The sequence below is a fragment of the Flavobacterium pectinovorum genome, assembly GCF_900142715.1.
In the GTDB taxonomy this organism is placed as follows: Bacteria; Bacteroidota; Bacteroidia; order Flavobacteriales; family Flavobacteriaceae; genus Flavobacterium; species Flavobacterium pectinovorum.
The window spans coordinates 346,029-403,699 of the sequence record NZ_FRBX01000003.1 but is presented as its reverse complement, the minus strand read 5'-3'; the positions used below and the strand labels follow the sequence as shown (position 1 = coordinate 403,699).

Here is a 57,671-nt window from a genome sequence, read left to right as displayed (position 1 = left end):
TTTTTGCCTTGCTTATAGTGACCCTGTTGATTACAATAGTTTAAGGCATAATCGAAGTGGTGAAAGGGATCATTTAAAATAAAAGGACTATTTTATTCGTTTTTAGATAGAGGAAGCGGTATCTTCTAAATGTTTATTTTTCTGATTATAGAATCGACATTATCTTTATAAGTAAGTGAAAAAGGGAGTATTTCGTTGTAATTTAGGTAGCATTTTGATTTGCTGAAATGTATTCTGGAAACATGATTAATGTTTACGATATAGCTTTTATGAATTCGTAGAAAGTAAAAGGGCAATGTACTTTCAAAATGTTTTAAAGTTTTATAGGCATTAACCGTTTTTCCGTTATCCATTTGAATATCAGTTGTGTTATTGTCTGCTTTTAAATAAGTTACATTTTGCAGCGCCACAAAATGATAATCACTATAAGATTTAATGCAAATACTTGTTGCAAGGTGTACAGGGGTTTTCTTTTCAAATTTAAACAGCAATTTTCCTAAGTCATGCAACTGTAATGACTCTACGATATAATCAGAAAATCCGGATTGTATTGCTTCAAACGCGTAATTTGATGATTCTGCCAAAGCAACAAAATAAGGTAGGGATTCTACATATTGAAATAATTCTGCAATGGTTTTAAAAAGTACAGTTCGCTCTTCAGCTTTTGCAGGAATCTGTACAATTACCAATTGTGGTTTTAGTTTTATGATTTGGTTTATTGCCATTTCATTATCTTTGGCTACACCGGCACAAAAATAATTAGGAAAATTCTCAAAAAGTTCTAAGGTTTTTTTAGCATTGGAGGCATTGTCATCAATAATAAGAAAGGAAAACCGCATAAATTATACTAATAATAAGAAAGCGCAATCTAGAAAAGTTTAAATTTTCACTGTTGCAGAAAAACTGCCTATTTTGTTAAAGTTAAATTTTAATTAATGAATATACTTGTAGTAGATGATCATCCGATGACTGTAGAGGGCTATATTAATGCACTTGCAGGGGATTCTTTTGCCTCAAATAAACCACATTTCACAAAAGCTCATAACTGTGAAGAAGCTTATTTTGCTATTACCAAAAGTATCGCTGCAAAACAATCTTTTGACATCGCCATAGTTGATAAAGGATTACCTGCTTATGAAGAAAAATCTATCTTTTCGGGCAGTAATTTAGTTTTGTACATTAAAGAAGTTATGCCAAACTGCAAAACTATTATGATTACGGCACATACCGAGATAATTATCGTTTACGATATTGCAAAAAAAGTCCGCCCGGAAGGTTTAATTATAAAAAATGATATCACTCCGGAGAAATTGCAGGAAGCAGTATCAGACGTAATGCAAGGCAAACAATATCAAAGCCCGACCGCAAAAAAATGTATCAATGAAATTTGGAAAAAAGAATTGATGGTCGAAGATTACAACCGTCAGATTATATTTTATTTATCCAAAGGCTTTAAAATAAAAGAACTTGATGGTGTTATTTGTTTGACAACAAGCGCTATTCAAAAACGTATTCTCCGCATGAAAAAAGTCTTTGACGTAACTGATGATTCCGGATTAGTGAAAGAAGCAATAAAACAAGGATTTATTTAAGTCCACTTCACGATTTTAACATATTTTACTTATAAATAACCTTCTTTGTTAAAGGTTGTTTGCGATATGTCAGCATTCCATTTCTTCTTTATAAGTTTGGTAAGAGTTATTTAAAATTAACGAAAGGAATGTGCACTTTGGATTAATTTCTGAGATTTGAGATAGTTTTTAACTATTTATTAATCATCAAAAAAACCTTAGATAAAAAAAATAAGCCTAAAAGATGTTAAAAATGCATTTAACAGAGACGAAATGAGAATAATTTCCGGGGGGTCATTTTCTTGTTATTGTAACGGATCTTACGACGGTCAATCTGGATCAGTTTCAGATTGCGTTGGTAGATGCTAATCTGCTAAAATGCAATATTTGATGATTAAGGCTGATTTATTTCAGCCTTAATCTATTAGAATCATATTTTAATTTAGAAAATAGAATGAAAAAATAATTATGGATTGATGTAGTTTTGCCAAAAAAGCTTGAAACTTCATATCATAAAGCCATTCCGTTTCAGCAGGAAATGTCAGGAACCGCAGAGATTATTACCGAAGATTTAAGATTAGCAGAAAGATTGTTATATCAGTTTCGTGATATTTTTAGAACATAAACATGCACACTGCTAAACTTTTAAAACTTATTTAAAAACAAAAAGCCTGTAAACATTGAGTTTACAGGCTTTTTTGTGGACTTGATGGGATTACAATCGAACCTAAATATGTGAAGCTTTCTATTTTCTACATTCCTAGTTTTAAAAGCGGGGTGTGCCATGATTTTGCCACAATTCAGAATGATGGTAATTGAAATAATAGGCAAATTTGACATTTGTAATTCTTTTATAGCATTATATATTTGAAATTGAATTGGTTTCAAATTATAATATGCAACAAAGTCCTAAAATTTTGGACAATAGTTAATCGTAATTTTAGATTGCCTATTATATAATAAGTAGCAATTTAAATTTATAAAACAACTATAAAGCTGTAATTATGCGAACTAATTTCCAAGAGCTATTAAGTAAATTTGCTAAAAGTACTGTAATAGTAATTATTGTGGTAACAACAGTATTTATTCCTTTTCAAAATACCAATGCACAAACCACTAAGAAACCAAATATTTTAATAATATTCGGTGATGATATTGGGCAGTCAAATATAAGTGCCTATACCCATGGTTTGATGGGATATGAAACTCCTAATATTGACCGCTTGGCAAAAGAAGGAATAATGTTTAATGATTATTATGCAGAAAACAGCTGTACGGCGGGTAGGTCTACTCTTATTACCGGACAAAGCTGTTATCGTACAGGATTATCGAAAGTAGGTATGCCAGGTGCACCCATTGGCTTACAGGCACGAGATATTACTATCGCTCAGGCACTCAAGCCTCTGGGATATGCTACAGGGCAATTCGGAAAAAACCATTTGGGTGATTTGAACAAATATTTGCCAACAGTTCATGGATTTGATGAATTTTTTGGAAATCTTTATCATTTGAATGCAGAAGAAGAACCAGAAGATCCAAGTTATCCATATAAAGATTCAGCTTTTGTAAAGTCATACATGGTAAGAGGAGTATTGAAATGCAGAGCAACAGATAAAGATGATCCAACAGTTGATCCACGCTTTGGAAGAGTTGGTAAACAAATTATCGAAGATTCAGGGCCTCTGACTAAAAAACGAATGGAGACAATTGATGATGAAACTTTTGGAGCAGCGATCGATTTTATTAAAAGACAAAATGCCGACGGAAAACCATTCTTCTGCTGGATGAATGCAACGCGTATGCATGCCTTTACCCATGTTAGAGAATCTCTTCGAGGAAAAAGCGGTATGCCTGATAACGAATATGCCGATGGTATGCTCGAACATGATGGGGATGTAGGTCTAATATTGAAAGCTTTAGATGATTTAGGAATTGCAGACAATACAATTGTTATTTATACGACAGATAATGGACCAAACATGTTCAGCTGGCCAGATGCGGCGATGTCTCCATTTAGAAGTGAGAAAGATTCTAATTGGGAAGGCGCTTTCCGTGTACCTGCCTTTGTGCGTTGGTCAGGTCATATTCCTGCCGGAAAAACTTCCAATGAAATAGTTTCAGGACTAGATTGGTTTCCAACAGTACTTGCTGCTGCGGGAGAACCAACAATAAAAGAAAAACTTTTAACGAGCTATAAATCACAGGGTACTAACTTCAAAGTGCATTTAGATGGTTTTAATCAGCTGCCATATCTTACAGGACAACAGCCAAAATCTGCAAGAAATGAGTTTTATTATTTTAATGACGATGCTGAATTAGTTTCAATGAGAATGGGAGATTGGAAAATCGTTTTTCAAGAACAAAGGACGCAAGGTGGTTTTGGGATATGGGCAAATCCGTTTACTCCGCTTCGTGTTCCAAAATTGTTTAATCTACGCCAAGATCCCTACGAGAGAGCTGATATTACCTCTTTCGTCTATGAAAAATGGTGGGGAACTAAAATGTTTATAGTAGCAGAAGGAATTCAAAAAGGAGCCGTATTTTTAGAATCGTTTGTTAGTTATCCTCCAAGTCAGGATCCTGCAAGTTTCTCGATTAATGCTATAAGCGAAAGAGTAAAAGATCAAATTAAAATGATCCATACACAACAAATGGCTTTAAAAAAATAAATTATCTTGATTTGATTTGTATTTTGAATGTACCTCAAATCAATTTTAGTTAACTCATTGCTGAAAATTTAACTTCTGGAAGTGAAATTAACTTAATGCATATTTTTGTATTGAAAGATAGTTTCTACTGATTAATACTGTAAAGAGATGTTTTTAATTTGTAAGAGAGAGTTCTCGAATTGTTTTTATAATTTTTATTAACAATAAAAACATCAACTAAATTGTCAACTAAAAAACAAAAAGCCTGTAAACAATAAGTTTACAGGCTTTTTTGTGGAGTCGCCGGGAATCGAACCCGGGTCCAAACAAGCAACTAAAGAGCTTTCTACACGTTTATTTCCTGATTGGATTTTCGATGTTAAGCTAGGTCAGGAACAACCACTCAACACTTATCTTCTTAATTTCGATATCCACCCGAAGCTCATGGAAATCTAGGTTTATTTTTACGGTTCCCCTGTACTGACCGCCACAAACCAAGGCTTTCAAGGAGAATCCAGCTTCCCTATCTGATAGGGACGTGGCTAATCTTACTATAATTCAGATTATGCAGCTAAAGCGTAGTTATTTTCGCCGTGTAAAAGTGTAAGATCTTATATTTACGAGCAAGGTCTCAATGCTCGACGTGCTTACTTTCCAATTCGACTTGCTGTCAAAACCAGTCGACCCCAAAAATGAGTTTGCAAATTTATACTTTTTGACGTTAGATAAATAATAAATTTCACTTAAAATTTTTATTATTCTTCATCTTTAAAAACAAACGGATAATCGCCAAAAATTGGTGCCAGTTTACGAACTGCATACGTCTTTCTGGTCATTTTGTTTGAAAGCGCAATAATGGTTACATTTTCTTTCATCAACGGAACATAAGATGAGGTATTTCCGTGCCACCAGCCATTATGGAAATAATAATTTTGTCCCGAATCCCAATTGATCATTCTGATTCCAAGACCGTAATTTTTTGTTCCTTTGCGTTCATTACTATAACCTGTATAAACTTCTTTTAGTAATTCAGGTTTTAAAAAACCAGGTGCATTTCTTGCTCTGTCAAATTTTAAAAGATCTCTTACAGTAGAAAATATATTTTTATCTCCATATACATTATCCAGATAATCAAAACCAATTTCTACGCCATTCCCTTTATAAGAAGGTACAATGTTTTTTCGATCCTTGTCATCGTCAAAAACGTACGTATGTGTCATTCCTAATGGTTTAAAAATCATTTCAGACATTGCTTCTTTATATTTTAAACCTGTAACTTTTTCAATAATAAGAGCCAGCATGGCATAATTAGTATTGCAATAGCTAAAACGAGTTCCCGTTGGTGCTTCCAGACCAATGTTTTTAGTTGCCAGGATATCAAGAATATCCTGATTAGTTAATTGATTATGTCTGTCCCAAACTGATTTATCATGATCTGTAAAATACGCATAGTTTCGCATCCCGGTTCTATGGGATAATAACATTCTAATGGTACAATTTTCGTAGGGAAATGTTTTTAAAATTGTATTTACTTTTTGGTCCAAATCAATTTTACCTGCATTTACAAGTTTTAGAACAGCCGTAGCAGTCAATACTTTACTTACAGAAGCAATCTGTACAGATGTTTCTGCTGTAATTTTTGTTCCTTCGTTTTTATTGGCAAATCCGTTATATCTTTCAAAAATAATCTGACCATTTCTCGCTACCAGAAAACTTCCGTTCATGCTATTATTAGGCCAGTTTTTATTGTAAAAATGATTTATTCTTCCTGTAACTGAGTTTACATAATTTGCCGGAAGTCTTTTTTCAGGACCGGCCGGTTTCATTTTAGGTAATGTATCTTCTACTGTGACAGTTGGTTTTTGTGTCGTGGCTTTTTCTTTTCCGCATGAAGCGAAAACTAAAATTAGGAAAAGTATTTGTGGTATATTTGTTTTTTTAAGGAGGCTCATTTTCATCATTCTTTAAAACAAATATATAGAATTCAATAATTATGTTTTTGTTTTTTCATCCTCTGAAGAAACTTTTTTTAACATTATCTTAACTTCTTTTTTTGTTAGTCGATTGTGCATCAGTGGTTAGCGTTATAAAAATGTTTGAAATCAGAAAAAATCAACAAAATTTTAACTTATTTTGTTATATTTGAAACAAATTGAATCTAAAAAGTTATATTAATACTTATCTTAATCTTATATAAATGAAATTTGGAATTATAAAAGAAAGAAAAAACCCACCAGACAGACGTGTAGTATTTGCTCCGGGTGAACTTGCAAAATTAAAACAGCTTTATCATGATGCTACCGTGGAGGTAGAAAGCTCAGATATTAGAATTTTTTCCGACATTCAATATAAAAGTTTAGGGATTACTATTACAGATGATGTATCAAATTGTGATGTTTTATTTGGTGTCAAAGAAGTCCCGGTTGAAAATTTAATTCCAAATAAAGCATACTTCTTTTTTTCGCACACAATTAAGAAACAACCTTATAATCAGAAACTACTAAAAGCAATTTTAGAAAAAAACATTGATTTGTATGATCATGAAACTATAGTTGATGAGCATAATCGCCGTTTAATAGGTTTTGGAAAGTATGCCGGAATGGTTGGTGTTTATAACGGAATTCGTGCTTTCGGAATAAAATTTGAACTTTTCAAGCTTCCAAAAGCGGAAACTCTTGCCGGAAAAGATGATTTAATTAAACATCTAAAGCGTATTACAATCCCAGCTTTGAAGTTTGTCGTTACCGGAACAGGAAAAGTAGGTTCCGGGACCAAAGAAATTCTGGATGCGATTAAAATAAAAGAAATCACAGTCGAAAATTATCTAACAAAGAACTATACGCAAGCGGTATATGTTCAGCTGGATGTTTTAGAATATAACAAACGAATTGATGGTCAAGCTCTTGATTTTAATGATTTTGTAGAGCATCCTGAAGCTTATGTTTCTGATTTTGAAAAATTCACTAAAGTTTCAGATATTTATTTTGCAGGTCATTTTCACGCAAGTGGCGCTCCGATGATTTTAACCAAAGAAATGCTGAATGCCAGCGATTGTAAAGTAAAAGTAGTGGCAGATATTTCTTGTGACGTAAACGGACCAATTGCCAGTACGCTGCGTTCTTCGACCATTGAAGAACCTATATATGGTTATTTTCCTTTAGAAGATAAAGAGGTAGATGTTTTTCACCCTGCTGCGGTTGTGGTTATGGCAGTTGATAATTTGCCATGCGAAATTCCAAAAGATGCAAGTGAAGGTTTTGGTGAACAGTTTATGGAACATGTTATTCCGGCCTTTTTTAACGGAGACAAAGACGGAATTCTTAAGCGTGCTAAAATTACCGAAAACGGAAAGTTAACGCCAAGATTTGCCTATTTACAAGACTACGTTGACGGGAAGTAAAAAAAGTTTCAAGTTTCAGGTTTCAAGTTAAAAAGCGGTATAAAACTTTTAAAGTTTTATACCGCTTTTTGTTATTCAAATAGTTTGTAGTTAGTTCTGCGATCCAGAACGTGAAACCTGAAACTTGAAACTTTTTTAAATAAAAAATCTAAACCATCTCCTCCGGTTTCACCCAGGCGTCAAAATCGTCTGGAGTTACATAACCCAAACGAACGGCTTCGTCTTTTAGTGTAGTTCCGTTTTTGTGTGCGGTTTGAGCGATTTCTGCCGCTTTATAATAACCAATTTTAGTATTTAAAGCCGTAACAAGCATTAATGAATTATCAACTAATTCTTTGATGCGTTTGTAGTTAGGCTCAATTCCCTGAGCGCAATGTTCGTCGAATGAAACACAAGCATCTCCTAATAATCGCGCAGATTGAAGGAAATTAGCAGCCATAACAGGTTTAAAAACATTCAGTTCATAATGTCCCTGCATTCCGCCAACGGCAATTGCCATATCATTTCCAATAACCTGAGCACAAACCATAGTTAAAGCTTCACATTGTGTTGGATTCACTTTTCCAGGCATGATAGAAGATCCGGGCTCGTTCTCTGGAATATGAATTTCACCAATTCCTGAACGTGGACCAGAAGCCAGCATTCTAACATCGTTGGCGATTTTATTTAAAGAAACAGCCAATTGTTTTAGCGCACCGTGCGTTTCAACAATGGCATCGTGAGCAGCCAAAGCTTCAAATTTATTCTCTGCAGTTACAAAAGGATGATTGGTAAATTGTGCAATATATTCGGCCACTTTTACGTCGTAACCTTTTGGAGTATTAAGTCCGGTTCCAACGGCAGTTCCGCCTAATGCAATTTCAGATAAATGGGCTAAAGTGTTTTTTAAAGCTTTTAATCCGAATGCCAATTGAGCAGCGTAGCCTGAAATTTCCTGTCCTAATGTTAAAGGTGTTGCATCCATAAGGTGCGTACGTCCAATTTTTACAACATCCTTAAATTCTTTCGCTTTCGCGGATAAAGTAGCGTGTAATTTTTCGACCCCGGGAATTGTAGTTTCTACAATCATTTTGTAAGCTGCAATATGCATTCCGGTTGGGAAAGTATCGTTTGATGACTGCGATTTATTAACATCATCGTTTGCTTTTATAAATTGTTCGCCTTCACCAATTTCAAAACCTTTAAGAACCTGAGCACGGTTTGCAATTACTTCATTTACGTTCATATTACTTTGCGTTCCTGAACCGGTCTGCCAAATTACAAGAGGAAATTGATCGTCTAATTTTCCTTCTAAAATTTCATCGCAAACCGCTGCAATAGCATCTCTTTTTTCTATTGGCAAAACACCTAAATCATGATTGGCATAAGCGGCCGCTTTTTTAAGATATGCAAAACCTTCTATGATTTCTTGTGGCATAGATGCCGATGGACCAATTTTGAAATTATTTCTGGAACGTTCTGTTTGTGCACCCCAATATTTATCGGCTGGGACCTGTACCTCACCCATGGTGTCTTTTTCTATTCTGTATTTCATTTTGTTGTATATATGATTATTGTTTGTTGTTTGTTGTGGTGTATTGAACGCGGATGACGCTGATTTACTTCGTAAAAACGCTGATTAAAACGGATTTTTTATTTTCATGTTTAATTTTTTTTGAAAACGATTGCCCTAGCCCTGATGGGAACGGCATCCTTTTGTGGTGGGGTTCGCCACAAAAGATATAGTGGACAGCAGGAAACAGCTCCTGAAAACACTCATATTCTTCTTGTTTAGATAGTTAAATAATAATCGTGAAAAATCCTTATTTAAAATGAGTTTAAATATACGGATAATTGTGATTTTACGAAAATTGATTTGGATTTTATTGCTAAGGAAAAATATAAAACTTACATTTGTCATTACATTCAAAAATTCCGGAAAACATGTTTGAATTTTCACAGTACTTAGGTTTTTTACTTTTCTTGACCATACTAACTATAGGGTTTTGGTTGATGTTTTTCTTAGTTGGTTTCGTATCTTATTGGGTTACGGGAGCTAGCTGGGAAATGTTCAAAGAGAAAAGAGCAAAGAAAAGACAAGAACAATCAATTTAATTTTAAATTGATTTCAATAAAAAAGGACCCGTTTTACGAGTCCTTTTTTTATGCTTAAAAAAATAAATTCCAATTTTTTAAATTCCAACAAAGGATTTAAATCCAACAAAAAAATTCCAAATTCCAATTTTACAAACCTGATGATTAGGTTCTAAAGTTGGAATTTGGAATTTAAAAAATTTGGAATTTAACTGATGTTATCCCGGAAATTCTCCGCTGCCTTCGCCGCCGCCATCATTTTTAGGTGCTGCATTTTTATCTCTTTCGTTTTTAGCTTTGTTAAAACGATAGGTAAACGATAAGTTGAATTGACGTTTACGGAATTGCATTTCGCTGTATGATGTTTGATTTTCAAGATAAGTATATGATTTCATGATTCTTGAGTTGAAAATATCACTAATATTGAAAGCAATTGTAGCTTTGTCTTTTAATACATCTTTACTAAAAGCAGTATTGATACCCAACTGACCTAAGTTTTTACCTTGTGCAGTTTTTTGCTCTCCATTGTACATTCCTGTTAATTGCCAATCAATTTTGTATGGCAAAGTAACTTTAGAATTAATTCTTGCAAACCATGAATTTGCTTGGTTGTCAAGGTTTTGTACTACTGTTTCTCCGGTTACAACATCTACATAGCTGTTTTCTCCCGTTGTTTTTACATTGTAAAAGTTGAAGTTACTGTTTACTTTCCACCATTTAAAAGGTGTGTAATTGAAAGTAAATTCAAAACCAAATTTTTGCTCCTGACCTAAGTTAATAGGTTTGCTTAAAATAACAGGAATTCCATTTACTAATTCGCCCGTAGGAGATCTCACAAAACTGAAAACGTCTTTTGTATCTTCAAAATAAGCCGAAGTATTAAAAGTTACCTTGTCCCAACGCTTGATGAAGCCGATATCGTATTTGTCTGTTAATGATGGGTCTAAATCTGGATTTCCCTGAAAAATATTAATGTTACTTGAGTAATTTGTTGCAGGGTTCATAAAACGTCCTCTTGGTCTTGATAAACGCTTGCTGTAACTTGCTGTAAAATTACTTTGATCTGAGATTTCGTAGCTAATAAACGCACTTGGAAATAAGTTGTTGTATTTTTTAGTGTTAAAATCGTTATTGTCTAATAAGTTAACCTGGATATTAGTGTCTTCCCAGCGCAAACCAAATAAATAAGAAAATTTGTTTACCTTGAAACCATATTGGGTATAAAGTGCATTGATGTTTTCTTTATATTCCAATGTATTTGATAAATTTGGATCTGGTTGATTTAGATCGTCTGTTATTACATATTGGTTGTTCAGGTCGCCAAAACTTCCTTTATATCCGGCTTCAAACTGACCTCCTTTACCTAATGGCAAAACGTAATCGGCCTGTAATAAAACTTGTTTTTGAACCTGATCATTTAAAGTCGTATTGAAATTTGGCGATGCGGTAATAATACTGTTGCTGTCATCTGTATTTCTTGAAATAGATAAATCAGCAGTAAGTTTATGACCTTTGTCGTTGAAGTTTTTGATTAAATTAGAAGTAAACTCTACGTTTTCACTTCCGGTATCGGCATTGTTTAATCGAGATGAAGCTCCGGTAAAAGCACGAGCAGCATCGTAATTATTGTAGTTGATTACATCTACATCTTCTCCGGTATTTTTTTGGTAGTTAATGGCGTTTGTCCAAAAAGTAGTTGGTGTTAATGTCCATTCAACACCCGCTCTTCCGTTAAATCCGTCTCTGGTTCTTTTGGTATCACGATCTTCGTCTAAATAACTTTTAGTTGTACCGTCTTCGTTAAAATATTCAGAATTAGTTTTTCCGCCACCTTCGTTTGTTCTGTAGTTGTAACCTCCAGTGGTAAAGTAGTTTAATTTTTCTGTTTTATAGTTTAAATTGGCGCTTAAGCCATACGTTTCAGGAAGTCCTGTCGAAGCAATAAAAGTTCCGTTGAAACCTTGATTTTTTCCTTTTTTCAAAATAATATTGATCAAACCCGAACCGCCTTCTGCATCATAACGGGCAGATGGATTTGTAATAACTTCTACTTTGTCAATAGCATCTGCCGGAAGCTGACGTAAAGCTTCGGCAACATTAATAGCATTTGATGGTCTTCCGTCAATTAAAATACGGATATTATCGCTTCCTCTTAAGCTTACATTTCCTTCTGTATCAACAGAAACCGAAGGAACGTTATCAAGAACATCACTTACAGTTCCGCCCTTAACGATCATATCCTGACCAACGTTGTATACTTTTTTATCAAGTTTTATTTCTACTGTCGATTTTTCGGCACGAACTACAACTTCATTCAATTGGGCTGCATCTTCAGACAGGTTTACTACACCTAAGTTAGTATCATCCTCAATGCTTTTTTGTTTAATTTCGGTTGATTTAAAAGAAATAAACTCAATTTTTATGTCGTAAGTTCCTGGTGCAACAGCAACTTCAAATTCACCTTTTGGGTTCGTTATTCCTCCGGCAATAACTTTGGTGTCGTTAGGTGCCATTATCGAAATTGTTGCATATTCAAGTGGTTGTTTACTCACTTTTTCGAAAACTTTTCCGGTAACTTTTACCTTGTTTCTTCCTGCAGGTGGTTGTTGCGCATAATTGTAAAAACTTGTAAAAAGCAATACAAGTAATACAGCAAATTTGATTTGTTTCATTGTTTTTTCTGGTTTCTTTTTCTTTTTAGACCGCAAATGTAGCTTTTGGTTTAAAGAGAGAAATCACAAAAAAATGTTAATGCGCTTCTTTATAATCAATCTAAAAAGGCAGCAACCAAATCAGGATCTCTTCCTATAATGGCTTTTCCGTCTTTTACAACAATTGGGCGCTCAATTAAAATAGGATTGTCAATCATAGACTGAATAATTTCATCATCATTCATCGTTTTTCCTTTATAATTTTCGATCCATATTTTTTCTTTAGTTCTCACTAATTGAATAGGTTGAAGATCTAATTTTTGTAATAAAGATTTTAATTCGTCAAAAGAAGGCGTTTCTGTTAAGTACGGAATAATTTCATATTCCTGATTTGACTGATCAATAAATGCAAGACAAGTTCTTGATTTTCCACAACGGGGATTATGATAAATTTGTATCATTTTGTTAATTTTAATATGTTGTAAGGCAGTTAAAGTAAAATTTAGGTATTTTAGCTACACCAAAAGTAAGATTTACTTATTTATCATATATCTTTTAAAAGCAATAAATATATCATAACTTTAAAAGATATTATTTCTCATTTTTTAAATTTTTAATATATGTTTTTAGAACAAGGAATTAAGCCCGAAAATAAATTTTGGAAATACCTTATTGGATCAGTCATTATTATTACAGCATCATTTGTTGGTCAAATTCCTTTTTCTGTCGCAGTTCTGTATAAAAGTTTTAAAGATAAAGCTGTTTTTCCTACGGATAATGCTGAAGTAATGAAAATGTTTGAACCTAATCTGACTTTATTTTTGGTGATGATATCTTTTGCTTTTGCCTTTGCCGGAATTTATTTTGTTGTGAAATATCTGCACAATCAAACTCTTTTATCAATTACAACATCACGTCAAAAAATAGATTGGGGAAGGGTTTTCTTTTCCTTCTTTTTATGGGCGGTTTTTTCAATAATTAGCTTTTTTATAATTTATTTCAGAGCTCCTGAAAATTTTGTATGGAATTTTAAATTAGTTCCGTTTTTAATTTTGGTAGCTGTTGGTTCTATTTTAATTCCGATACAAACCAGTACAGAGGAATATGTTTTTAGAGGATATTTAATGCAGGGATTTGCTAATTTGTCTTTAAATAAATGGTTTCCACTATTGATGACTTCATTAATTTTTGGATCTATGCATGTTTTTAATCCTGAAGTAACAAAAATGGGTTACATTATTATGATTTATTACATCGGTACAGGTCTGTTTTTAGGAGTAATTACCCTTATGGATGAAGGAATGGAATTGTCTTTAGGTTTTCATGCTGCTAATAATTTGGTAGGTGCTTTATTGGTTACTTCGGATTGGACGGTTTTTCAAACACATTCTGTTTTTATAGATTTATCAGAACCATCTGCGGGTCTGGATGTTATTCTGCCTGTGGTAGTGGTTTATCCTATATTGCTTTTAATTTTTACTAAAAAATACAATTGGAGTAACTGGAAAGAAAAATTAACTGGAAAAATAAACGTAGTAGAATCATCAAATTAAATAATATATGTTACAGTTAACACATAAAAATGTTCACAATTATTTTAAGATAAACGGATATCATTTAACTGCAGATGAATTGCGTCGCGTGGGTTATGATTATATAAAAGAAGGCGATGCAAATGATAGAGCTATAGGAGAGTTTTTATTGGATTGGTTCGACGATAAAGATTATATCGAAATGAGAACTTCGGGAACAACAGGATTGCCAAAAGTGGTAAAACTGCAAAAACAAGCCATGATTCAATCTGCATTGGCTACCGGAGATTTTTTCGAATTAGAACCTCGTGATAAAGCTTTACTTTGTTTGCCTGTAAAATTTATTGCCGGTAAAATGATGCTGGTTCGCAGTTTTATTTTAGGTCTTGATTTAGATATTGTTGACCCAAGCACACATCCATTAGCTTTAAATACAACTAAATACGATTTTGTTGCAATGGTACCTTTACAAGTTCAAAATTCAATTGAAGCTTTGCAAAATGTTAAAAAACTGATTGTTGGCGGAGCCAAGATGGATTCATCTCTTGAGGAAAAAGTTTTACCGTTAAAAACAGAAGTTTATGAGACTTACGGCATGACGGAAACCATTACCCATATCGCTGCAAGAAGGGTAGGAGAAAATGTTTTTACCGTTTTGCCAAATGTAAAAATTGTTCAGGATGATCGAGGCTGTCTTGTTATTACTGTTGATACTATTTCTGAAGAGCCAATAGTAACTAACGATTTGGTAGAAATAATAAGGGAAGATCAGTTTATTTTTTTAGGAAGAATTGATAATGTTGTCAATAGCGGAGGAGTAAAACTGATTCCAGAGCAAATAGAAGCAAAGCTGATTGATAAAATTAATTCCAGATTTTTTGTTACCGGAATCCCGGATACTGTTTTGGGTGAAAAATTAATTTTGGTTATCGAAGGTGAAAAACAAGATTTTGCAACTGATTTTTTTGATGTTCTGGACAAATATGAAAAACCAAAAGAAATTGTTTTTGTTCCGAAATTCAAAGAAAATGAAAACGGAAAATTGTTGCGTAAACCGAGTTTAGTGTGAAATTCCAATAAATAAAAATTCCAAATTCCAACCGTAAAATTGGGGTTTGGGATTTTTTATTTGAAAATTTTTATAATGAAGTGTAGTCCCTACGGGCAATGTCGTTAAGTTAAGAGTAAGTCTATAAAATTACCTAACAATTTAATCAAGAAAGTAATTAGAAAAATCCGTTTTTATCAGCGTTTTCGCTTTAGCGAATCAGTAAATCAGGGTCTAATTTTGACGCGGATAAAACAGATTTACTTCGTAAAAACGCGGATAAAAACAGATTTGATTTGCAATAATTTTATTTTTTAAAAAGCTTAACTTAACGACATTGCCCGTAGGGACTAAACATTCTAAACGATAAATCAAAAAAATAAAAGCAAACAAAAATCCCAAATTCCAATTTTACGGTTGGAATTTGGGATTTTTTTATTGGAATTTAATCTTATTTGGAATTTAATTTATTCCTTACGTTCCAAAAGTGCCATATAAAAACCATCAAACCCAGATTCTGAGGCCAAAATTTTACGGTCTTTTATAAAATTAAATTGTTTTCCTATTTCAGTTTTCAGGAATTTTTCAACTTGCTCCTGATTTTCAGATGGTAAAACAGAACATGTTGCATAAACTAATTTTCCGCCTGGTTTTACAATTTTAGAATAGCTTTCTAAAACTTCAGACTGAACTTTACGAATGTTGTCAATAAATTCAGGCTGTAATTTCCATTTTGCATCAGGATTTCTTTTTAACACTCCTAAACCGCTACAAGGCGCATCAATTAAAACACGATCTGCTTTTTCGTGTAGTTTTTTGATCACTTTTGTAGTATCGATAATGCGATATTCAATATTAAAAGCACCATTTCTTTTAGCTCTTAATTTCAATTGTTTCAATTTACTTTCGTACAAATCCATTGCAATCAATTGTCCTTTGTTTTCCATCAAAGACGCAATATGTAATGTTTTTCCACCAGCTCCGGCGCAAGTATCTACAACACGCATTCCGGGTTTTACATCCAGAAAACCAGCCACTAATTGTGAGTTGGCATCCTGAACCTCAAAAAGACCTTGTTTAAAAGCGTCTGTTAAAAATACATTGGCTCTTTCTTTTAAAACTAAAGCTTCCGGCTGATCTTTTAAATATTCTGTTTCAATATTTAAATCCATCAACGTGTTTCTCAGGTTTTCTTTTGTTCCTTTAAGTGTATTTGTTCTTAAAATAACTTTTGCAGGCTGGTTTTGAGCAGCAATTTCTTTAGACCAAACTTTTTCGCCTAATTCTTTTACACCCAATTCATCCATCCAGTCCGGAATAGATTCTTTGAATGCTCTAACTTTTGAAAGTTCGTCAAAACGTCCTTTTATTTTTCTTTCAGGTGTTCCTTCTAATTGTTTCCAATCCGGAATTGGATATCCTCTTAAAACAGCCCAAACAGCAAACATTCTCCATAAATTGTCTCTGTCAAATGGTTCTTTAACTTCGGCAATTTCAGCATATAATCTTTTCCAACGAACAATTTCGTATATCGTTTCAGCAACAAACTTCCTGTCAGAACTTCCCCAACGTTTGTCTTTTTTTAAGGCTCTTGCTACCACTTTGTCTGCATATTCTCCTTCATTGAAAATTGCATTTAAAGAATCGATGGTAGTATAAACTAAATTTCTGTGTAATCTCATTTTTATTATTTGAGTTGCAAAGGTACTATTAATTGATTGAAAGTTAAATTTTTAATTCTAATTGTGGTTTCAACTTTTATTAAAAAGAAAAAAAACACTCTAATAAAGCTTAAAAGAGTGTTTTCTGAATTTATTTTGGAATAACTTTTATTTTATAATTCTCGTTAATCCAATATTTTCCGGAGCATGAAGCACCATTGGGAATTTCTCTATTTTTACAGAACTACTATCTAAACCGAAAGCTCTTTCTTCAGACAAACTTAATTTTTTGATGAAGAAATAAGAGTTCATGATAATATTCTCGTGCCATCTTAAATCATTGTCGTTTGATAAAAACTTCTCAGACAATACAAATTTAAAGTCACCAATAATATTGTTTTTATTTAATGATTCGTAACGACTTGTAATATCTACTTCGCCATTTTTCACCATATCTCTGATCACTTCACGAAACATCAAATTGATTTTTGTTGGCTCTCTAAAACCTAAATTAAAATCGACTCTGTAAATATCGTCTTTTGCAATTTCGGTTACTTTGTATTGTGTTTTGTATGGTTCTGTTAGGATATTTACATGAACAAACCAATAAATATCAGCTCTTTTAGGACGTTTTTGTAATATAGAATACATTACTTTTTGCTCTAATTCGTCAACACGATTGGCATTGGTCATGTAAACTAAATGCGTAGCATATTTTGGTATCGATAAATCTTTGCTTAACTCAACTAATACTTTTTTGTAATCGTCAATCTTAACGATTTTGGTGTAGTTTTTATTGATTTTCTTAGCCAGATACCAAATGGTCATAATCGAAATTAAAACTGCAGCGATAATTAAAGTTACATAACCACCTTCGGCAAATTTGGTAACATTGGCAATTAAAAAGCTAAATTCGATCAATAAATAAATAGTGATTAACGGAACCATGAAATATAATTTTATTCTTTTCATGATTAAGTAATAGTTCAGCAAAATAGTAGTCATGATCATACATAACACGATCGCTAAACCGTAGGCATGCTCCATATTACTAGATTTTTCGAAGTGAAGAACGATTCCCACACAACCAAAAAACAATAACCAGTTAATCGACGGAATATACAATTGTCCTTTTACTTCAGTAGGATATTTGATTTTTACTTTAGGCCAGAAATTCAATCGCATCGCCTCGTTAATCAAAGTAAACGATCCGCTAATTAAAGCTTGAGACGCAATTACAGCTGCCAAAGTTGCTATAATAATCCCTACAGGCTGAAACCAGTCCGGCATGATTAAGTAAAATGGATTTCCGTTTTCTCCACCCAAAGTCTGTAAAGTTTGACCTTCATGGTGAATTAAATAAGCTGCCTGACCAAAGTAGTTTAATACTAAAGTTAGTTTTACAAAAATCCAGCTTATTCTAATGTTTTTTCTTCCGCAGTGTCCCATGTCTGAGTACAAAGCTTCGGCTCCGGTTGTACATAAAAATACTAGCCCAAGAACGAAAAATCCTTCTGGGTGTACTTGCAGTAAATGATAAGCATAATACGGGTTAATGGCTTTTATAACTTCGACATGTTGCGCAATTTGAATAACTCCTAAAGTTCCCAACATGGTAAACCAAATTAACATCATTGGTGCGAAAAATTTACCAACTAGTTTAGTTCCAAATTGTTGAATTGTAAATAAAACAAATAAAATTCCGATAACGATTGGAATAGTATTTATTTCAGGATAGTATGTTTTTATTCCTTCTATAGCAGATGATACTGAGATGGGCGGTGTAATAATTCCGTCTGCCAGCAAGGCGCTACCACCAATAATTGCAGGAACAATAAGCCACTGAATTTTTGTTTTTTTGACTAATGCATATAAAGCAAAAATACCACCTTCGCCATGATTGTCAGCGCTTAAGGTAATAAGGACGTATTTTATAGTAGTCTGTAATGTTAATGTCCAAAAAACACATGAAATACCTCCTAAAACGATATCCGCAGTAATAGCATGCTCGCCAAGGATGGCTTTCATTACATACAATGGAGAAGTACCAATATCTCCATAAATAATTCCTAGTGTGATTAATAAACCCCCAATAGACAACTTACTGTGTAAGTTTTTATGTGCTGCGCTCATGTATATTTTTATAAAAGACGGTTGCAAATTTACTGTTTTAAAACAAATTAGCGGTAATTAAAATTAAAAAGATAAAAAAAAGCACAATCGTCAAATTGTGCTTTAATTTTTTATTAAGAAATAAGAATTTATTAACCTCTTCTTCCGCCACCTCTTGATGAGTTAGATCCGCTTTCTCCTCTTTGCGGTTGGCTGCTTCTTGATTCCTGACTTGCTCTTGGAGATTCAGAACGTTGCGTATTTTGAGAGCTTTGTGCTCTTGATGAGTTATTATTAGAACTTGATCTGCTGCTTTCAGAATAGTTTCTGGTTGGCTGTGTCTGTTGAGGCACAGAGGCTGGTCTGCTTGTGTTTGATCTGTTTTCAGAATAACTTCTTGTAGGCTGTGTTTGTTGTGAAGCTGTAGAAGTTCTGTTTGTATTTGATCTGTTTTCGCTTGAATATCCTCTTGATTCAGTTCTTTGTGTATTATTATCAACTCTTGCAGAATTATTTGGCGTAGCCGAATTATTTCTACTTGCATTACCTCTTTCAGAATTGTAACTTCTGTTTGTATTAGTTCTGTTTTCTGTGTAATTTCTGTTTGTTGTTGTTCTGTTATCAGAACCAGAAACTCTATTAGAATTAGATCTGTTTGTGTTATATGTATTAGAACCTCTGTTTGCTTCTCTGCTTGCAACACGTCTTTGATCTAACTCATAACGGTTGTTTACATTTGAATGTCTTTGAGAGAAACCGTAATTAGGGCGCATTGTTTCATAACCATAACTACGTCTTGTTTGATAGATAACAGGAGCTCTGTAACTTCTACGTGTGTTTACATAGTTGTAATGGTTGTTTACGTTGATACAAACATTAACGTTGTTTCTATATCTGTAAATAGGGTAAGGTCTCCAGGCAGAATAATATGTTGGATAAACATTCCAACCCCAAGTTGAATAATATGGTCTGTAATTCGTTACCCAAAATGAAGTGTAAATTACTGGTGCTACACTATAAACAGGCTCGTAAATATAATTATCTCCATATAAATAACTGTTACCCACAACCTGAACAACAACTTTATTAGAATTGTCTCTTTCAATATCTATAGTTGCAATGTCCTGATACACATCACGATCAAGTACAGCCTGAATAATTACAACGTGAGTTCTGTCTTCTACAGATTCTATTACACGTAAATAATCAACCTGGTCATCACCATTTAAGTCAAGGTTTGAAATTTGATATTTAGGATCGTTCAGTCTTCTTTCAAAATCCTGAAGATTGTCTGAGTCCCCAAACATCGAGGCAACAGCTCTAAGATCTAGGTTATCACTTATATCTGAATTTTTTGCATATACAGTAGTTTGGCTTTGTGCTTTACAAGATCCAAAACCTATTGCTATTATCGCTATTAAAAGTAGTTTCGTTTTCATGATAAAATCATATTAAGTTTAATATTGTTGGATATCCAATTACTGTGCCAGAAAAAAATATCAAACCTCTTTTAAATGTTATAAATAATTGTATTTTAGCAATAAAAAAAATCTAATCTATATGAAAAAAGTACTTTTATTTTGCACTCTATTTGTTTTGATGGTGTCTTTTAAAACGCTGAACTTCAATGAGAAAAAAGCTTTGTTCGGTGGTTTTACTTCAGTACAAATAGATACTTTATTTAAGGATAAAATTAGTATTAGAGCAATATTAATTGATAAAAATAAAGTGTGGTACGGAGGAGATTATTCTCGCTTTGGCTATTATGATTTAGATAAAAACGAAAAATTTGAAGAACATATTTATCGTGACACTTTAAAATTAGAGTTTAGAAGTATCGCACAAACTTCACAAAATATATATTTATTAAGTGTTGCAAATCCTGCTTTGCTTTACCAGGTTTCTAAAAAAACACAAAAAGTAAAATTAGTTTATAAAGAAATCAATCAGAAAGTTTTTTACGATAGTATGCAATTTTGGAATGATAAAGAAGGTATTGCAATTGGAGATCCAACAGAAGATACATTTTCTATAATTGTGACCCGCGACGGAGGTGAAACATGGACAAAATTATTATCAGATAAATTGCCAACAAACTCGCAAGGAGAGGCGGCTTTTGCAGCAAGCAACACGAATATTGTAATTAATGGAAATGATACATGGCTGGTTTCCGGAGGAAAAAAAGCACGTGTTTTTTACTCTGCCGATAAAGCAAAAACATGGAAAGTTATTGAAACTCCAATCGTACAGGGAAAGGCAATGACGGGTATTTTTACAGCCGATTTTTATGATTCTAAACACGGATTTATTGCCGGAGGAGATTATGATCTTCCAAACAAAAAATCAAATAATAAAGCTTTTACTGCTGATGGCGGAATGACATGGACATTAATAGGCCAGGATATGGGATTTGGATACGCTTCTTGTATACAATACGTTCCGGGCGGAAATGGAAAAGAAATTATATGTGTTGGTTCAGAAGGGATACAATACTCTCAAAATGGAGGCGAAAACTGGATGCAGTTATCTACTGATTCCTCTCTGTTTACGATTCGTTTTGTCAATAGAAATACAGCTATTGCTGCAGGTTTTAATAAAGTAATCCGTCTTCGATTTAAATAATAATTGTTATATTTTACCGCAAAGTGCGCTAAGATTTATTTAAGCATATGTTTAGAAAACACAAAGTTCGCAAAGCTAATTAAATAGAAAGCTTTGCGAACTTTGCGTTTTCTAACCTAATCATATTAAAAAATTTTGCGTGCCTTGCGGTTAAAATTACAATTAGATTTACTACTTAAATAAAATAACAAGACCCCTAAATAATAAAGTAAGTATTATTATATAGGGGCCTTGTCGCTGTTGTTTCTTTTATTCTTTTTTGGCAGCTTTATCGCGATATTGTTTTAGCAATTTGCGGTTAAAATCATCTTCAGATTTTTTAAGCTTTAGTATTTTTTTTGCCGAAAGGACTTTTTTAAGATTTGTCATATATTTTTCACGCAAAAGATATAATTCTTTATCAGTACTTTCTATTTGTGCCAAAAGTGTTGCTGCATCTTTTTCAGATAAAGAATTGATATTATCATCATCTAATTTTCGTAAATATGTTTTCATTTTATCATGACGCAATTCAAATTGTTTGTCATCATAAGTGTTGTAAATCGGCCAGAATTTTTCTGCTTCTGTTGAAGTAAGTTCTAGTTCTGTCGTTAAAAAAGAAACTTTATAAGCTTTTATTTTTTCGCGTTTTTCATCTTTATCACTTTGTGCATAAAATGAAAAACTTACTAAAAATAGCAGAATCGGTAGTATATTTTTTTTCATCTTTTAAGTTTTTTATTCTGAAATTAAATTTTCAATGTTTGGATTTGAAGATAAAATATCTTCCAGTGTTTCCTGTTCGAGAGCAACACTCTTATTAAGTTTGTCTATGTCTTTTGTATCCAATTCTTTAATTAAATCATATTGATTCAAATTAGATTGATAGCTTAAATAGGTTTCTAAAGTAGCTTCGTCAAGTTCTTTTGATGTATTGTTGTAGTTGTTTACTATCGGAATCAATAATCCTATAAAAACAACAGCAGCGGCAAGCATCGAAAGAACATTTTTACGTTTGTAAATCGGAATTACTTTTACTTCTTTCGTTTCGTTAATTTGCTGTAAAACTTTTGCTGAGAAATCATCAAAATAATCATCCGAAGTTTTAAATCCAGTTGTTATTTTCGGTTCGTTTTCTAATTTAAATGCTTTCATAATGTCTATAAGATATGTTTTATAACAAAAGGTTTAATTTGATGTAACATATAATTCGATTTTTTTTACTGCATGATGATAAGATGCTTTGAGTGCCCCAACCGAAGTTCCCAGGATTTCTGCGATTTCTTCGTATTTTAATTCTTGGAAATACTTCATTTTAAATACCAATTGCTGCTTTTCCGGCAATGTTACAATAGCTTTTTGAAGTTTAATCTGAATCTCGTCACCATCAAAATAAGTATCGGCTTTTAAATTGTCGATTGTTTTATTTTGTAAAGCTTCAGATGTTATTCCGTTTAGTTTTGCTTTTTGGCTCAAAAAAGTCAATGCTTCATTGGTTGCAATACGATACATCCAGGAAAAGAGTTTACTTTCTCCCTTAAAATTTTTTAAATACTGAAAGACCTTCACAAAAGTATTTTGCAAAACGTCATCGGCATCATCATGGTTCAAAACAATGTTTCGAACATGAGAATACAGTGGTTTTTGATAATCAGACACGAGTTTTTGAAACGCAATGTTTTGCGTTTTAGGATCTAATAATTGTGCGATAAATTCCTTCTCGTTTGTCAAGCTTTATCATTTAACTTATTAGAATGAATTTAAAACAAAAGGTTTAATCTACCTTTTAATTTATTTAGAATTCAGATTGCTCTTCTTCTTTTGCAGGTGTAGGCGTAGTTGTTGTAGCAGCTGGTTTTTGTTGTGCCGGTGTCTGTGTTTGGGTTTGCGGTCTGTAAACCGGAGCTTCAACCGGAACAGGTACTACTTTTGGTTTTGTTGGAAAATAAATTTCAGTTACTAATTTCGACGGACTTTTTACATCCAATTTGCTAACCGTTAAAATTTCAAGATGCGACCATCCCAATTCAGGAACAATTTTTTCATTGTTTATAAAAGCTCTTGTTTTTACAATTGCCTCATTAGTATGCGAGTAATCGCCCGTTAAAGTGGTTTTTACAGCTTCGAAACTATTTAATTTTCCAGCTAAAATATCACTTCCTGCGCTAATCGAAATCTCTTTATTGATTGGCAAACAAATAGAAATTTTTGCCAAACCTGTTGTTATATCGTAAGTATGATATATAATAAATGGTTTTCCATTATTATGTAATCCGTTAGTCTGGCTAAAATGAATCAGTTTCGGAATTACGACTCTGGCATTTTTATTTACTTTGGAGATTTCACTCGTAAAAGTTTGTTTAATATAAGGAGTCTCTGTTTTTTTAACAACACCATTTACTTTTACAGTAAAAGTTTTAGTTTCGTAATCTAAGTTTTTGTCAATGTTAGCAAGACTTTTTTCATAAATAGTACCAATAACATTATCAGATCCGCCGTTTAAAGCGGTATAGATTTTAAATAAAAAACTCATTGTTCCTTTGGCTTTCCAGGTTACAATAGTTTTACCTGCCAAAGTGTCTTTAAAAGTCCAGTTTACATCCGCTTCTGTATCATCAAATTTCATTTTTTGCTGAATACTTTCGCCGTCTTTTGTTTTAAGTGTAATCGCACTTCCTTTTCCTTCAACACCTTCCCATGAATATGAAGCTCCGTTTCCAATAGTTTTATTTGGAAAAGTCATTCTCATTGAAGGATCTTCCAGAGACCATGATTCAAAATCTTCATAATTTCTAAAATCATTTACATAGTTATAAACTGTAGCTCGGGGTGAATTAATCACCTTGCTTCTTTCAATAGAAAAAATTCCTTTTTGAGTAGCAACAAATACAGTTAGGGCAACTAGAGTTAGTAATAATAATAGAAATAGATATTTTAAAATCTTCATCGTGCAGGTTATTTGGTTCGTAAAGTTATAAATTTTATTACTAGTCTGGCGAATAGCGCAAAAATAAAACGGTACTTTTTAGTTATAATATGATCAATAAAAATATTTAGACAGAACGGTAATAATAAAAACTTAAGTATAAATCTCAGGCTTCTGTCTTTATATTTTAAATATAGAAATAAATTCCGGAATTACCTTTTAAAAAAGATTTTGATGACAAATAAAATCGCAATAAAAAGTAAGAAACCAATTAATACTTTGTAATTTCCTTTGTAAAAAATTTTGTGCAGTGCAAGATCTTTTCGGTAAGCAAAAATCATAACGATTACAAATGCGATAAAAAAACAGACTGCGAATATTAATTGTCCCTGACTAAACATAGTTGAAAATTATTTTTGACAAATTTAGAGAATTGTATATGAATAGTTGCTAATTTGGTACTCCATTTAACTAAATAAAATCATGAAGAAACAAATAGATGCTGTAAAAGAATTTCATACGGCTTTTAAAATAGGACACAGTGAAACACCAATTGCAGATTTGGGCGAAACCAAAAAATACCTTCGTTATAATTTAATGAAAGAAGAAAATGAAGAATATCTCGATGCAGTGCAAAAAAATGATTTAGTCGAAATTGCTGATGCTCTTGGAGATATGATGTATATTTTATGCGGAACAATTATTGAACACGGTTTGCAGGATAAAATTGAAGCCGTTTTTGATGAAATTCAGCGTAGTAATATGAGTAAATTAGGCGAAGATGGACAGCCAATTTACAGAGAAGATGGAAAGGTAATGAAAGGCCCGAATTATTTTAAACCGGATTTTTCGAAATTGCTATAAAAAATCTTGTTGCAAATATTTTAAACACATAGAAACATAGTTTTTTTGAAGCTTGAAAAAAGTCGTTTTCACTTGTATTAATACACATAGCTATGTTTGAGGAACTTGTTTCTTTTTATATTCTTTGTTATGCATATAAAATCTATGTTTCTATGTGTTTAATTTTTTTTACATTATAAATAATAGAATAAAACAGAAAACCCGACAGATTTTAAATTTGTCGGGTTTTTATTTTGAAATATCTTTCGATTATTGAACTTTTACAGTCCAGCCAAAAGTATCTTCAGAAAGTTTATTTTGAAGATTTGTTAGTTTTTCTTTTAATAAAGAAGCGTATGAATTTTCAATTGGATCCATTTCATAATAAACATCCTGATAGGAGAATCCTTTAATTACGCTAATTACGGCAGCAGTTCCAGCTCCAAAAATTTCTTTCAAAGATCCGTTTTTAGCAGCTTCTACCAATTCTGAAACAATAACCGGACGAACTTCTACATTTAACCCTTCTTTTTCTGCCATGGCAATTAAACTTTTTCTGGTAACACCATCCAAAATTCTTTCGCTTGTTGGAGCAGTCAATAAAGTGTCATTAATTCTAAAGAAAACGTTCATTGTTCCCGCTTCTTCCAATTTAGTGTGCGTTGCATCATCTGTCCAGATAACTTGTTGGAATCCATCTTTGTTTGCCAAATTAGTTGGGTAAAACTGTGCAGCATAGTTTCCAGCCGCTTTTGCAGCACCAATTCCACCATTTGCAGCTCTACTATAATGTTCAGCAATAATTACTTTTACTTCACCACCATAATATGATTTTGCAGGAGAAAGCAAAATCATGAATTTATATTCGTCAGAAGGATTTGCAATAACACCAGGTCCTGTAGCAATCATAAAAGGACGGATATACATACTGCTTCCGTTTCCTCTCTGAATCCATTCTTTATCGATTTTTAATAATTCATTTAAACCTTCCATAAAAATGTCTTCAGGAACTTCAGGCATTGCCATACGAACCGCAGAATTGTTGAAACGTTTGTAGTTTTCATCAGGTCTAAACAACCAAACATCATTGTTTTCATCCTTATAAGCTTTCATTCCTTCAAAAATAGCTTGTCCGTAATGGAAGACTTTTGAAGACGGATCCATTAAAATAGGAGCATAAGGCTTAATGACAGGATTTTGCCACTCTCCATTTTTAAAATCACATTCAAATAAATGGTCTGTAAAAACAGCACCAAAGCTTAAGTTTTCAAAGTCTACTGCGCTTATTTTAGACGAAGTAGCTTTTCTGATTTCAATTTTGTTTGTTTGAGTTGTACTCATAAGTAATGTATGTTTTTTATGTAATGCTCATCTCAATAAAATGAATCTAAAGTGATGATTTGGTGTTAAATAGGTTTTATTCAATGCAAAATTAAGTAAAATTATACAATTTGCTTGGTAAAACTGCATTAATTCCTGTGTTTAATTGAGATTTATTTATCTTATAATAAACGGAAATAAAATACTTAGTTTTATAAAGAATTTATGAAAAAACAATCGAATTTTAAGGCTTTACGCATTTGTTTTAAGTAAATTTGACTTGAAAAATGGGTTTTAAACGAATAAAATCCTGCTAGTAATCTCAAAAAAGTGGAAAGAGAAATAATTAAAACGCTAGATGGCTCAACAACAATTCATTTGAAAGAATGGGATGAATGTTACCATTCTAAACATGGCGCAATTCAGGAAGCAAAACACGTATTTATAAAAAATGGACTTTCATTATTTGGTAATAAACCTGTTTCGATTCTTGAAATTGGTTTTGGAACCGGACTTAATACTTTTATTACTTTTCTGGAAGCAAACCAAAAACAGCAAAATATAGATTATGTGGGGGTAGAAGCATATCCTGTTGATGCAAGTGAAGTTTTAGAAATGAATTATGTTACGGAGCTCGGCGCATTGGAATTCGATAACATTTTTGAAAAAATGCATAAATGTGAATGGAATAATAAAACTGAAATTAGCACCTGCTTTTCGTTAACTAAAAGGAAACAATTTTTTGATGAAATAGACGATTATGAAATTTTTGATTTGATTTACTTTGATGCCTTCGGATATAGAGTTCAACCGGAGTTATGGAGTACAGAAATTTTTCAGAAAATGTATAATAGTTTAAAACCAAATGGCGTTTTGGTAACTTATGCTGCCCGAGGAGTTGTAAAAAGGAGTATGATTTCGGTAGGATTTACCGTAGAAAAGTTAGCTGGACCGCCAGGAAAACGTGAGATGTTTAGAGCTACTAAAAGCACTTAAGTCAGTTATTTAGAATAATTCTATATTGATTTATGTTTATTAAGAAAACGGTTTCGTTGCTAAAATTTTTAAAAAAATAAGTTAAAAAGCATCTTTATGTGTGATATTTGTTTACATTTGGTGCGAGTTTAGAAATATAAATAACCCCCATATTCATATTTTATTATGTCAAAAATGATGTTTGATTACACGAAATCAATACTTGAGAGAGTAAGTTTCGATCCGATACTTTTCTGTAAAGAACTAGAAAAAGCTATCAAAACGCTGTTACCATACGAAATGGAGCAATTACAAGAGTGGTTATTAAATTTTATTATTGAAAAACCAGAACTAAAACCAAGTTTACTACTCATCAAAGTATAAAAAAAAGGAGCCTAATCAGCTCCTTTTTTATTTTATTTCTTTTGATGCAGCGGGCTAATGATTTGTACATTTTGAAAAACAATTGCACCTTTTACAACTCCGGCAATTGTAGACCTGAGAGCGTCAATAATTTGCATTTTTAATTCGCTCTTTGGGTAAATTAAACTTACCTCGCGGGCAGGTTTTGGTTCCTTAAAGTTTCGTAGTTTCAGTTTATCGGAATCTTTCAAATCTAAGGTGTGCAAGTACGGAAGTAACGTTGTGCCCAAACCTTCATCGGCTAATTTTATAAGGGTTTCAAAACTTCCGCTTTGAATCTGAAAATTATTTTGTTCTACATCAGTTCCGTTTTTGCATAAATTTAAAATTCCGTCTCTAAAGCAATGTCCATCCTGCAAAAGCAAAATTTCATTGATGTTTAAATCGGCAACTTCAATTTCGTCCTTTTGAAAATTAGCATGCTGTTCCGGAATATAAGCCACAAACGGTTCGAAGTACAAAACGATTTCTTTAATTTTTTCATCTTCTAATGGAGTGGCGGCAATCGCAGCATCCAGATGTCCGTTTTTTAGTTTTACAATAATTTCATCCGTATTTAATTCTTCAATTAAAAGCTTCACTTTTGGATATTTCTTGATAAAATTATTTAAAAACATAGGTAAAAGCGTTGGCATAATCGTCGGAATAATTCCTAAACGAAATTCTCCGCCAATAAAACCTTTTTGCTGTTCTACAATATCTTTAATTCTATCAGCTTCATTTACAATATTTTTGGCCTGATTTACAATCTTTTGACCAATTTCTGTAAGTTGGATTGGTTTTTTTGTTCTGTCGAAAATTAAAATATTCAATTCTTCTTCAATTTTCTGAATCTGCATACTTAAAGTGGGTTGCGTCACGAAACATTTCTCGGCAGCAAGCGTGAAATTTTTATGTTCGGCTACAGCTAATACATATTGTAATTGAGTTATCGTCATTTTGATAGTAATTTTTGATACAAAAATAAGAAAATATAATTTTTTTTTATACTTTTTTTAAAGAACTTCCTCTAAATTTGTAGTAAGTTACTGTAAAAACAATAAAAACATGAAAACAAATATTTTAGGATTACCTGTAAAAGAGTCAGAATTATTAGTAAAAGAGCTAAACGTTTTATTATCAAACTTTCAGGTTTATTATCAAAACTTAAGAGGAATTCACTGGAATATTAGAGGAAAACGTTTCTTTGATTTACACGTAAAATTCGAAGAATTATATACAGATTCACAATTGAAAATTGATATGATTGCCGAAAGAGTCCTGACCATAGGCGGAACTCCGTTGCACACTTTTGAAGATTACATTCAAAATAACAAATTAACGGTTGGAAAAAACATTTCAAATGATGAGAAAGCAGTGCACTTAATCGTTAATTCTTTATCTGATTTATTAAAAATTGAAAGAGAAATTCTTAATAAAGCAGCAGAAATTAATGATGAAGGAACAAATTCTATGATGAGTGATTTCATTGCCGAACAGGAAAAAACAATTTGGATGATGAATGCCTGGCTTGAAGAAGAGTTGTAAAAAGCTCTTTATAAATAAATTAGAAACAGAATGGTTAATTAAACATCATTCTGTTTTTTATTTTTGTTAAATTTCTATAAAATTTTACGTTCTTCGCTTTGATTTTATTTGTTTAACGCTATTTTTGCCACAATGAAATTAGTTGCTCGCATATTATTATTCATATTTATTGCCTTCTTATCAACACCTACAGTAGTAACGTTGATGAAGAAATGTAATAATACGTCTTTATCTTTCAGTTTTTCTGAAGAAGAGCATTCACATAAAGAACTTAAAGCAACTGTTCATCCGGCAATACTTCAACATGAAGTTTTATTGCCTGCTTATATTGAAAAAAGAACAATAGTTTCTGAAAATATTGCCAAACTTGATAATATTTCTCAGAGCATTTTTGCTCCACCTCCCAACTTGTCATAATACTTCCGATTATTTAAAAAACTGTATTCTATCATAAATACAGTAGATCTTTTATGTATCAATTATTAGTATTGTATTATGTCAAAAAAAATTAATCTTTTTGCCAACCTTAAATCTGATTTTGCTTCAGGTTTAGTGGTTTTTTTGGTGGCTCTTCCGTTGTGTTTAGGTATTGCAATGGCTTCTGGAGCGCCTTTATTTTCTGGAATTATCGCAGGTGTTATTGGTGGTATTGTGGTTGGGTTTTTAAGCCAGTCACATGTTAGTGTATCTGGTCCCGCAGCTGGTTTAACAGCTATAGTTTTAACCGCAATCACTGATTTTGGTGCCTTCGATGTATTTTTAATGTCTGTTTTTATTGCCGGGGCAATTCAGTTAGCATTAGGATTTTTAAAAGCCGGAAGTATTTCAAACTATTTTCCAACCAATGTTATCGAAGGAATGTTAGCAGGTATTGGTATCATTATTATCCTAAAACAAATTCCGCATGCTTTTGGTTACGATGCTGATTTTGAAGGCGATCAGGCATTTATTCAAAATGATGGAAGCAATTCATTTTCATTTTTATTCGATGTTATCAATCATATTCAGTTAGGAGCAGTGGTTATTTCATTAATTTCGCTGGCGATTTTAATTTCCTGGGATAAAGTTCCTTTCTTAAAGCGATTAAAATTAGTTCCGGGCGCGCTTATTGCTGTTATTTTAGGAGTAGTCTTAAATGAAATTTTTATTGCTACCGGAAGCTCTTTGGCAATTGCAAAAGAACATTTGGTTTCTCTGCCAGTTCCAAAATCTTTTGATGAATTTAAATCTATTATAGTTACGCCAAATTTTTCTGCCGTAACAAATCCACAGGTTTGGGTTGTTGGTGTTACCATCGCTATTGTTGCTTCTATCGAAACTTTGTTGTGTATTGAGGCTTCAGATAGAATGGACGTTCAAAAACGTTATACTGATACCAATGTTGAACTTAGAGCTCAGGGAATTGGTAATATAGTAAGTTCACTTTTAGGAGGTTTGCCAATGACATCTGTTGTGGTAAGATCTTCAGCAAATAACAATGCCGGGGCAAAATCTAAAATGTCGGCAATTATTCACGGTGTACTTTTATTAGTAAGTGTTTTGTCTATTCCGGCACTTTTAAACAAAATTCCGTTGGCTACTTTAGCAACTGTTTTGATTTTAGTTGGATATAAATTAGCAAAACCTGCAACGTTTTTCCATTTCTGGGAAAAAGGAAAATATCAGTTTGTGCCCTTTATTGCCACTTTAGTATTTGTTGTAGCGACCGATTTATTAAAAGGTGTGGCATTAGGAATCATCATCAGTATTATTTTTGTATTGAGAGGAAACCTGAAAAGAGCCTACAGCTTTAAAAAGGAAGAATACGAAGACGGAGATGTTATTCATATCGATTTGGCGCAGGAAGTTTCATTTTTGAACAAAGCGGCAATTAAATTAACATTGAGTGAAATTCCTGAAAATTCAAAAGTAATCATCAATGCTCATGATACGGAATATATTGCTCATGATGTTCTTGATTTAATTCGCGAGTTTAAAGAAACACGTGCAATTGACGAAAATATTAAGGTGAAACTGAAAGGTTTCAAAAAAGCGTATGAATTAGAAAATACGCCGGATAATAACAATCACGTTTCGATTGAACATTATTATGATGTTGCAAAAAGAGCGCTGGTTAAGAAAGAAGTTACAAAAGAACAATTTTAAAACAATTAAATAAATTTTAGGTATTTCTAAAGTGAAGAAATATCAGAATTTAGGTAACTTTACAAAAAGTAGTCTTTATTGATATTTTTAGACACTATAAATGCCATTATAAAATAGTAATACATTATGAGAGAATTTTATCAAAAATTATTAGACAACAATAAAGAATGGGTAGAAAAATCATTAGCATTAGACCCAAATTATTTCGCAGATTTAGCAAAAGGACAAACACCGCCATTATTATGGATTGGATGTTCTGACAGCCGCGTTCCTGCAAACGAAATTATTGGTGCTAAACCGGGTGAAGTTTTTGTACACAGAAATATTGCCAACATGGTCGTACACTCTGATATGAATATGCTAAGTGTTTTGGATTATGCAGTAAATGTTTTGAAAGTAAAACACGTTATTGTTTGCGGACATTACGGTTGTGGTGGTGTAAAAGCTGCAATGGGAAATATGTCTGTTGGAATTATTGATAACTGGATTCGTCATATTAAAGATGAATATCGTTTACATGATAAATATTTAAATTCAATTGAAGATGAAACAGAGCGTTTTAATGCTTTTGTTGAAATTAATGCCAAAGAACAAGTTTACAACTTAGCCAAAACATCAATTGTACAAGGTGCCTGGAAAAACGGTCAGGATTTAATGCTTCACGGATGGGTTTACGGTTTAAATTCTGGTTTTGTAACCGATTTGAATGTAAATATTGCTTCGAATGATGAATTAGATGAAGTTTACCAGCTTAGTAATTTATAAGAAATAAAAAATCGCCTCAAAAGGGCGATTTTTTTTTATTCGTTTTCGTCCAGGTTTTCGTTAAATGCCGATGGTAACATGGTTGGAATAAACTTGATTAAAATCGGTAACAACAAACTTCCTCCCGGAAGTAAAAATATAGTAAGCGACGGGATCGTTTTACAGATATCCAAAAGCTGTTTTTTTACTTTTTTCTTTTCTTTCGCATCCAGATCCCTCGTTGTAGAATAAGCCAAAAGAACCATTAATTCTTTGCTTTGAACAATTTCCCTAACAAGTCTGTTTTTGTTTCTTATAATCAGTTTTACAACCGTATGCGTCATTTGGTCGTAAAAATGTTTTACCGGATTTGAGTAATTAAAATAAGGAATTTTATGTTTATGGGTTGTAATAAAACTATGTGTAGTATCAATACTTTGTGTTACAAAATTATCAGAAACGCGCAACATCGATCCTAATGAATATAGAAAATAAGCTTCTTCATTTTCTACAACACCATCGCTCCATAAAGCCATTCCTGCCATATCTATCAAATAGTATTGCTCTAATCTGTTGATGAAATAATCCAATTGCAAGGTTTCTAAAGTCTCAACAGTAACTTTTGAAAATTTTGAATAGCGAATAGAAGCCTCAAAAAGTTTAATCAATAAATCGTCATGCTGTGATTTTACTGTTTTCGTTTTTAATGCCAAACCAACAATACCAAGCACCGTTTCTTCAATTCGTTTTAAATACTTCTCCGGAATTTCACCATGAGCCAAATACTGTCTGAAAGCCAAAACATCAATAAACAACAAAGCGTTGGTTACCAAATGCGAAAAGTTTTTACTAATAATACTATCATTAGTCTGAACTCTTTCATCGATTATATTTTCTAAAGAAAGGGAAGGAGTATCTTTCGGAAGTAAAATTTTAAAAAGATTAAAGCCTTCAGGATTCATTTCATTGTAAAACCTTAAAACTTCTGCAATAAAATTCTTTGGTTCGGAATTTCTTTTTTCTAAACAAAAAACACCGTATAAAGTATTCAATAAGGCAATTTTAGAAATTTCAGTTTTAAACCAGCCTTTTATCGGAATTGGAATTTGAGAATCAATAGAAATAATGTGCCCATAGATAAAGCCGGTTTCTCTTACTTTGTAGTAAAAAGAATCCACAGTTTCAAAAGGAATTGCTTCTGAAAACTTTTGTTCGCTAAAGAATTTATCGATCCAGCCGGGTGCCGATGGGTTAATCATTATTACTAGTTTGAGGCTACAAAGCTATATCTTTTTCTTGTGGTATGTTTAAATTTTAAATGAAATAACCACTAAATTTTGTGAAAAAATAGTGGTTATTATGTTTTTACTTGATAATTCCTGCACAAGCCGCTCGACCGCCTGCGTTTCCGGTAGGCTGAGTGGTAAAATCATCCGTTCCCTGATGCACGATTAAACCTTTTCCTAGTATATTTTTTGTTTCATCTTCACAGCCGATACACCATTCGTCAGTAGTCAATGTGATAGAACCATTACCTTGGGCATCTGCGGTAAAGTTTCCGATATCACCTTTGTGATACTCTCCAACTCCCCATTTTCCGTGCTTTTTAAACGTTGGATTCCAGTGTCCACCTGCAGAACTTGCATCAGCAGCAGAACAATCTGCTTTTTCGTGAATGTGTATAGCGTGAACTCCGGGTTGTAATCCGGCCATTTTTGCTGTAAATGTTACTTTTCCATTTTTCTCAGTAAAAGTTGCTGTTCCGGTAACAGTGCTGCCACTTTTTGGCTCGAGTGCAACTGTTAAAGTTTTAGCATCATTTGATTTTGTACTTGTTTTACAACCAACAATTAAGGCTGTAATTATAGCGAAAGAGAGGATTATTTTTTTCATTTTTAAGGCATTTAATTAAATAATAAGTAAATTTAGCATAAAATTACTGAAACTCTCTGAGGCCAAAAGTTAAAAAAAACCAAAACTATTGGTTTTGCTTTGTTCCTGTTTTTATAAAAATGATTCGGTTCTAGGTACGATTTTTACGTAAATAATTCAATTGAAATTTTTAATTTAATCAGTAATATTATGATAAAGAATGCTTTAATTTTAGTTTTTTTAGGGCTTGTATTGATCTCATGTAAATGCACAAAAACAGGTACAGTTTCTAAACTTGACGGAACCTGGGAACTCAATTATATTTCAGGACCAAGAATTGCTTTTGATGGTTTATACCCAAATAAAAAACCAACAATAGTTTTTGACTCAAAAGAAAACCGTGTTTCGGGTAATAGCAGCTGTAATTCATACACAGGAAAATTGAGCGTTGACGGTAACAAAATTGATTTTACACAACCAATGGCAATGACCAAAATGATGTGTGGAGATGGGCAAGGGGAGCAGACGTATATGAATACACTGCAAAAAATAACTTCGTACGATATTACAGATGATGGCAAAACACTGAATTTAATTTCCGGTGATATTGCCATGATGCGATTCACTAAAAAATAGAAATCATGAAAAGGGTAGCCATTTTATTGATGCTGTTTTGTTTCTTTAGCTTTGATGGTTTTGCACAGGAAAAAACCAAAAAAGAATTAAAACAAGAAAAAGAACTTCAAAAACAAAAAGAAATTGAAGCACTTATCAATTCTAAAAATTTTGTTTTTGATGCAGAGAAAGCTTATCCGCAAGGAACCAGAATGCTTAATTTAGATTACAATACCTATTTTATAAAATTTACTTCAGAAAATGTAGTTTGCGATTTACCTTTTTTTGGAAGAGCATTCAACGTAGGTTATGGATCTGATGGCGGAATAAAATTTGAAGGAAAACCAGAAAACATCAAAGTAGAACAAAAGGGGAAAAAATACCTGATCAAAACAACCGTTAAGGGAACAAATGATGTGTATGATCTTTTGTTTACTATTTTTTATGATGGCGGTACATCGGTTAGTATCAATAGTAATAACAGAGCATCCATTTCTTACGATGGAAGAATTCGAGCTCCGAAAGAGAGAGAAACTAAAAAATAAAAAAACGGCAGTTATCTCTAAGACAACTGCCGTTTTTTATTCTTTTAAATGAATTTATTTAGCCGTTTTAACTTCATAAATAGCATTAACCATTCCGTTTTTAGGACTATCCAAAGTAAGTTCCCAGAACATAATTCCGCCTAATTTTTTAGCTTTTACATATTCTGTTTTTGCTTTGATAGACTTAATATCATCAGATGTTGCAAATGTTTTTGTACCCGCATTATACCAATATGGTGCTTGTGCTTTTTCATCATAAAAATATTTCCAACCATTTGCTTCTGTATAAGTTGTAGCAAAGTTTTTGAAATCAGCGCCCTGAATATGTTCTCCAGCTTGGTATAGACCATTGTTTACGTTTTCTACATTTTTCCATGTTCTAGAATAAAATGCGCCGCCAATAATTAATTTTTCAGCAGGAACGCCTTGTTTTAGTAAAAAAGTAACCGCTCTGTCTGTAGATTCTTCATTCGGGTTTGTGCTGTATAATGGCGTGTGATGTCCGGTAACTTTAGAATAACCGTTTACCAAATCGTAACTCATAATATTGATGCGATTTACTAATGGCGTAATCGCTTTCCAGTCGATAGATTCGTCAAGATATTTTTGAAAACCTCCGGCAGCAAAACTCAATTCGTATTTTTTTCCTAAAGTAGAACGCAGTATTTTGATTAATTCCGTAAAATTAGGTTTGTCGGCAGGTTGAAATAAATGACCCGGAAGTCCTTCAATCGCAGGATATTCCCAATCAAGATCTAAACCGTCAACTTTAAAATAAGTACTTACTTCTTTTACGGATTTTGCAAATTTCAATCTTCCTTCAGCAGTCGAAAATGCTGCAGAACAAGGTTCGCAACCTCCCCAGCCACCAAGTGACAGCACAATTTTTAGTTGTGGATTTGAAGCTTTTAAGGAAACCAGATGTTTAATTGTAGTAGAATCTTTAGCAGAATCTACACTTAGTTTTCCATCTTTTAAATGGCAAAAACTAAAGATAATTTGATCTAGTTTTTTGACTTCGTATTCGTTAATTAGTTTATCATCACCAGTATAGTAAGCAATGATATCCATTTTTTTATTCTTTTGTGCAAAAAGATTTGTAGTAAGAGCACAAAAGAATAAAAGGGCAATCAGGTTAATTTGTTTCATTTTTAAGCTATTAGTTTTTTGAAATGCTAAATATAAAACATTAGAATATAAAAATCGCTATAGAATGTGTAACAGAATTGTAATTTTAATAAAGATTTGTGATTGTTTAAACCATATAAGTTATATAAGAAAATATAAGCTATATGTTTTAAATGCGTTTTAGAAAATATAAGTAATTAAAATCGCAAACAATATCGGCAAAGTATTTTTAAATGAACTTATATAACTTATATGGTGAAAAAAAATAAAAAATAAAAAAATAAACCCGCACTGTTTCGGATTAGTGCGGGTTTAAACAAATTAAAAGCTAAAAACTATTTTTATATTAGAAGCAGTATTCGTTTTCTGCAACTAATTTATTGGTAATTGTTTCTCTTAATGCCACTACGTTTGGCAAGTTGGTGTATTTTGTAAAACGTTTTAATCCCATTAACATCATACGTTGTTCGTCTCCTTCAGAGAAAGAAGCAATTCCTTCTTTTCCTCTTAAGTTCACGATATCTACAGCTTTGTATAAGTATAATTTTGCCATAGCAATTTGCTCTTGTACTTTAGCTTCACCTTGATTTTTGGCTAATTTTTCAGTTCTAAGAATAGTACTTTCAGCCATATAGATCTCAATTAAGATATCAGAAGCAGCCATTAATAACTGTTGGTGAGAATCCAAATCCGGACCATATTTTTGAACTGCACTTCCGGCAACCATTAAAAATACTTTTTTCAGGTTAGCGATGATTCCTTTTTCTTCAGCAAATAATTCAGAGAAATCTGGAGTATCAAAAGATGGAATTCCCATTAATTCTTCCTGAACTTTCATTGCTGGTCCAAGTAAATCAACATGACCTTTCATTGCTTTTTTGATTAACATACCTACAGAAAGCATTCTGTTGATTTCGTTTGTTCCTTCGTAAATACGAGCGATACGAGCATCTCTCCAGGCACTTTCCATTGGAGTGTCTTCAGAGAATCCCATTCCACCAAAAACCTGAATTCCTTCGTCAGCGCAATTTTGCACATCCTCAGAAACTGCTACTTTCAAAATAGAACATTCGATAGCATATTCTTCAACACCTTTCAATTCAGCTTCCTGATGACTTGTGCCTTCTGCTTCACGAGCAGCAATTCTGTCTTCAATATCTTTTGCAGCTCTGTAAGAAGCACTTTCTCCGGCATATGCGCTAGTTGCCATTTCAGCTAATTTAGAACGGATAGCTCCAAAAGATGAAATTGCAGTATTAAACTGAATTCTATCGTTAGCATATTTTACAGCTCCGGAAGTAACTCTTCTTTGAGCGTCAAGACATGCAGCAGCCAATTTAATACGACCAACATTTAATGCATTCATTGCAATTTTGAAACCGTTTCCTCTTTCCGATAACATGTTTTCAACAGGAACTTTCGTTTCGTTGAAGAAAACCTGACGAGTAGAAGATGCACGGATTCCTAATTTATGCTCTTCTTCATTCATAGAAATCCCGTTAGACGGATCGTTTTCTACGATGAAACCTGTAATGTTTTTATCATCTCCAATACGGGCAAAAACGATGAAAACGCTACAGAAACCTGCATTCGAAATCCACATTTTTTGTCCTGTAATTTTATAGTGCGTTCCATCTTCAGATAAAACAGCTTTTGTTTTTCCTGAGTTAGCATCAGATCCTGCGCCTGGTTCCGTTAAGCAATAAGCTCCAAACCATTCTCCGGAAGCCAATTTCGGAACGTATTTTTTCTTTTGTTCTTCAGTTCCATAAAGTGTAATTGGCATAGTTCCAATACCTGTATGTGCACCAAAAGCAGTTGAGAAAGATCCTGTAGCACCAGAAATGTAATCGCAAACTAACATTGTAGAAACGAATCCCATTCCTAATCCGCCGTATTCTTCAGGAACAGCAACTCCAAGAAGTCCCAATTCACCAGCTTTACGCATACTTTCTTCAGTAAAAGCGTAATCTTTTTTCTCAAAACGATTTTTGTTAGGCCAAATTTCTTTGTCTACAAACTCTTTCACAGAGTCACGCATCATTAACTGCTCTTCCGAAAAATCTTCTGGTGTAAAGATATCTTCGCACTTTGTTTCTTTAACTAAAAACTGACCACCACGGGTTACGTTTTTTTCGATTGTATCTGCCATTTTTTATTTTTTTAGAGAAAAGAAAATAGAATATAGAGAATAGATTTTAAACTGGGTTTACTTTAAGCCGTTTTGGAAGCCCATTGTCATTCTTTGAAATTCTTCTATTTTAATTTCTAATTGGTTAAATTGTATTTCGTTTATATATTTTCTGTGCGTTGCAATCAATAATTGTGTAATGAGCTCAAATGAAGATCCTAGAGAAATGTCTAAAAAATGACTGAAAGATTTATCAGTTCTTGATGAACCTTCAGCAATATTACTAGGCATTGAAACAGAACATCTGCTTATTTGAGAACTTAGATCATATCTTTCATGTTTCGGAAAGTTTAACAATAAATCTGAAATATCATTAGCAATTGAAATTCCAAGTTTCCAAATCTTCAAGTTCTTATAATTATGTCTCATGTTTTTTGAGCCAAGTTAAAGAATTAAAATAAAAAGTAAGATTATTACTATTTATTATTCTTGAAACATTTTGTAATTTCAAAAAGTCTTATCTCTTTCTTCTCAAAAAAAATCTATTCTCTTTATTCTATATTCTATTCTCTCTTCTTAAAGAACCTCGTAAATCCCCGCAGACCCTTGTCCAGTTCCCACACACATAGAAACAATTCCGTATTTGTTACCTCTGCGTTTCATCTCATCAAATAACTGAACAGAAAGTTTAGCACCAGTACATCCCAGAGGGTGACCTAAAGCGATAGCTCCACCGTTTACGTTTACGATATCAGGATTTAAACCTAACTCGCGAATTACAGCCAAAGACTGAGAAGCAAAAGCTTCGTTTAATTCAACCAAGTCAATATCTTTTAATTCTAAACCAGCTTGTTTCAACGCTTTCGGAATTGCTTTTACAGGACCAATACCCATGATTCTTGGCTCAACACCAGAAGAAGCAAAGTTTACAAGTCTTGCGATTGGCTCAAGGTTTAATTCTTTAACCATGTCCTCACTCATGATTAAAACAAAAGCAGCACCATCACTCATTTGTGATGAGTTACCTGCTGTAACGCTTCCGTCGGCAGCAAAAACAGGTCTCAATCCAGCTAAAGCAGCAACTGATGTTCCGGCTCTTGGACCTTCGTCTTGTTTTACAACGTATGATTTAGTTTCTTTTTTTCCATTTTCATTGATGAAAGTCTGATCAACAGTAATCGGAACGATTTGTTTGTCGAATTTACCTTCAGCCTGAGCTTTCAACGCTTTCATATGAGAGTTGTAAGCAAACTCATCCTGATCTTCTCTGGAGATTTTGTATTGGTTGGCAACCGCTTCAGCAGTTAAACCCATTCCCCAATAGTAATCTTCGTGACCTGCAGCAGCAACTTTATAATCCGGAGTTGGTTTGTAACCTCCCATCGGAATAAAACTCATACTTTCTGCACCGCCGGCAATAATACAATCTGCCATTCCTGATTGGATTTTAGCAGTCGCCATTCCGATAGTTTCTAATCCAGATGCGCAATAACGATTCACCGTAACTCCGGGAACATCTTCAACTTTTAATCCCATTAAAGAGATCAAACGTCCAACGTTTAGTCCTTGTTCTGCTTCCGGCATGGCATTTCCTACCATAACGTCATCAATACGTTTTTTGTCAAAATCAGGCAGTTCATCCATCATAAACTGAATAGTTTCTGCTGCTAATTCATCAGGTCTTTTAAATCTAAAAACCCCTTTTGGTGCTTTTCCAACTGCGGTTCTATATGCTTTTACTATATATGCTGTTTTCATTTGTTTTTGTTTTTTAAGAGTATAGAAAATAGATCATAGAAAATAGACTATTACTTTGTCTCAAAATCTATATTCTATTCTCTTTGTTCTATTTTCTAATTACGAAGTGGTTTTCCTTTAGTTAACATATATTGAATTCTCTCTAAAGTCTTTCTCTCAGTACATAAACTCAGGAAAGCTTCACGTTCGATATCTAATAAATATTGTTCAGATACTAAAGTTGCTTCAGATAAATCACCTCCGGCCATTACGTAAGCCAGTTTGTTAGCGATTTTTTTATCGTGCTCAGAAATGTATTTTCCAGCTTCCATTTGGTCAGTTCCAACTAAGAACATTCCAAGTGCTTGTTTACCTAAAACCTTAACATCAGTTCTTCTGATAGGTTGAGTATAACCTGCTTCTGCCATTAACAAAGCATGTTTTTTAGCTTCCGCAATCTGACGGTCTTTGTTTACAACGATAACGTCTTTTCCATGTTGAAGAAGTCCGGTATCAAAAGCTTCATATCCAGAAGTTGAAACTTTTGCCATAGCGATAGTTAAGAAATACTCCTGAAGAACGTTCAATTCCACATCGTTTTTACGGAATAAATCTGAAGCTCTTAATGCCATTTCTTTAGATCCACCACCACCAGGAAGTACACCAACACCAAATTCAACCAATCCCATGTAAGTTTCTGCGGCAGCAACCACTTTATCAGCGTGTAAGCTCATTTCGCATCCACCGCCAAAAGTCATTCCGTGAGGTGCTACAACAACAGGAATAGAAGAGTAACGAACACGCATCATAGTGTCCTGGAATAATTTAATTGCCATGTTCAATTCGTCATATTCCTGCTCAACCGCCATCATGAAAATCATTCCGATATTAGCCCCAACAGAGAAATTCGCTGCCTGATTACCAATAACCAAACCTTGATATTCTTTTTCAGATAAGTCGATTGCTTTATTGATAGCCTGAAGTACATCGCCACCAATTGTATTCATTTTTGATTGGAATTCTAAGTTTAAAATTCCATCTCCTAAATCCTGAATGATTGCACCACTATTGCTCCAAACTTTTTTGCTTTCGCGAATGTTGTTCAGAATAATAAATGAATCTTGTCCCGGAACTTTTACTTGTGATTTTGTTGGAATGTTGTAGAAATATGTCGCTCCTTCTTTTACAGAATAGAAACTTTCGCTTCCAGAAGCCAACATTTCAGTAACCCATGCAGCAGGCTCTAAACCTTCTGCTTTCATGATTTCGATTCCTTTGGCAACACCAATTGCATCCCAGATTTCGAATGGACCATTTTCCCATCCAAAACCAGCTTTCATCGCATCGTCAATTTTATATAATTCGTCTGAGATTTCAGGAATTCTGTTTGACACATAAGCAAACATTCCAGAGAAACTCTTACGGTAGAATTCTCCCGCTTTGTCTGTTCCTTTCACCAAAACTTTAAAACGATTGATTGGTTTGTCAATAGTTTTTGTTAGCTCAAGCGTCGCGAAATTTGCTTTTTTAGCAGCGCGGTATTCTAATGTATCTAAGTCTAAAGAAAGAATATCTTTATCTACTTTTTTATAAAAACCTTGTCCTGTTTTACTTCCCAACCATTTGTTTTCCATCATTTTGTTGACAAAATCAGGAAGTTTAAACAAATCGTGTTGTTCGTCTGTCGGGCAGTTTTCATAAATACCATTGGCAACGTGTACCAAAGTATCTAAACCAACAACGTCAACGGTACGGAAAGTAGCCGATTTTGGACGACCAATTACCGGACCAGTCAATTTATCCACTTCTTCAATCGTTAATCCCATTTCTTTTACCAAATGAAATAAACTCTGAATGCCGTAAATACCAATTCTGTTTCCAATAAACGCCGGAGTATCTTTAGCAACAACCGAAGTTTTTCCTAAGAATTTTGAACCGTATTCGTTTAAGAAATCCAATACTTCAGTAGAAGTTTTTGGACCAGGAATAATTTCAAATAATTTTAAGTAACGCGCAGGGTTAAAAAAGTGGGTTCCGCAGAAGTGTTGTTGAAAATCTTCGCTTCTTCCTTCGCTCATAAAATGAATCGGAATACCAGAAGTGTTTGAAGTAACCAAAGTTCCTGGTTTACGGAATTTTTCAATTTGTTCAAATACCAGTTTTTTGATATCCAAACGTTCAACTACAACTTCAATAATCCAGTCAACATTGGCAATTTTTGCTATATCATCAGTCGTATTTCCAGTCGTGATTCGGCTTGCAAATTTTTGACTGTAAATAGGAGACGGTTTCGATTTTAATGAATTCGCTAAGTGCTCGTTTACCACTCGGTTGCGAACAACTTTGCTTTCAAGCGTTAATCCTTTTTTAGTTTCAGCTTCTGTCAACTCGCGTGGTACGATGTCAAGCAGTAAAACTTCAACACCAATATTGGCAAAATGACAAGCTATTCCTGAACCCATGATTCCGGATCCAATTACAGCAACTTTTTTAATCGTGCGTTTCATAGTAGTTAATATTTGTTTTTTATTTGAATTTGAAGTTTCCCGTTTTGATAAAAATCAGGTTATTCATTTTCTATTTTTCTGTTTGGGTAAATATGTTTTTGTCCTGAATTAATTCGTTTATAATTTCAGAAACTTCGATAAAATGTTTCAGTTTTTCGTCAGAAACATGTTTTCTAATTGTTTCATTAAATTTCAGAACTGTATTTTTAGATAAATCTCTTTTTTCTTTTCCAAATTCAGTCAGGTAAATTAAAACACCGCGACCATCACTTGGGTTTTTTTTGCGAACAATCAAACCTTTGTCTTCCATAGATTTCAATGTTCTGGTAAGGCTCGTAGCTTCCATTCCCATTCTTGGCCCTAAAGCTGTCGACGGGGTTCCTTCTTCTTTATCAATACTTAAAAGAGCAAATCCGGTCGCCATTGTTGCGTCGTATTTGGCTGCTTCTTCATTATACATTCTTGATACAGCTTGCCAGGTGGCTCTTAAAATATAATCTATCGTTTTGTCTTTCATATTGTAACTATATCGATTTCAAATATAATCAAAAAATACTATGCATGCATATAATTTTTTAATAAATTTTTGGTTAGTAAAAAAATCCCTCTGAAATAGAGGAATTTAGGTTAGTTTTTTAATTGAAATATACTATTCTTTTTTCAGATTTATACAAATTTAAGATTCTAAAAAAAGATTATGTCTCTTAAATAGCTGTTTAATTATTCTTTATGTAAAATAATAAGAGTTTAAATGCGAATAAATTTTATTCATCATAACGGTTTAATGCCTTTTGAAGTATCTTTTTCATGCGATTACGAAGGTTTTCCGGACGCAGAATTTCGATTCCGTCGCCAAAACCCAATAACAGACGTTCCATTTCATAATTAGGCGAAATAAACAAATGCACAATAATACTTTTATCCTCGTTTTCCTGAATCAGTCTTTGACTCTGATGCAAGGGTTTCGTTAATACATAAGGTGCATTTTCCGGATTCACCCAAAGTTCAATGCGCCGCGGCTGCAAACCAGAATTTACCGTTACGCCAATGATATTCTTGTAAAACGATTCAGCATCAAAATCTTCTTCCAAATACGGAAGATTAAAATCGTAGTCAATCGCAATAATTCTGTCCAAAGCCAAATTGCTAACAGGAGCAGAGCCTTTTTTCTTCCCGATAAGAAACCAGCGATTATTGAATTCCTTCAAAATAAAAGGATGAAAATGAAACTTACTTTCCTCAATAGATTTAAATGATTTATAAGTAATAACAAGCGTAACCTTTTTAATAATCGCCTGATAAATTTCATCCAGATAATGAAGTCCTTTTAAATTGTCGTTTTTATCGAGATAAATAACCGGTTTGGTATGCGATTTTTCGGCATAGATTTTATCCTCCAAACGCTGCAGAATATCTGATACATCATTAAATAACGAGAAATCCTTAAATTGTTTCAACATCGAAACCGTCTCCGTCAAAACATTCATATCGGTTTCCGTCAGCGGAATATCCGTTATCGAAAATTCGTCATCTTCATATTTGTAATACTTTTTATCGTAAACCACAATTGGCGCGTTGTAACCCAGTTTTTCACTTCGCATCAACTGAATATCCATTTGAATCGTTCGTTTGCTAATAGAGTTTTCGCGGCCTTCATATTCAAACAAAGCTTCAGAACAAGCTTCAATCAAATCCTCCAAAGTCCATGTTCGATATTTATTTTGTAGACATTTGTCTATCGTTTTATACCGAATTAAGGCGTTTTTATTTTGAGACATTTTATATGTTTAAACTTTAAATTATGAATTGATTTTGATTTACTTTCTTATTATTTTGGTGTAAATAAAATCTTATAATTAGTTGATTGTGTTATTTTTATTAAAATTTATTGAATAGGCATTAATTCTTGATTTGGCAACTTAAGTGATAAAAATACACTTTTTATTGTACTGCGCAAAATACTTGCGCATTGGGTTGGTTACTTCTTTTTAAAATGGGTATTTGTACTATTTTTTTGTTTAAGAAAAACATATACTTTTACGCCTCAAAAACAAATTCTTTTCTATGAGGAAACTCTACTTTTTACACCTATTTTTTGTTTTATTAATTACCTCTTCGGTTTTCGGCTTTCATACAGTCGATAAGAATTTACCAGTTCGTAATAACAATATAAACTTTGTTGCACCACCCAATGTAGATTTTACTTTTACCAATGACGGTGCATGTTCAGGAGCTCCGGTTAGCTTTAATCCTGTTGTAAGCGGCGGTGCTGCCCCATATAAATATGTATGGAATTTTGGAGATGGAACTCCTAATTCAACAGACAGTAATCCAAGTCATAGTTACACAGCGTTAGGTTGTGGTTTCCAGAATTTTAATGTAACACTTACTGTAACCGATGCTAATGGCGAAGTGAACTCGAGAACAAGAACTGTTTCTGTAAAACAAAAACCCGATTTAAAATTTGTAGACCAGAATAATCCGGGATCTAGCAAACCTTTTGAAAGATGTGGAGATAATAACTCGAATCCTAAATATACGATCAATGTTGGAAATAATTCTGCTTCAGTAGGTTGTATATCAGCATACAATGTAGATTGGGGTGATGGAACTTCTGAAGCCAATGTGACTTTTCCAAAAACGCATGAATTCCAAAAATTGGGTTCTTTTAATATGGTAATTACCGCAAACGGAAGTAATGGTTGCAGTAATTCAATTACGTATGTGGTTAAAAACTCCAATAACCCAATTGGTGCTCTTATCGCTCCGGGTAATACAACCAATTTATGTATACCGGTTCCGGAAATGAATTTTGCGATAGGATCGTGGGGACTTAATCCCACAAGTACTAGATATGAGATTAATTATGGCGATGGTGCGGGACAATCATTTACGCAAGCCCAATTAGAAAGCTCATCTTACTATAATGCAGCAAATCCTCAAGCTTCATTAAATTTTCCTATACCTCATAAATTTACTAGAGCTAACTGTCCCAATGGAAATAAAGTTACATTAATTATATATAATGATATTTGTGGAACATCTACAATTCTAGAAGCTGGACCTATTATTATTTTAGATGTTCCACAAGTAAGTTTTAATGTAAATAGTATTGCCTGTGCTAATACATACACCTCTTTTAATAATACAACTTATGCAGGATATACTAACGGTTGTAGTACGACGAATGTTTACACCTGGAATTTTGGTGACGGAACTCCTGTATCCAGAGACGTTAATCCAACGCATGTTTATACAACACCGGGAACATATACTATTACATTAAATGCAACTACGCCTTGTGGAGCTGGTAGTGAATTTAAAAGACAAATATGTGTAGAACCTATATTGGAGCCTAATTTTACTTATGGTAATGCCTGTGCATCGAGTAATCTACAAATTACAAATACGACAAACACCACTTTAAGCTGTGGAACGGAAACTTATTATTGGGAAGTTTATAACTACGTTGACGGTTTTTGTGGTAAAGAAGCAGTTCCGGGAACCGGAAGAGGTCAGTGGAATTTTGCCAATGGAACAAATTACTATTCTAAAGAACCTGTTTTTAATTTTATAATGCCGGGTACTTATTATGTAAGGTTAACAACCAGAAATTCTTGTGGAATAGACCGATCTATTACAAAACAAATACAAGTCAAAAAACCACCAGTTATTACCTTACAGCCTATTTCTGATTTTTGTAATTCGGCAACCATAAAACCAGTAGGAAAGGTTGAGGAAACTTGTTCCCCAAATAGTGAAATTACTTATAAATGGACTTTTGACGGAGGAACTCCATCTTCCTCTACTTCGTTGAATCCGGGATCGATAAATTACACCACGAGTGGGGATTATAAAGCTGTTTTTGAAGTTACAAATAGCTGTGGTACTACTAGAGCGGAGAGAAATTTTTCGGTCAATACTGTTCTTTCGCCAGTAATAACGCCAAAAACAATACAAATTTGTAGTGGTTTGTCGTTTCAGGTTACGCCGTTTTCAAACGGAACAGACAATGTACCTGCAGGAACAACTTATATTTGGTCTACGCCGGTAGTTTCTCCTCCGGGCGCTGTAAGTGGAGCAAATGCACAATCAAGTCCTGTTTCGACAATTAGTCAGTTTTTAACCAATAATACAAACAGCCCTGCTACCGTAACGTATACAATATCGCCTATATCTAAGGTTTGTCCGGGGCCTAATTTTACCATTACGGTTACCGTTGATCCGTTGATAAAAGTAGTTGAAACTATAAAAACCGTAACCTGTTATGGTTTAAGTGATGGGGCAATTTCAATAACCGTAGCTGGAATTCCTTTTCCTACCGGAAATCCGTATACATTTTCATGGGATGGTCCTAACAACTTTAAGAGTACAGATCAGAATATTTCGAATTTAAAAATGGGTTATTATAATTTAAAGGTTATCGATAACGGAAAATGTCCTTTTATAAAAAGTTATTTTGTTGGCGAGCCAGGTCAATTTCAAATTTTATCACAACCTAAAACGGACATTACATGTTTTGGAGCAAATGACGGAAGAATTAATGTAAATGTAACCGGCGGAACTCAGCCTTATAAATACGTGTGGACAAAAGACGGAGCTGCATTTCCGGTGAACTCCGGCAATCTTTCTAATTTGACACCCGGAAAATACGATGTAACCATTACAGAAGCAAATAGCTGTAATATTCTACCAGGAAGTTATACCATTATAGAACCGCCATTGTTAGAATTAACCTATGTAAGCCAGACCAATATTTTGTGTTACGGATATGCTACGGGAGAAATTAATGTAAAAACAGTTGGTGGTCGGGTAACCGAAACATCTCCGGGTGTTTTTAATTACCGATACAGATGGACAGGGCCAAACGGATATGTAAGTACAGTTCAAAATCCGAGAAACTTGTATGCAGGAACTTATAATCTAACGGTAACCGATAATTCCGGTTGTACGGATAATTTACAGGTTATTGTACTTCAAAATGATGAAATAAAATTAAACTATACCAAAACAGAAATTGCCTGTTATAATTATGCCGATGCTTCGATTACCATAAATAGTATTACAGGAGGAGTTCCGTTTGCAACGGGAGATCCTTATATTATAAAATGGAGCAATTTAGGCTCAGGGCTTGTGCAGAATAATTTATCTGCAGGAACATATATTATTACCATTACAGATTCATTCGGATGCCCTAAAGTATTTACCATAATTATCGATAATGCGCCTGTATTTACCATCAATCCAAACGTAAAACAAATTACTTGTTTTGGTCAAAAAGATGCACACATCCGTTTAAATCTTGTTGGAGGAAAAGCTCCTGTTAAACTTGTTTGGGATGATGATACAACAGCAGGAATTGAAAGAAATAACATTGGGCCCGGAGATTATTCTGTAACGATTACCGATGCCAAAAATTGTCAAATAAAAGAAACATTCAAAATTGTAGAGCCTTTATTGCTGGAGATAAGAGCAGATGTTTCGAATCCGTTAGAGTGTGAGAGAGCAGATACGGGACAAATCAATTTGGTAGTAACCGGTGGTACGCAGCCGTATTCATACAGTTGGTCAAACGGACAAAGAACTGAAGATTTAGCGAATCTTGTACCGGGAAAATATACCGTAACCGTAACAGATGCCAATGGCTGTAAACAATCAGATACCTGGACAATTACCCGATTCGACCAGCTTACGCCAACTGTTGAGGTTTTAACCGATTTTAATTGCGAGACTAAATATGTGAAACAAACTTTCGTTGGACACGTAAAAGGTGGAATTCCGCCTTACACTTTAAGCTGGTCTGATGGTGTTATTACAGGAGCCAATAACGAAATTATGAATACCGAGAATAACGGTTTAATCATCTTTAGTGTTACAGATAGTTTTGGATGTAAATCAGATTATGCACTAAATGTGGATACACCGGTTTTGGGTGAGGCTAATTTTTCAACGGGTTCTTATGGTAAAGAAATGTTCGATTTATACTCGATTTATGATCCGGTGAAATTTACAAATCTGGCAACAGGCGATTTTGTCAGCACTTCATGGGATTTTGGCGACGGTGTTTTTTCAACAGAAGAAAGTCCGGAACATATTTATACCCGAGTTGGAACTTATACCATAAAACAAACCGTTAACTATCCTTTTGGATGTCAATACAGTTACAGCGCGACAATTGTTGTTGAAAAAGGGTATAGCCTTATTATGCCAAATGCGTTTACGCCCAATAATGATGGTTTCAACGATACATTTGCGCCCGTATTTTTGGGATTGTCCGACATTACTCTTGACGTTTTTGATACGTGGGGAGCCGTTGTATATTCAGAATCCGGGATAAATATTAGAGGATGGAATGGAAAGATAAAAGATTTAGATGCCGAAAACGGTAACTACTATTACAAAATCACCTTAAAAACCTTTTACAACCATACGGTAGTAGAAAAAGGGCCATTCACATTAATTAAATAAGCAACAAGATTTACAATGAAATTAAAACTATTTTTTATACTAATAACATGTTGCTTTTTTTCGCAGGCAAGAGCGCAAGATCCAATTTTTACACAATATTTTTTAATTCCCGAAACGCTTAATCCAGGATTTTCGGGTTTTATGGAAACCACTTATGCCGGAATAATTCACCGCGAACAATGGCCGGATCTTGATCTGAGAATAGATACCGATTATGCATTTGTAAATACGTGGAGTGATGAAATTAACAGCGGTTTTGGAGTCAGTGTCTTAAACCAGAGGGAAAATGTAACCAATTATAATTTTTTTGAAATCAATGCCAATTATGCGTACAAAGTACGACTAAATGATTATTGGTTTTTTAGACCTGCTATAGAAGTAGGTTACGGAATAAAATCGTTTGCATTTCAGAATTTATTATTAGAAGATCAGATTAATATAGGAACGGGCGTTATAAATCCAAACTCAAACGACCCCATTTTATTAAACAGCAAAGTCAACTTTTTTGATGTTTCAGCGGGAATGGTTTTTAATACCGATGAAATCTGGATTGGTCTTTCGATGAAACATTTAAATAAACCAAACATTGCCTTTAGTTCACAAGGAAATCTGCCTTTAAATACTTTTTTCTCCCTAAGCGGTGGTTACGAATTTCTTATTGCAGATTATATAGATGCGGTATTCCTGCCGTATGAAACTAAGTTTTTTGTAACATCAAATTACATGCAGCAAGGTCGTTATAACCGATTTGATTTGGGAGCTTCTATACTATTCGAAAAAATATTTTTTGGTGCTACAGCCGTAACAAATCCTGCAAAAAACGGAATGAATGGCGATTTGCTAACCTCTGTAAACTTATTTACAGGATTGCAGTATGAAAACCTAAGATTAGGATTATCATACGATTTAAACACTACCAAAATTGGAAAAACGGGAGGGATTTATGAATTATCTCTAACGTATCAATTTAGCTTAGCTAAAAAATGTTTTGGCTGCCCAAACTACGAAGGCAAAAGATAAAAGAAAAAGACATTTTTACGCATAGCAAACCCGACAGATTTTTAAAACCTGTCGGGTTTAAACAACTGTTACGATATCAAGTCAACAATAAAATCTCTTTTTCAATATTGGCTCTAGCTTTTTCTTCAAACAAATCTCTAAAGCTTTTAGTTTGAAAAATAAATTCATGCTCCAAAAAATGTTTCAAGGCTTTTGCTCTTCCGGGTTTGTATAGAAAATCAGGATAAATTCGATATTCCTTTCTAATCTGTTCAAAATAAATTTGATATTCGTTCCAGTCTCGCGCCAGGATTTTCAAATCAAAATCAATTAACCAGTTAATATCTTCAATTTCATTATATTGATGAAGCTGTGTGGCGCAAATCATATCAAAAACCAATTTTGAATTGAGATTGGTTTCTTTTGGAAGAATCTTCACGGCATATTCAGCACTTTTCAGTTCATTATCTTTTTTACTGCTTTTATAAACGTAATCGTGATAAAAAATAGAAAATAAAACTTCGTTGGGAAATTTTAATTGATCAGCATAGATTTCAAAACATTCAACCATATCATTTATATGCGTCAGATTATGATAATACCTTGATTTATTGGAATATGCCTTTTTTAAATCTAACCAATTTTGCTCAATTTCACTTTCTCTGAAACCAATATTGGTCAATAATTCAGAATATATTTCTTTTAAATTCATGTTGTTTTTATTTAAATCTGATGAAAAGCTCCATCGGAGTTTAATATTTATAGCCAATTTTTATACGGTATAGTAGTTTAGCTCCAGCGGAGCGTAATATTTATAGCCAATTTATCCAGGATAGTAGTTTAGCTCCATCGGAGCGTAATATTTATAGTTTATTTAGGTATTCTACAAAAGCTCCATCGGAGCGATATTTTAGGTTTTTATTTTTATTAATAAAATAATCCCACCCCCATGGATTTTTTCAATAAATTCCTAAAAACTATAAATATGTTGTCCCTGTGTGACTTACGCTATTTTGATAAATAATCTTTACTCAAATATAAAATTCTTTTTTTACTGCGCAAAATAATTGCGTAGTGATATTGAAATCTTTGTTCAAGAAATAAAAACAAACGTTCATACAAATAAAAAAAAAGAATAAAACAGGTCAAGTTTGAGTTACTTCGAAAACACTTTCCAATGTACACACTTACACCATTACCTTTTTATTCAATTTAAATTGAGGCAGTAGCTCAGCGGTAGAGCAGGTAGTTTTGAAATTATCCTTCAAAGGTCAATCAAAACTTACTTCGTACACTTTTAATGTCCGGGTCGTGGGTTCGAATCCCATCTGCTTCACTATTAATGGTCAATTAAAACTTACTTCAGAACACGGCTAATTTCGGTTCGAATCCGAACACAGTTTTAAAATCATCATTAATAAAATGAGGGTCAAGATTAACTTACTTCTCGGCGGAAGCGCCACCAGATAAACTTAGTTAATCCATTACACTCAAATTTCAGGTCAAGTGTTTCTTACTTCAAAATCTTTTAGGTAGAAATCAGAAACGCAATTATCTAAATTTTAAAAATTAAAAAAAATGAAAACAAAAGAATTATTAAAAATCAGTTTGCGTCAAAATGCTATTTTCATTCCATCAGAAATGATTGCGAATGATATCAAAAATTTATCAGGAACAACATCGGTTTTATTGGCCAATGTTTCAAAACTTGGATTTACATTTTCTGAATCGTTATTACACGCTTTAAACAATGTAAACCCAAATTATAAAGTGGAGGTTTTAGAAGTGCTAAGAGAAGTTTTAGGAACCGATAAAAACTGGACGCCTTTGGTGAAAGAATGGAATATCCCAACGGGAGAATCTGTTTTGGATCATGTTGTGACGTATTTCTGGAATGTTTTAAATATAAAAAGAGGCACAACTTTGCAATGCGGACATATTATTCCGGATAATACTTTTCCTTTAGAAAGATACAACGGTTGTCCGTTTTGCGGAACTCCGTTTGAATTCGGTAAAATCGAAAACTTTGGTCAGGGAAGTAAATTAAAAGTATTGGATTTATGGTCAGAAAAAGAATTGCAAGATTTCTACAAATCATTATTGCAATCCAAAACCGCTCTGGACGCTACGCAAATAGATAGTTTAAAAACGGCTTTGAAATATTTGCCTTTGCCAAAAACAGATATCGCCATGAAGGAAACTTTGATGTTGGTAATCGATATTTTAATTGAAGAAAGTCAGGCCGAAAATGCATCTCAATACTTTAAATCGCCAATCGATATTTTAAGATATTTATGGTTTAAAAATACAGGTTTGTTGCAGATAATCGAGCCAAAAACAATCATAAAAAGAACGTCTAAAAACGCCCAACATTTTTATAATGTTTTGGATACAAGCGCGCAGGCAAAAATTGCATCAACAAAAGATTTGAAACTTAAATATTCAAGAAAAGAATGTTTGATGGTAGCAAACTGGTTGAACAATCTTGATATGGATGTTGAAATAATGTGCGAAATCATGCACCCAAAAAGAGGAATGTGGGTTCGTGTGATCAGAGCGTTGCGTTTGGCAGAATACAGCAAAAGAAAAGGCTTTGAAAAATTAGCTTTTTTAATGGATGTATTTTACAACCAGGTTTATGACGTTTGGCAAAGTAAAGTAAACACATCAAGATTAAAGTTTGATGCCGATAAAACATTTGCCTTATTAAAACAACGTCCGGGATTGTTTGCACGTTCTTTATTTTCGAATATGCTTTGGTTTGGTGCAGACGAAACGGTGGCACATTTTGAAGAAATTATAGATAAAGTTCCGGCCAGATTGGTGTTTACTTTGAATATGTATGCTCAAAATTATTTTGATAAAAACATGCAAAGAAGCGTGAAACCTTTGGGCGGAACAAATAAAAGAATTGCACCAAATGCTTTATTGAATTTGTACGACGAAGCACAATTAGAGGCGATGAAAAATCAAATCGAAGCGTTGTGTCTTTTAGCAATGAAAAAAAGATTTGCTGCAATCGCAAACCCAAATAAAACGATTTATATTGATCCGCAATTGTTTAATATGCCAGTTTCGATTGGTGATAGAAGCGAGACCGTTCAGGATTTGCCGGTTGCTTTGATGGGAACACGTTTCCCGATTGAAGGAAACGAAGTGCGATTGTTTATGCAATGGGGAAAAGATTTACAGGCACAGCATTTAGATATGGATTTAAGCTGTCATATCGCTTATGAAGATAAAGCCGATATCTGTTCTTTCAGCCGATTGGAAACTGTTGGTTGTAAACATAGCGGTGATATCAGACATATTCCGAATAAAATTGGAACGGCAGAATACATCAACATCAACATCGACGAATTGGCAAAAGCCAAAGCAAAATTTGTAACTTTTACCTGCAATGCGTACAGCAACGGAAGTATTACACCAAATTTGGTTGTGGGTTGGATGAACAGCAAATACCCAATGAAAATCTCTGAGAAAACCGGAGTTGCCTACGATCCGTCGTGTGTAGATCATCAGGTTCGCGTTACGCAAAATGTTGCCAAAGGTTTGGTTTTCGGAGTTTTGGATGTAGCCAAAAGAGAAATCGTTTGGTTAGAGATGACTTTCGGAGGACAAGTTGTTGGAGGTTTGGATTTTAAAGGAGTTCAGGCTTTATTGGCAAAATTGAGCAGTAAATTGAATATTGGTAGTTTGTTACAACTGAAAGCGGAAGCCCAGGGTTTAACAATCACCGAAGATCAAAACGCCGATGAGGTTTACGATGCAAAATGGGCGATAAATGCTGCGGCAGTTACGCAATTATTAATTGATTAAATTTAAACCATGGATTCTTGATTGAATTCGTGGTTTTTGAGTTCACTAATGAAGTAGATCTGATTTTTTAAAATTAAAACCAAAATATTTATGAAACTTGTTAAAGAAAAATATTTTCAAGCTATTGAGAAAGCTTTTAATAATGCTGAAGAATTAATTGAAGAAGCTGAAATTCTAGCAAAGCATAATAAGAATGCTCGAGCTTATACACTTTTTCAATTTTCTATTGAAGAAATAGGAAAAGCATTTTTAGCATTTCAATTTGTCTTAAATGGTAATATAGAAGATATTGAGGAGACAAGAAAGTTTTTTAAAGATTTTAGAAGTCATACCGTCAAAACTAAAACTTCTCAAGGTATCGATTTTATGTTTGCTTTACAAATTGAGAAAAGTTCCTATTCGAAAAAATTGATTGAAGAATTTATATTTGATAGAGTTGATGTTGCTGTTTCGAATGATTATAAAAATTATAGTCTCTATACTTCTTACAAAGATGGAGAATTTTATAAACCATCTGAAATTATTACTATCGATATGTTAGATAAGATTTCTAAAGATGCCAAATCTCGATTGCAAGTTGGAAAACCATTTATAAAACTTGGAATTGATAATTATGATATTCTTTTCGAAACTCGTGGCAGTTTAGATGAAGAAGAAGCATCTATTCAAACTCAAAAAAGGATAGATGAACTTCTAAATTCAAAATTTGATTAAAAAAAATTATCATTGAACTTTGAATAAATTTATCTACGCAAAAAAACTGCGCAGTATAGTTTGAATCTTTGAAAAATAAATAGATAGATATGAGCAATTCAGAATTTGAAATCCACCCTTTTGATCAAGCTTTCTACATTGAATCTTTATTAAAGAAAACACATACGATTTTAAATGATGTTAAATCTTTAAACAATTTTTGGAAGAAGAAGAATTATGATTGTAAAAATGATAATATGATTCTAGATTTATTTGAGAATATTATTCTTAATACAGGAGGAATTTCTCGTTTTTTTTGGCCTTCAAAGAATCACGGACATTATAAAATTAGAGCGGAAAAGCTACGTGAAGTTTATCACATTAATGATGCAAATGTTTTGAAAAATCGAGATATGCGAAATCATATTGAACATTTTGATGAGAAATTAGATGATTTTTTAAAAGAATTTTCTACATGGAAAGTAATGCGAAAATATGTGGGACCAATAACTTACGTAGATGATGGAAGAACATTTTTTAGAGCATATTTTTATGATAAGGATATTTTTAAGATGTTCAACGTGGAATATGAAATGGGACCGATTATAGATGAGATTAATCGAATTCATGAAATTTTATTACTACAACAAAAAAATGGCGGTCGATTTATATTAGAATAACGGCCAAGCAGTAAAAAACCTTTGCACCTATGAACCTCTGGACCTTTGTCCCTTAAAAAAGAAAAACATGAAAACACAAATAAACGGTACAGATATATTAGAATTAGGATTCCCGGAAGGAAAAATAATTGGAATCGCATTAAAAATAAACAGCAAAAGACACGGCTTGAAGCGTGATGAAATGATAACCAATTTCAAAAACGTTCTTGAAGCTCCTGAAAATTATATAGACGATGCTATTTTTAGCAAACTAGCCATTGCCCTAATCGAAAAAGTAAATGAAAAACCGGAAGATTTCATCGCTTTAAACCAAAACCCGAATGCATATGCTTCTTACGGAGCAGAACATATCGAAGACGGCGCGAGAAAGCAAATGGAAGTAGCAATGCAATTGCCCGTTACCGTTGCAGGAGCTTTAATGCCAGACGCACACCAAGGTTACGGATTGCCGATTGGCGGAGTTTTAGCGACTAAAAACGCCATTATTCCGTATGGTGTTGGAGTTGATATTGGGTGTAGAATGGCGTTATCGGTTTATGATATTGCGGAGGATTTTTACTTTGAAAACGAAGCCAAATTCAAAAAAGAATTAATTGCCAATTCCATTTTTGGAGCGGGTCACGGTTTTCACGGACAATACAAATCAGATCACGCGGTTTTAGAAAACGATGCTTTTAATATGACTCCGTTTGTGAAGAATTTAAAAGATAAAGCCTGGTCGCAATTGGGTTCTTCGGGTGGTGGAAATCACTTTGTCGAATTCGGAATCATGGAATTTGCCAAAGACGATGCGGTTTTAAATATTCCAAAAGGAAAATATGTCGCTTTGTTAACGCATTCCGGTTCACGCGGAATGGGCGCCACAATTGCGGGACATTACACGAAAATGGCCAAAGACGTTTGTAAACTTCCGGAAGTCGCTAAAAATTTAGCCTATTTGGATATGAACTCACAATTGGGACAGGAATATTGGATGGCGATGAATTTGGCGGGAGATTACGCATCGGCTTGTCACGAGATTATCCATAACAAAATGGAACGCGCTTTGGGTGCGACAATTTTAGCCAAAGTCGAAAACCACCATAATTTTGCCTGGAAAGAAATCTGGAACGGCGAAGAAGTAATCGTACATAGAAAAGGAGCAACTCCGGCCGGAAAAGGCGTGATGGGAATCATTCCGGGAAGTATGACCGCACCGGGATTTTTGGTGAGAGGAAAAGGTGAGGAGAACGCTATAAATTCGGCTTCGCACGGAGCAGGAAGACAAATGAGTCGAACACAAGCCATAAAAAACATCACGAAAAACGAGATGAAATCGATTCTGCAACATCACGGCGTTACGCTTATCGGAGCAGGTCTGGACGAAGCCCCAATGGCCTACAAAGATATCAATCAGGTGATGGAAGCGCAACAGGATTTGGTTGACGTTGTAGCAAAGTTCACCCCAAAATTAGTGAGAATGGCGGATGACGGGAGTAGAGAAGACTAAAAAGAGATGCAAGAAGAAAGAAGCAAGAGAATAGAGTAAAGAGAATAGAGTAAAGAGAATAGATGCAAGAAACAAGAGAATAGAGTAAAGAAAATAGACTTTAGAACTAAGTTTTGTAGAGTCTTTTTTTCTTTCATCTTTGCTCTTTTCTCTCTCTTAAAACAAAAAACATAAAGACTAAAAGAGCTAAAACCTTAGAACCTTAGCCTCTCAGAATCTTAGAACCTTAAAAATATGAAAACATACATAGACATAGGAATTAATTTAACGAATAAACAATTCCAAAACGACATAGACGATGTCGTACAAAACGCTTTAGATGCCGACGTATCGCAAATGATACTAACCGGAACAAGTGTAAGAAACAGTGAAGAATCATCGCGTATAGCAAAAGAATATCCCGGAATATTATATTCTACAGCCGGAATTCACCCGCATGATGCGAAAAGTTTTGATGCGCAAAGCATTTCGAAACTGCGAAATTTACTAAAACAAAAACACGTAGTTTCGGTAGGCGAGTGCGGACTTGATTTTGATCGTGACTTTTCGCCCAGAAATATTCAGGAAACGTGTTACAAAGCCCAATTAGAATTGGCGATTGAAGTTCAGAAACCTTTGTTTTTGCACGAAAGAGCCGCTTTTACCAAGTTTATGGACATTACAAAAGACTATTTGCCACAATTGCCAAAAGCCGTTGTGCATTGTTTTACCGGAACTTTGACCGAAGCCAAAACCTATCTCGATAACGGATTCTATCTTGGTTTTACCGGAGCAATATCCGACAGTAA

General features: G+C 33.5%; 49 protein-coding genes, 1 tRNA gene and 1 other RNA gene (1 of these 51 only partly in view). 25 read left to right on the top strand and 26 right to left on the bottom strand.

Annotated elements, in window-relative coordinates; genetic code table 11:
- Positions 1-125: 125 nt before the first annotated feature.
- A complete protein-coding gene (locus BUE22_RS12390; protein ID WP_073395295.1) occupies positions 126-839 on the bottom strand; it encodes a LytR/AlgR family response regulator transcription factor in 714 nt (237 codons plus the stop codon).
- 96 nt (positions 840-935) lie between these two features.
- Here BUE22_RS12390 and BUE22_RS12385 point away from each other — a divergent pair, with 96 nt between their 5' ends.
- The 4 genes from BUE22_RS12385 (at position 936) to BUE22_RS12370 (ending at position 4,240) form a co-directional block, all read left to right on the top strand.
- A complete protein-coding gene (locus BUE22_RS12385; protein ID WP_073395294.1) occupies positions 936-1,592 on the top strand; it encodes a response regulator in 657 nt (218 codons plus the stop codon).
- 201 nt (positions 1,593-1,793) lie between these two features.
- On the top strand, positions 1,794-1,940 hold the full coding sequence (locus BUE22_RS24070; protein WP_124020524.1) for a TIGR04149 family rSAM-modified RiPP: 147 nt from the start codon (positions 1,794-1,796) through the stop codon (positions 1,938-1,940).
- A 115-nt stretch (positions 1,941-2,055) separates the two neighbouring features.
- Positions 2,056-2,196 (top strand): hypothetical protein, encoded by a 141-nt coding sequence (locus tag BUE22_RS12375; RefSeq protein WP_394332800.1) that lies wholly within the window; start codon positions 2,056-2,058, stop codon positions 2,194-2,196.
- A 379-nt stretch (positions 2,197-2,575) separates the two neighbouring features.
- On the top strand, positions 2,576-4,240 hold the full coding sequence (locus BUE22_RS12370) for an arylsulfatase (RefSeq protein WP_073395293.1): 1,665 nt from the start codon (positions 2,576-2,578) through the stop codon (positions 4,238-4,240).
- Between the two features lie 271 nt (positions 4,241-4,511).
- On the opposite strand, the gene ssrA is transcribed toward BUE22_RS12370, so the two are convergent.
- Positions 4,512-4,907: a transfer-messenger RNA gene (ssrA, locus tag BUE22_RS12365) on the bottom strand.
- Between the two features lie 67 nt (positions 4,908-4,974).
- Positions 4,975-6,177: a serine hydrolase domain-containing protein gene (locus BUE22_RS12360; protein WP_073395292.1), complete on the bottom strand. Its 1,203-nt coding sequence runs from the start codon at positions 6,175-6,177 to the stop codon at positions 4,975-4,977.
- Between the two features lie 239 nt (positions 6,178-6,416).
- On the opposite strand from BUE22_RS12360, the gene BUE22_RS12355 reads away from it, so the two are divergent.
- The gene (locus BUE22_RS12355) at positions 6,417-7,619 is read left to right on the top strand and encodes an NAD(P)-dependent oxidoreductase (protein ID WP_073395291.1); all 1,203 of its coding nucleotides are present in this window, start codon (positions 6,417-6,419) and stop codon (positions 7,617-7,619) included.
- Between the two features lie 148 nt (positions 7,620-7,767).
- On the opposite strand, the gene fumC is transcribed toward BUE22_RS12355, so the two are convergent.
- From fumC to BUE22_RS12340, 3 genes are all read right to left on the bottom strand, one after another.
- A complete protein-coding gene (gene fumC, locus BUE22_RS12350) occupies positions 7,768-9,153 on the bottom strand; it encodes a class II fumarate hydratase (protein ID WP_073395290.1) in 1,386 nt (461 codons plus the stop codon).
- Positions 9,154-9,910: 757 nt separating this feature from the next.
- Entirely contained in the window at positions 9,911-12,364 is a 2,454-nt protein-coding gene (locus tag BUE22_RS12345; RefSeq protein WP_073395289.1) for a TonB-dependent receptor, read from the bottom strand.
- Between the two features lie 95 nt (positions 12,365-12,459).
- Positions 12,460-12,804: an arsenate reductase family protein gene (locus BUE22_RS12340; RefSeq protein WP_073395288.1), complete on the bottom strand. Its 345-nt coding sequence runs from the start codon at positions 12,802-12,804 to the stop codon at positions 12,460-12,462.
- A 159-nt stretch (positions 12,805-12,963) separates the two neighbouring features.
- Between BUE22_RS12340 and BUE22_RS12335 the strand changes: the two genes are divergently transcribed.
- Together BUE22_RS12335 and BUE22_RS12330 are read left to right on the top strand one after the other, a co-directional pair.
- Positions 12,964-13,896 (top strand): CPBP family intramembrane glutamic endopeptidase, encoded by a 933-nt coding sequence (locus tag BUE22_RS12335; RefSeq protein WP_073395287.1) that lies wholly within the window; start codon positions 12,964-12,966, stop codon positions 13,894-13,896.
- A 7-nt stretch (positions 13,897-13,903) separates the two neighbouring features.
- The gene (locus tag BUE22_RS12330) at positions 13,904-14,944 is read left to right on the top strand and encodes an AMP-binding protein (RefSeq protein WP_073395286.1); all 1,041 of its coding nucleotides are present in this window, start codon (positions 13,904-13,906) and stop codon (positions 14,942-14,944) included.
- Between the two features lie 446 nt (positions 14,945-15,390).
- Here BUE22_RS12330 and BUE22_RS12325 read toward each other — a convergent pair whose 3' ends face one another.
- The 3 genes from BUE22_RS12325 to BUE22_RS12315 all read right to left on the bottom strand — a co-directional run bounded on the left by BUE22_RS12325 (position 15,391) and on the right by BUE22_RS12315 (position 20,135).
- The gene (locus BUE22_RS12325; RefSeq protein WP_042563127.1) at positions 15,391-16,605 is read right to left on the bottom strand and encodes an RsmB/NOP family class I SAM-dependent RNA methyltransferase; all 1,215 of its coding nucleotides are present in this window, start codon (positions 16,603-16,605) and stop codon (positions 15,391-15,393) included.
- A gap of 147 nt (positions 16,606-16,752) precedes the next feature.
- On the bottom strand, positions 16,753-18,717 hold the full coding sequence (locus tag BUE22_RS12320; RefSeq protein ID WP_042563126.1) for a KUP/HAK/KT family potassium transporter: 1,965 nt from the start codon (positions 18,715-18,717) through the stop codon (positions 16,753-16,755).
- Between the two features lie 131 nt (positions 18,718-18,848).
- Positions 18,849-20,135: a hypothetical protein gene (locus BUE22_RS12315; RefSeq protein WP_073395285.1), complete on the bottom strand. Its 1,287-nt coding sequence runs from the start codon at positions 20,133-20,135 to the stop codon at positions 18,849-18,851.
- A gap of 121 nt (positions 20,136-20,256) precedes the next feature.
- Here BUE22_RS12315 and BUE22_RS12310 point away from each other — a divergent pair, with 121 nt between their 5' ends.
- Positions 20,257-21,318: a WD40/YVTN/BNR-like repeat-containing protein gene (locus BUE22_RS12310; protein ID WP_042563124.1), complete on the top strand. Its 1,062-nt coding sequence runs from the start codon at positions 20,257-20,259 to the stop codon at positions 21,316-21,318.
- A gap of 249 nt (positions 21,319-21,567) precedes the next feature.
- Here the strand turns inward: BUE22_RS12310 and BUE22_RS12305 are convergent, their stop codons facing one another.
- The 5 genes from BUE22_RS12305 to BUE22_RS23920 form a co-directional block, all read right to left on the bottom strand.
- The gene (locus BUE22_RS12305; RefSeq protein ID WP_042563123.1) at positions 21,568-22,023 is read right to left on the bottom strand and encodes a hypothetical protein; all 456 of its coding nucleotides are present in this window, start codon (positions 22,021-22,023) and stop codon (positions 21,568-21,570) included.
- A gap of 12 nt (positions 22,024-22,035) precedes the next feature.
- Entirely contained in the window at positions 22,036-22,452 is a 417-nt protein-coding gene (locus BUE22_RS12300; RefSeq protein ID WP_073395284.1) for a hypothetical protein, read from the bottom strand.
- A gap of 33 nt (positions 22,453-22,485) precedes the next feature.
- Entirely contained in the window at positions 22,486-23,028 is a 543-nt protein-coding gene (locus BUE22_RS12295) for an RNA polymerase sigma factor (RefSeq protein ID WP_073395283.1), read from the bottom strand.
- Between the two features lie 64 nt (positions 23,029-23,092).
- Positions 23,093-24,244: an SRPBCC family protein gene (locus tag BUE22_RS12290; protein WP_073395282.1), complete on the bottom strand. Its 1,152-nt coding sequence runs from the start codon at positions 24,242-24,244 to the stop codon at positions 23,093-23,095.
- Positions 24,245-24,435: 191 nt separating this feature from the next.
- The gene (locus BUE22_RS23920; RefSeq protein ID WP_042563119.1) at positions 24,436-24,624 is read right to left on the bottom strand and encodes a hypothetical protein; all 189 of its coding nucleotides are present in this window, start codon (positions 24,622-24,624) and stop codon (positions 24,436-24,438) included.
- Positions 24,625-24,706: 82 nt separating this feature from the next.
- Between BUE22_RS23920 and BUE22_RS12280 the strand changes: the two genes are divergently transcribed.
- Positions 24,707-25,087, top strand: coding sequence for a pyrophosphohydrolase domain-containing protein (locus tag BUE22_RS12280; protein WP_042563118.1), 381 nt, complete (start codon positions 24,707-24,709; stop codon positions 25,085-25,087).
- Between the two features lie 249 nt (positions 25,088-25,336).
- On the opposite strand, the gene BUE22_RS12275 is transcribed toward BUE22_RS12280, so the two are convergent.
- Positions 25,337-26,407, bottom strand: a complete 1,071-nt coding sequence (locus BUE22_RS12275; RefSeq protein WP_073395281.1) for a branched-chain amino acid aminotransferase — start codon at positions 26,405-26,407, stop codon at positions 25,337-25,339.
- A gap of 309 nt (positions 26,408-26,716) precedes the next feature.
- Here BUE22_RS12275 and mnmD point away from each other — a divergent pair, with 309 nt between their 5' ends.
- Together mnmD and BUE22_RS23915 are read left to right on the top strand one after the other, a co-directional pair.
- Entirely contained in the window at positions 26,717-27,382 is a 666-nt protein-coding gene (gene mnmD / locus BUE22_RS12270; protein WP_073395280.1) for a tRNA (5-methylaminomethyl-2-thiouridine)(34)-methyltransferase MnmC2, read from the top strand.
- A gap of 165 nt (positions 27,383-27,547) precedes the next feature.
- Entirely contained in the window at positions 27,548-27,745 is a 198-nt protein-coding gene (locus tag BUE22_RS23915; protein WP_042563115.1) for a hypothetical protein, read from the top strand.
- A 32-nt stretch (positions 27,746-27,777) separates the two neighbouring features.
- Here BUE22_RS23915 and BUE22_RS12260 read toward each other — a convergent pair whose 3' ends face one another.
- Positions 27,778-28,722, bottom strand: a complete 945-nt coding sequence (locus BUE22_RS12260; RefSeq protein WP_073395279.1) for a LysR substrate-binding domain-containing protein — start codon at positions 28,720-28,722, stop codon at positions 27,778-27,780.
- Between the two features lie 109 nt (positions 28,723-28,831).
- Here BUE22_RS12260 and BUE22_RS12255 point away from each other — a divergent pair, with 109 nt between their 5' ends.
- The 4 genes from BUE22_RS12255 to can all read left to right on the top strand — a co-directional run bounded on the left by BUE22_RS12255 (position 28,832) and on the right by can (position 32,221).
- Entirely contained in the window at positions 28,832-29,311 is a 480-nt protein-coding gene (locus BUE22_RS12255) for a Dps family protein (protein WP_042563113.1), read from the top strand.
- A gap of 204 nt (positions 29,312-29,515) precedes the next feature.
- Entirely contained in the window at positions 29,516-29,728 is a 213-nt protein-coding gene (locus BUE22_RS12250; protein WP_242607161.1) for a hypothetical protein, read from the top strand.
- A gap of 78 nt (positions 29,729-29,806) precedes the next feature.
- Positions 29,807-31,456, top strand: coding sequence for a SulP family inorganic anion transporter (locus BUE22_RS12245; RefSeq protein WP_042563111.1), 1,650 nt, complete (start codon positions 29,807-29,809; stop codon positions 31,454-31,456).
- A gap of 126 nt (positions 31,457-31,582) precedes the next feature.
- Positions 31,583-32,221, top strand: a complete 639-nt coding sequence (gene can / locus BUE22_RS12240; RefSeq protein ID WP_042563110.1) for a carbonate dehydratase — start codon at positions 31,583-31,585, stop codon at positions 32,219-32,221.
- Positions 32,222-32,256: 35 nt separating this feature from the next.
- On the opposite strand, the gene BUE22_RS12235 is transcribed toward can, so the two are convergent.
- Positions 32,257-33,459, bottom strand: coding sequence for an LETM1-related biofilm-associated protein (locus BUE22_RS12235; protein ID WP_073395278.1), 1,203 nt, complete (start codon positions 33,457-33,459; stop codon positions 32,257-32,259).
- Positions 33,460-33,565: 106 nt separating this feature from the next.
- Positions 33,566-34,093: a superoxide dismutase family protein gene (locus tag BUE22_RS12230; RefSeq protein ID WP_042563108.1), complete on the bottom strand. Its 528-nt coding sequence runs from the start codon at positions 34,091-34,093 to the stop codon at positions 33,566-33,568.
- Between the two features lie 189 nt (positions 34,094-34,282).
- Between BUE22_RS12230 and BUE22_RS12225 the strand changes: the two genes are divergently transcribed.
- The gene (locus BUE22_RS12225; RefSeq protein WP_042563165.1) at positions 34,283-34,708 is read left to right on the top strand and encodes an META domain-containing protein; all 426 of its coding nucleotides are present in this window, start codon (positions 34,283-34,285) and stop codon (positions 34,706-34,708) included.
- A gap of 5 nt (positions 34,709-34,713) precedes the next feature.
- Complete coding sequence (locus BUE22_RS12220) at positions 34,714-35,232, top strand: DUF4251 domain-containing protein (RefSeq protein ID WP_073395277.1); 519 nt, start codon at positions 34,714-34,716, stop codon at positions 35,230-35,232.
- Between the two features lie 54 nt (positions 35,233-35,286).
- Here the strand turns inward: BUE22_RS12220 and BUE22_RS12215 are convergent, their stop codons facing one another.
- From BUE22_RS12215 to BUE22_RS12185, 7 genes are all read right to left on the bottom strand, one after another.
- Positions 35,287-36,381 (bottom strand): glycoside hydrolase family 18 protein, encoded by a 1,095-nt coding sequence (locus BUE22_RS12215; protein ID WP_073395276.1) that lies wholly within the window; start codon positions 36,379-36,381, stop codon positions 35,287-35,289.
- 325 nt (positions 36,382-36,706) lie between these two features.
- Positions 36,707-38,512, bottom strand: coding sequence for an acyl-CoA dehydrogenase family protein (locus BUE22_RS12210; RefSeq protein ID WP_073395275.1), 1,806 nt, complete (start codon positions 38,510-38,512; stop codon positions 36,707-36,709).
- Positions 38,513-38,569: 57 nt separating this feature from the next.
- Entirely contained in the window at positions 38,570-38,920 is a 351-nt protein-coding gene (locus BUE22_RS12205; RefSeq protein WP_073395274.1) for a four helix bundle protein, read from the bottom strand.
- A 147-nt stretch (positions 38,921-39,067) separates the two neighbouring features.
- The gene (locus tag BUE22_RS12200) at positions 39,068-40,249 is read right to left on the bottom strand and encodes an acetyl-CoA C-acyltransferase (protein WP_073395273.1); all 1,182 of its coding nucleotides are present in this window, start codon (positions 40,247-40,249) and stop codon (positions 39,068-39,070) included.
- A 95-nt stretch (positions 40,250-40,344) separates the two neighbouring features.
- Positions 40,345-42,735 (bottom strand): 3-hydroxyacyl-CoA dehydrogenase/enoyl-CoA hydratase family protein, encoded by a 2,391-nt coding sequence (locus tag BUE22_RS12195; protein WP_073395272.1) that lies wholly within the window; start codon positions 42,733-42,735, stop codon positions 40,345-40,347.
- Positions 42,736-42,805: 70 nt separating this feature from the next.
- Entirely contained in the window at positions 42,806-43,252 is a 447-nt protein-coding gene (locus tag BUE22_RS12190; protein ID WP_042563102.1) for a MarR family winged helix-turn-helix transcriptional regulator, read from the bottom strand.
- A 247-nt stretch (positions 43,253-43,499) separates the two neighbouring features.
- Positions 43,500-44,513, bottom strand: coding sequence for a helix-turn-helix transcriptional regulator (locus BUE22_RS12185; protein ID WP_073395271.1), 1,014 nt, complete (start codon positions 44,511-44,513; stop codon positions 43,500-43,502).
- Between the two features lie 286 nt (positions 44,514-44,799).
- On the opposite strand from BUE22_RS12185, the gene BUE22_RS12180 reads away from it, so the two are divergent.
- Positions 44,800-49,203: a PKD domain-containing protein gene (locus tag BUE22_RS12180; protein ID WP_073395270.1), complete on the top strand. Its 4,404-nt coding sequence runs from the start codon at positions 44,800-44,802 to the stop codon at positions 49,201-49,203.
- A gap of 15 nt (positions 49,204-49,218) precedes the next feature.
- Positions 49,219-50,223: a PorP/SprF family type IX secretion system membrane protein gene (locus tag BUE22_RS12175; RefSeq protein ID WP_042563099.1), complete on the top strand. Its 1,005-nt coding sequence runs from the start codon at positions 49,219-49,221 to the stop codon at positions 50,221-50,223.
- 76 nt (positions 50,224-50,299) lie between these two features.
- Here the strand turns inward: BUE22_RS12175 and BUE22_RS12170 are convergent, their stop codons facing one another.
- A complete protein-coding gene (locus BUE22_RS12170) occupies positions 50,300-50,914 on the bottom strand; it encodes an HD domain-containing protein (RefSeq protein ID WP_073395269.1) in 615 nt (204 codons plus the stop codon).
- Positions 50,915-51,421: 507 nt separating this feature from the next.
- On the opposite strand from BUE22_RS12170, the gene BUE22_RS23725 reads away from it, so the two are divergent.
- The 6 genes from BUE22_RS23725 to BUE22_RS12145 all read left to right on the top strand — a co-directional run.
- A tRNA-OTHER gene (locus BUE22_RS23725) sits at positions 51,422-51,538 on the top strand.
- Positions 51,539-51,780: 242 nt separating this feature from the next.
- Positions 51,781-54,021: a hypothetical protein gene (locus tag BUE22_RS12165; protein ID WP_073395268.1), complete on the top strand. Its 2,241-nt coding sequence runs from the start codon at positions 51,781-51,783 to the stop codon at positions 54,019-54,021.
- 90 nt (positions 54,022-54,111) lie between these two features.
- Positions 54,112-54,735, top strand: a complete 624-nt coding sequence (locus BUE22_RS12160) for an AbiV family abortive infection protein (RefSeq protein WP_073395267.1) — start codon at positions 54,112-54,114, stop codon at positions 54,733-54,735.
- Positions 54,736-54,824: 89 nt separating this feature from the next.
- Positions 54,825-55,394, top strand: a complete 570-nt coding sequence (locus BUE22_RS12155; RefSeq protein ID WP_073395266.1) for a hypothetical protein — start codon at positions 54,825-54,827, stop codon at positions 55,392-55,394.
- A gap of 67 nt (positions 55,395-55,461) precedes the next feature.
- On the top strand, positions 55,462-56,883 hold the full coding sequence (locus tag BUE22_RS12150; protein ID WP_073395265.1) for an RtcB family protein: 1,422 nt from the start codon (positions 55,462-55,464) through the stop codon (positions 56,881-56,883).
- Between the two features lie 234 nt (positions 56,884-57,117).
- On the top strand, positions 57,118-57,671 hold the 5' portion of the coding sequence (locus BUE22_RS12145; RefSeq protein WP_073395264.1) for a TatD family hydrolase. The gene runs 247 nt beyond the window's last position; the window shows 554 of its 801 coding nt (coding positions 1-554); the start codon lies at positions 57,118-57,120; its stop codon lies off the right edge, out of view.

Coding starts and splice junctions, on each gene's coding strand:
- BUE22_RS12390 (WP_073395295.1), bottom strand. CDS start 839: ATGCGGTTTTCCTTTCTTATTATTGATGACAATGCCTCCAATGCTAAA.
- BUE22_RS12385 (WP_073395294.1), top strand. CDS start 936: ATGAATATACTTGTAGTAGATGATCATCCGATGACTGTAGAGGGCTAT.
- BUE22_RS12370 (WP_073395293.1), top strand. CDS start 2,576: ATGCGAACTAATTTCCAAGAGCTATTAAGTAAATTTGCTAAAAGTACT.
- BUE22_RS12360 (WP_073395292.1), bottom strand. CDS start 6,177: ATGAAAATGAGCCTCCTTAAAAAAACAAATATACCACAAATACTTTTC.
- BUE22_RS12355 (WP_073395291.1), top strand. CDS start 6,417: ATGAAATTTGGAATTATAAAAGAAAGAAAAAACCCACCAGACAGACGT.
- fumC (WP_073395290.1), bottom strand. CDS start 9,153: ATGAAATACAGAATAGAAAAAGACACCATGGGTGAGGTACAGGTCCCA.
- BUE22_RS12345 (WP_073395289.1), bottom strand. CDS start 12,364: ATGAAACAAATCAAATTTGCTGTATTACTTGTATTGCTTTTTACAAGT.
- BUE22_RS12340 (WP_073395288.1), bottom strand. CDS start 12,804: ATGATACAAATTTATCATAATCCCCGTTGTGGAAAATCAAGAACTTGT.
- BUE22_RS12335 (WP_073395287.1), top strand. CDS start 12,964: ATGTTTTTAGAACAAGGAATTAAGCCCGAAAATAAATTTTGGAAATAC.
- BUE22_RS12330 (WP_073395286.1), top strand. CDS start 13,904: ATGTTACAGTTAACACATAAAAATGTTCACAATTATTTTAAGATAAAC.
- BUE22_RS12325 (WP_042563127.1), bottom strand. CDS start 16,605: ATGAGATTACACAGAAATTTAGTTTATACTACCATCGATTCTTTAAAT.
- BUE22_RS12320 (WP_042563126.1), bottom strand. CDS start 18,717: ATGAGCGCAGCACATAAAAACTTACACAGTAAGTTGTCTATTGGGGGT.
- BUE22_RS12315 (WP_073395285.1), bottom strand. CDS start 20,135: ATGAAAACGAAACTACTTTTAATAGCGATAATAGCAATAGGTTTTGGA.
- BUE22_RS12310 (WP_042563124.1), top strand. CDS start 20,257: ATGAAAAAAGTACTTTTATTTTGCACTCTATTTGTTTTGATGGTGTCT.
- BUE22_RS12305 (WP_042563123.1), bottom strand. CDS start 22,023: ATGAAAAAAAATATACTACCGATTCTGCTATTTTTAGTAAGTTTTTCA.
- BUE22_RS12300 (WP_073395284.1), bottom strand. CDS start 22,452: ATGAAAGCATTTAAATTAGAAAACGAACCGAAAATAACAACTGGATTT.
- BUE22_RS12290 (WP_073395282.1), bottom strand. CDS start 24,244: ATGAAGATTTTAAAATATCTATTTCTATTATTATTACTAACTCTAGTT.
- BUE22_RS23920 (WP_042563119.1), bottom strand. CDS start 24,624: ATGTTTAGTCAGGGACAATTAATATTCGCAGTCTGTTTTTTTATCGCA.
- BUE22_RS12280 (WP_042563118.1), top strand. CDS start 24,707: ATGAAGAAACAAATAGATGCTGTAAAAGAATTTCATACGGCTTTTAAA.
- BUE22_RS12275 (WP_073395281.1), bottom strand. CDS start 26,407: ATGAGTACAACTCAAACAAACAAAATTGAAATCAGAAAAGCTACTTCG.
- BUE22_RS23915 (WP_042563115.1), top strand. CDS start 27,548: ATGTCAAAAATGATGTTTGATTACACGAAATCAATACTTGAGAGAGTA.
- BUE22_RS12260 (WP_073395279.1), bottom strand. CDS start 28,722: ATGACGATAACTCAATTACAATATGTATTAGCTGTAGCCGAACATAAA.
- BUE22_RS12255 (WP_042563113.1), top strand. CDS start 28,832: ATGAAAACAAATATTTTAGGATTACCTGTAAAAGAGTCAGAATTATTA.
- BUE22_RS12250 (WP_242607161.1), top strand. CDS start 29,516: ATGAAGAAATGTAATAATACGTCTTTATCTTTCAGTTTTTCTGAAGAA.
- BUE22_RS12245 (WP_042563111.1), top strand. CDS start 29,807: ATGTCAAAAAAAATTAATCTTTTTGCCAACCTTAAATCTGATTTTGCT.
- can (WP_042563110.1), top strand. CDS start 31,583: ATGAGAGAATTTTATCAAAAATTATTAGACAACAATAAAGAATGGGTA.
- BUE22_RS12235 (WP_073395278.1), bottom strand. CDS start 33,459: ATGATTAACCCATCGGCACCCGGCTGGATCGATAAATTCTTTAGCGAA.
- BUE22_RS12230 (WP_042563108.1), bottom strand. CDS start 34,093: ATGAAAAAAATAATCCTCTCTTTCGCTATAATTACAGCCTTAATTGTT.
- BUE22_RS12225 (WP_042563165.1), top strand. CDS start 34,283: ATGATAAAGAATGCTTTAATTTTAGTTTTTTTAGGGCTTGTATTGATC.
- BUE22_RS12220 (WP_073395277.1), top strand. CDS start 34,714: ATGAAAAGGGTAGCCATTTTATTGATGCTGTTTTGTTTCTTTAGCTTT.
- BUE22_RS12215 (WP_073395276.1), bottom strand. CDS start 36,381: ATGAAACAAATTAACCTGATTGCCCTTTTATTCTTTTGTGCTCTTACT.
- BUE22_RS12210 (WP_073395275.1), bottom strand. CDS start 38,512: ATGGCAGATACAATCGAAAAAAACGTAACCCGTGGTGGTCAGTTTTTA.
- BUE22_RS12205 (WP_073395274.1), bottom strand. CDS start 38,920: ATGAGACATAATTATAAGAACTTGAAGATTTGGAAACTTGGAATTTCA.
- BUE22_RS12200 (WP_073395273.1), bottom strand. CDS start 40,249: ATGAAAACAGCATATATAGTAAAAGCATATAGAACCGCAGTTGGAAAA.
- BUE22_RS12195 (WP_073395272.1), bottom strand. CDS start 42,735: ATGAAACGCACGATTAAAAAAGTTGCTGTAATTGGATCCGGAATCATG.
- BUE22_RS12190 (WP_042563102.1), bottom strand. CDS start 43,252: ATGAAAGACAAAACGATAGATTATATTTTAAGAGCCACCTGGCAAGCT.
- BUE22_RS12185 (WP_073395271.1), bottom strand. CDS start 44,513: ATGTCTCAAAATAAAAACGCCTTAATTCGGTATAAAACGATAGACAAA.
- BUE22_RS12180 (WP_073395270.1), top strand. CDS start 44,800: ATGAGGAAACTCTACTTTTTACACCTATTTTTTGTTTTATTAATTACC.
- BUE22_RS12175 (WP_042563099.1), top strand. CDS start 49,219: ATGAAATTAAAACTATTTTTTATACTAATAACATGTTGCTTTTTTTCG.
- BUE22_RS12170 (WP_073395269.1), bottom strand. CDS start 50,914: ATGAATTTAAAAGAAATATATTCTGAATTATTGACCAATATTGGTTTC.
- BUE22_RS12165 (WP_073395268.1), top strand. CDS start 51,781: ATGAAAACAAAAGAATTATTAAAAATCAGTTTGCGTCAAAATGCTATT.
- BUE22_RS12160 (WP_073395267.1), top strand. CDS start 54,112: ATGAAACTTGTTAAAGAAAAATATTTTCAAGCTATTGAGAAAGCTTTT.
- BUE22_RS12155 (WP_073395266.1), top strand. CDS start 54,825: ATGAGCAATTCAGAATTTGAAATCCACCCTTTTGATCAAGCTTTCTAC.
- BUE22_RS12150 (WP_073395265.1), top strand. CDS start 55,462: ATGAAAACACAAATAAACGGTACAGATATATTAGAATTAGGATTCCCG.